The 55,026-nt window shown below is 67.8% G+C and carries 57 protein-coding genes and 1 tRNA gene (1 of these 58 cut by a window edge); 30 read left to right on the plus strand and 28 right to left on the minus strand.

The genetic code is table 11. From position 1 onward, the window contains the following. Positions 1-99, plus strand: partial view of a CsbD family protein gene (locus FHG66_RS12465; protein WP_139077240.1) — the 3' portion only. It extends 78 nt beyond the left edge of the window; only the last 99 of its 177 coding nucleotides appear in the window; its start codon lies off the left edge, out of view; its stop codon occupies positions 97-99. Here the strand turns inward: FHG66_RS12465 and FHG66_RS12470 are convergent. Then, on the minus strand, positions 89-628 hold the full coding sequence (locus FHG66_RS12470) for an isochorismatase family protein (protein WP_139077242.1): 540 nt from the start codon (positions 626-628) through the stop codon (positions 89-91). The genes FHG66_RS12465 and FHG66_RS12470 overlap by 11 nt on opposite strands. Before the next feature lie 123 nt (positions 629-751). Next, on the minus strand, positions 752-1,045 hold the full coding sequence (locus FHG66_RS12475) for a TFIIB-type zinc ribbon-containing protein (protein WP_139077244.1): 294 nt from the start codon (positions 1,043-1,045) through the stop codon (positions 752-754). A 101-nt stretch (positions 1,046-1,146) separates the two neighbouring features. Here FHG66_RS12475 and FHG66_RS12480 point away from each other — a divergent pair, with 101 nt between their 5' ends. The 8 genes from FHG66_RS12480 (at position 1,147) to FHG66_RS12515 (ending at position 9,091) form a co-directional block, all read left to right on the plus strand. Continuing rightward, the gene (locus FHG66_RS12480) at positions 1,147-1,626 is read left to right on the plus strand and encodes a YdcF family protein (protein ID WP_139077246.1); all 480 of its coding nucleotides are present in this window, start codon (positions 1,147-1,149) and stop codon (positions 1,624-1,626) included. Positions 1,627-1,669: 43 nt separating this feature from the next. After that, complete coding sequence (locus FHG66_RS12485; protein WP_139077248.1) at positions 1,670-2,161, plus strand: HugZ family pyridoxamine 5'-phosphate oxidase; 492 nt, start codon at positions 1,670-1,672, stop codon at positions 2,159-2,161. Positions 2,162-2,195: 34 nt separating this feature from the next. Beyond that, positions 2,196-2,271: transfer RNA gene (locus FHG66_RS12490), tRNA-Ala, on the plus strand. A gap of 454 nt (positions 2,272-2,725) precedes the next feature. Then, positions 2,726-4,822 carry a dynamin family protein gene (locus FHG66_RS12495; RefSeq protein WP_176556239.1) on the plus strand — a complete coding sequence of 699 codons (2,097 nt, stop codon included), beginning with the start codon at positions 2,726-2,728 and terminating at the stop codon, positions 4,820-4,822. Between the two features lie 19 nt (positions 4,823-4,841). Then, positions 4,842-6,284 carry a dynamin family protein gene (locus FHG66_RS12500; protein ID WP_139077252.1) on the plus strand — a complete coding sequence of 481 codons (1,443 nt, stop codon included), beginning with the start codon at positions 4,842-4,844 and terminating at the stop codon, positions 6,282-6,284. A gap of 34 nt (positions 6,285-6,318) precedes the next feature. Beyond that, the gene (locus tag FHG66_RS21905) at positions 6,319-6,948 is read left to right on the plus strand and encodes a roadblock/LC7 domain-containing protein (protein WP_218013842.1); all 630 of its coding nucleotides are present in this window, start codon (positions 6,319-6,321) and stop codon (positions 6,946-6,948) included. A gap of 202 nt (positions 6,949-7,150) precedes the next feature. Then, positions 7,151-7,504, plus strand: coding sequence for a roadblock/LC7 domain-containing protein (locus FHG66_RS12510; RefSeq protein ID WP_246082580.1), 354 nt, complete (start codon positions 7,151-7,153; stop codon positions 7,502-7,504). 102 nt (positions 7,505-7,606) lie between these two features. Next, positions 7,607-9,091: a hypothetical protein gene (locus tag FHG66_RS12515; protein WP_139077254.1), complete on the plus strand. Its 1,485-nt coding sequence runs from the start codon at positions 7,607-7,609 to the stop codon at positions 9,089-9,091. A 7-nt stretch (positions 9,092-9,098) separates the two neighbouring features. Here FHG66_RS12515 and ureG read toward each other — a convergent pair whose 3' ends face one another. From ureG to FHG66_RS12585, 14 genes are all read right to left on the minus strand, one after another. Continuing rightward, positions 9,099-9,716, minus strand: coding sequence for an urease accessory protein UreG (ureG, locus tag FHG66_RS12520; RefSeq protein WP_139077256.1), 618 nt, complete (start codon positions 9,714-9,716; stop codon positions 9,099-9,101). 42 nt (positions 9,717-9,758) lie between these two features. Continuing rightward, the gene (locus tag FHG66_RS12525; protein ID WP_139077258.1) at positions 9,759-10,442 is read right to left on the minus strand and encodes an urease accessory protein UreF; all 684 of its coding nucleotides are present in this window, start codon (positions 10,440-10,442) and stop codon (positions 9,759-9,761) included. After that, complete coding sequence (locus FHG66_RS12530; RefSeq protein WP_139077260.1) at positions 10,420-10,947, minus strand: urease accessory protein UreE; 528 nt, start codon at positions 10,945-10,947, stop codon at positions 10,420-10,422. The genes FHG66_RS12525 and FHG66_RS12530 overlap by 23 nt, the downstream gene beginning before the upstream one ends. 1 nt (position 10,948) lies before the next feature. After that, positions 10,949-12,658, minus strand: a complete 1,710-nt coding sequence (gene ureC, locus FHG66_RS12535; protein ID WP_139077262.1) for an urease subunit alpha — start codon at positions 12,656-12,658, stop codon at positions 10,949-10,951. A 144-nt stretch (positions 12,659-12,802) separates the two neighbouring features. Next, positions 12,803-13,198 carry a carboxymuconolactone decarboxylase family protein gene (locus tag FHG66_RS12540; RefSeq protein ID WP_139077264.1) on the minus strand — a complete coding sequence of 132 codons (396 nt, stop codon included), beginning with the start codon at positions 13,196-13,198 and terminating at the stop codon, positions 12,803-12,805. A 1-nt stretch (position 13,199) separates the two neighbouring features. Then, positions 13,200-14,015, minus strand: a complete 816-nt coding sequence (locus FHG66_RS12545; RefSeq protein WP_139077266.1) for a cyclase family protein — start codon at positions 14,013-14,015, stop codon at positions 13,200-13,202. 81 nt (positions 14,016-14,096) lie between these two features. Then, positions 14,097-15,200 (minus strand): NAD(P)/FAD-dependent oxidoreductase, encoded by a 1,104-nt coding sequence (locus FHG66_RS12550; RefSeq protein ID WP_139077268.1) that lies wholly within the window; start codon positions 15,198-15,200, stop codon positions 14,097-14,099. A gap of 18 nt (positions 15,201-15,218) precedes the next feature. Further along, a complete protein-coding gene (locus tag FHG66_RS12555) occupies positions 15,219-15,524 on the minus strand; it encodes an antifreeze protein (protein ID WP_139077270.1) in 306 nt (101 codons plus the stop codon). Positions 15,525-15,579: 55 nt separating this feature from the next. Beyond that, on the minus strand, positions 15,580-16,164 hold the full coding sequence (locus FHG66_RS12560; RefSeq protein WP_139077272.1) for a hypothetical protein: 585 nt from the start codon (positions 16,162-16,164) through the stop codon (positions 15,580-15,582). Between the two features lie 4 nt (positions 16,165-16,168). After that, the gene (locus FHG66_RS12565) at positions 16,169-16,555 is read right to left on the minus strand and encodes a lysozyme inhibitor LprI family protein (protein WP_139077274.1); all 387 of its coding nucleotides are present in this window, start codon (positions 16,553-16,555) and stop codon (positions 16,169-16,171) included. Then, on the minus strand, positions 16,552-16,857 hold the full coding sequence (locus FHG66_RS12570) for an urease subunit beta (RefSeq protein WP_139077276.1): 306 nt from the start codon (positions 16,855-16,857) through the stop codon (positions 16,552-16,554). The genes FHG66_RS12565 and FHG66_RS12570 overlap by 4 nt, the downstream gene beginning before the upstream one ends. 12 nt (positions 16,858-16,869) lie before the next feature. Beyond that, entirely contained in the window at positions 16,870-17,172 is a 303-nt protein-coding gene (locus FHG66_RS12575; RefSeq protein WP_139077277.1) for an urease subunit gamma, read from the minus strand. Next, positions 17,172-18,011: an urease accessory protein UreD gene (locus FHG66_RS12580; protein WP_139077279.1), complete on the minus strand. Its 840-nt coding sequence runs from the start codon at positions 18,009-18,011 to the stop codon at positions 17,172-17,174. The genes FHG66_RS12575 and FHG66_RS12580 overlap by 1 nt, the downstream gene beginning before the upstream one ends. A gap of 91 nt (positions 18,012-18,102) precedes the next feature. Next, positions 18,103-18,510, minus strand: a complete 408-nt coding sequence (locus FHG66_RS12585) for a DUF4864 domain-containing protein (RefSeq protein WP_139077281.1) — start codon at positions 18,508-18,510, stop codon at positions 18,103-18,105. A gap of 86 nt (positions 18,511-18,596) precedes the next feature. Here FHG66_RS12585 and FHG66_RS12590 point away from each other — a divergent pair, with 86 nt between their 5' ends. Next, a complete protein-coding gene (locus tag FHG66_RS12590) occupies positions 18,597-19,469 on the plus strand; it encodes a CHAD domain-containing protein (protein WP_139077283.1) in 873 nt (290 codons plus the stop codon). Here FHG66_RS12590 and FHG66_RS12595 read toward each other — a convergent pair. Continuing rightward, entirely contained in the window at positions 19,466-21,031 is a 1,566-nt protein-coding gene (locus FHG66_RS12595; RefSeq protein ID WP_139077285.1) for a lysine--tRNA ligase, read from the minus strand. The two genes, FHG66_RS12590 and FHG66_RS12595, sit on opposite strands and share 4 nt — an antisense overlap. A 91-nt stretch (positions 21,032-21,122) precedes the next feature. Between FHG66_RS12595 and FHG66_RS12600 the strand changes: the two genes are divergently transcribed. Further along, positions 21,123-21,542 carry a tellurite resistance TerB family protein gene (locus tag FHG66_RS12600; protein ID WP_139077287.1) on the plus strand — a complete coding sequence of 140 codons (420 nt, stop codon included), beginning with the start codon at positions 21,123-21,125 and terminating at the stop codon, positions 21,540-21,542. A 288-nt stretch (positions 21,543-21,830) separates the two neighbouring features. Here the strand turns inward: FHG66_RS12600 and dacB are convergent, their stop codons facing one another. From dacB to FHG66_RS12630, 6 genes are all read right to left on the minus strand, one after another. After that, positions 21,831-23,351: a D-alanyl-D-alanine carboxypeptidase/D-alanyl-D-alanine endopeptidase gene (gene dacB, locus FHG66_RS12605; RefSeq protein WP_139077289.1), complete on the minus strand. Its 1,521-nt coding sequence runs from the start codon at positions 23,349-23,351 to the stop codon at positions 21,831-21,833. Between the two features lie 76 nt (positions 23,352-23,427). Continuing rightward, positions 23,428-24,054, minus strand: coding sequence for a nicotinate-nucleotide adenylyltransferase (locus FHG66_RS12610; RefSeq protein ID WP_139077291.1), 627 nt, complete (start codon positions 24,052-24,054; stop codon positions 23,428-23,430). Continuing rightward, entirely contained in the window at positions 24,054-24,878 is an 825-nt protein-coding gene (locus FHG66_RS12615; protein ID WP_139077293.1) for a TolB family protein, read from the minus strand. The genes FHG66_RS12610 and FHG66_RS12615 overlap by 1 nt, the downstream gene beginning before the upstream one ends. Before the next feature lies 1 nt (position 24,879). Further along, entirely contained in the window at positions 24,880-26,469 is a 1,590-nt protein-coding gene (locus FHG66_RS12620; protein WP_139077295.1) for a glycoside hydrolase family 43 protein, read from the minus strand. A gap of 5 nt (positions 26,470-26,474) precedes the next feature. After that, the gene (gene mgrA, locus FHG66_RS12625; protein ID WP_139077298.1) at positions 26,475-27,509 is read right to left on the minus strand and encodes an L-glyceraldehyde 3-phosphate reductase; all 1,035 of its coding nucleotides are present in this window, start codon (positions 27,507-27,509) and stop codon (positions 26,475-26,477) included. Positions 27,510-27,581: 72 nt separating this feature from the next. After that, a complete protein-coding gene (locus FHG66_RS12630; protein WP_246082581.1) occupies positions 27,582-28,895 on the minus strand; it encodes an AI-2E family transporter in 1,314 nt (437 codons plus the stop codon). Between the two features lie 153 nt (positions 28,896-29,048). Here FHG66_RS12630 and ettA point away from each other — a divergent pair, with 153 nt between their 5' ends. The 4 genes from ettA (at position 29,049) to FHG66_RS12650 (ending at position 32,537) form a co-directional block, all read left to right on the plus strand. Then, positions 29,049-30,704 carry an energy-dependent translational throttle protein EttA gene (gene ettA / locus FHG66_RS12635; RefSeq protein ID WP_139077300.1) on the plus strand — a complete coding sequence of 552 codons (1,656 nt, stop codon included), beginning with the start codon at positions 29,049-29,051 and terminating at the stop codon, positions 30,702-30,704. Positions 30,705-30,768: 64 nt separating this feature from the next. After that, positions 30,769-31,371, plus strand: a complete 603-nt coding sequence (locus tag FHG66_RS12640) for a uracil-DNA glycosylase (protein WP_139077302.1) — start codon at positions 30,769-30,771, stop codon at positions 31,369-31,371. Positions 31,372-31,643: 272 nt separating this feature from the next. Beyond that, positions 31,644-31,850 (plus strand): cold-shock protein, encoded by a 207-nt coding sequence (locus tag FHG66_RS12645; protein WP_139077304.1) that lies wholly within the window; start codon positions 31,644-31,646, stop codon positions 31,848-31,850. Positions 31,851-31,871: 21 nt separating this feature from the next. Further along, a complete protein-coding gene (locus FHG66_RS12650) occupies positions 31,872-32,537 on the plus strand; it encodes a DUF4329 domain-containing protein (RefSeq protein ID WP_139077306.1) in 666 nt (221 codons plus the stop codon). Positions 32,538-32,540: 3 nt separating this feature from the next. On the opposite strand, the gene FHG66_RS12655 is transcribed toward FHG66_RS12650, so the two are convergent. After that, on the minus strand, positions 32,541-33,233 hold the full coding sequence (locus tag FHG66_RS12655; protein ID WP_139077308.1) for an arylesterase: 693 nt from the start codon (positions 33,231-33,233) through the stop codon (positions 32,541-32,543). Between FHG66_RS12655 and FHG66_RS12660 the strand changes: the two genes are divergently transcribed. Both FHG66_RS12660 and FHG66_RS12665 read left to right on the plus strand, forming a co-directional pair. Then, the gene (locus FHG66_RS12660) at positions 33,232-33,927 is read left to right on the plus strand and encodes an ABC transporter ATP-binding protein (RefSeq protein ID WP_139077310.1); all 696 of its coding nucleotides are present in this window, start codon (positions 33,232-33,234) and stop codon (positions 33,925-33,927) included. The two genes, FHG66_RS12655 and FHG66_RS12660, sit on opposite strands and share 2 nt — an antisense overlap. Further along, a complete protein-coding gene (locus tag FHG66_RS12665; RefSeq protein WP_139077312.1) occupies positions 33,924-36,455 on the plus strand; it encodes an ABC transporter permease in 2,532 nt (843 codons plus the stop codon). The genes FHG66_RS12660 and FHG66_RS12665 overlap by 4 nt, the downstream gene beginning before the upstream one ends. Positions 36,456-36,492: 37 nt before the next feature. Here the strand turns inward: FHG66_RS12665 and gltX are convergent, their stop codons facing one another. Next, positions 36,493-37,818: a glutamate--tRNA ligase gene (gltX, locus tag FHG66_RS12670; RefSeq protein WP_139077314.1), complete on the minus strand. Its 1,326-nt coding sequence runs from the start codon at positions 37,816-37,818 to the stop codon at positions 36,493-36,495. Between the two features lie 66 nt (positions 37,819-37,884). Here gltX and FHG66_RS12675 point away from each other — a divergent pair, with 66 nt between their 5' ends. The 4 genes from FHG66_RS12675 (at position 37,885) to FHG66_RS12690 (ending at position 42,122) form a co-directional block, all read left to right on the plus strand. After that, entirely contained in the window at positions 37,885-38,277 is a 393-nt protein-coding gene (locus FHG66_RS12675; protein ID WP_139077316.1) for a metallopeptidase family protein, read from the plus strand. A 104-nt stretch (positions 38,278-38,381) separates the two neighbouring features. Then, positions 38,382-39,320 carry an MBL fold metallo-hydrolase gene (locus FHG66_RS12680; protein WP_139077318.1) on the plus strand — a complete coding sequence of 313 codons (939 nt, stop codon included), beginning with the start codon at positions 38,382-38,384 and terminating at the stop codon, positions 39,318-39,320. 123 nt (positions 39,321-39,443) lie between these two features. Beyond that, positions 39,444-40,394, plus strand: a complete 951-nt coding sequence (locus FHG66_RS12685; RefSeq protein ID WP_139077320.1) for a 1-phosphofructokinase family hexose kinase — start codon at positions 39,444-39,446, stop codon at positions 40,392-40,394. Between the two features lie 159 nt (positions 40,395-40,553). Then, the gene (locus FHG66_RS12690; RefSeq protein WP_139077378.1) at positions 40,554-42,122 is read left to right on the plus strand and encodes an MORN repeat-containing protein; all 1,569 of its coding nucleotides are present in this window, start codon (positions 40,554-40,556) and stop codon (positions 42,120-42,122) included. Between the two features lie 24 nt (positions 42,123-42,146). On the opposite strand, the gene FHG66_RS12695 is transcribed toward FHG66_RS12690, so the two are convergent. Continuing rightward, positions 42,147-42,797 carry an SDR family NAD(P)-dependent oxidoreductase gene (locus FHG66_RS12695; protein ID WP_342777488.1) on the minus strand — a complete coding sequence of 217 codons (651 nt, stop codon included), beginning with the start codon at positions 42,795-42,797 and terminating at the stop codon, positions 42,147-42,149. Positions 42,798-43,062: 265 nt separating this feature from the next. Between FHG66_RS12695 and FHG66_RS12700 the strand changes: the two genes are divergently transcribed. From FHG66_RS12700 to FHG66_RS12730, 7 genes are all read left to right on the plus strand, one after another. Beyond that, on the plus strand, positions 43,063-44,625 hold the full coding sequence (locus FHG66_RS12700; protein WP_139077324.1) for a 2-isopropylmalate synthase: 1,563 nt from the start codon (positions 43,063-43,065) through the stop codon (positions 44,623-44,625). Positions 44,626-44,822: 197 nt separating this feature from the next. Beyond that, entirely contained in the window at positions 44,823-45,860 is a 1,038-nt protein-coding gene (locus FHG66_RS12705) for a rod shape-determining protein (protein ID WP_139077326.1), read from the plus strand. An 11-nt stretch (positions 45,861-45,871) separates the two neighbouring features. Continuing rightward, positions 45,872-46,849: a rod shape-determining protein MreC gene (gene mreC / locus FHG66_RS12710; protein ID WP_139077328.1), complete on the plus strand. Its 978-nt coding sequence runs from the start codon at positions 45,872-45,874 to the stop codon at positions 46,847-46,849. After that, complete coding sequence (locus FHG66_RS12715) at positions 46,842-47,375, plus strand: rod shape-determining protein MreD (protein ID WP_139077330.1); 534 nt, start codon at positions 46,842-46,844, stop codon at positions 47,373-47,375. The genes mreC and FHG66_RS12715 overlap by 8 nt, the downstream gene beginning before the upstream one ends. Continuing rightward, positions 47,372-49,315, plus strand: coding sequence for a penicillin-binding protein 2 (gene mrdA / locus FHG66_RS12720; protein WP_139077332.1), 1,944 nt, complete (start codon positions 47,372-47,374; stop codon positions 49,313-49,315). The genes FHG66_RS12715 and mrdA overlap by 4 nt, the downstream gene beginning before the upstream one ends. Positions 49,316-49,327: 12 nt before the next feature. Beyond that, the gene (gene rodA, locus FHG66_RS12725; protein WP_139077334.1) at positions 49,328-50,467 is read left to right on the plus strand and encodes a rod shape-determining protein RodA; all 1,140 of its coding nucleotides are present in this window, start codon (positions 49,328-49,330) and stop codon (positions 50,465-50,467) included. Continuing rightward, the gene (locus tag FHG66_RS12730; protein ID WP_139077336.1) at positions 50,448-51,392 is read left to right on the plus strand and encodes a 2-hydroxyacid dehydrogenase; all 945 of its coding nucleotides are present in this window, start codon (positions 50,448-50,450) and stop codon (positions 51,390-51,392) included. The genes rodA and FHG66_RS12730 overlap by 20 nt, the downstream gene beginning before the upstream one ends. A gap of 6 nt (positions 51,393-51,398) precedes the next feature. Here the strand turns inward: FHG66_RS12730 and FHG66_RS12735 are convergent, their stop codons facing one another. Beyond that, positions 51,399-52,148 (minus strand): SseB family protein, encoded by a 750-nt coding sequence (locus FHG66_RS12735; protein ID WP_139077338.1) that lies wholly within the window; start codon positions 52,146-52,148, stop codon positions 51,399-51,401. Further along, positions 52,141-52,731 (minus strand): uracil-DNA glycosylase family protein, encoded by a 591-nt coding sequence (locus FHG66_RS12740; RefSeq protein WP_246082587.1) that lies wholly within the window; start codon positions 52,729-52,731, stop codon positions 52,141-52,143. Before FHG66_RS12740 ends, FHG66_RS12735 begins: the two co-directional genes overlap by 8 nt. 94 nt (positions 52,732-52,825) lie before the next feature. Between FHG66_RS12740 and FHG66_RS12745 the strand changes: the two genes are divergently transcribed. Both FHG66_RS12745 and kdsA read left to right on the plus strand, forming a co-directional pair. Further along, positions 52,826-54,106, plus strand: a complete 1,281-nt coding sequence (locus FHG66_RS12745; protein ID WP_139077340.1) for a Na+/H+ antiporter NhaA — start codon at positions 52,826-52,828, stop codon at positions 54,104-54,106. Positions 54,107-54,155: 49 nt separating this feature from the next. Beyond that, positions 54,156-55,004, plus strand: a complete 849-nt coding sequence (gene kdsA / locus FHG66_RS12750; protein WP_139077342.1) for a 3-deoxy-8-phosphooctulonate synthase — start codon at positions 54,156-54,158, stop codon at positions 55,002-55,004. The last annotated feature ends 22 nt before the right edge of the window (positions 55,005-55,026 follow it).

Consider the following 55,026-nt stretch of genomic DNA (forward strand, 5'->3'; position numbering starts at 1 on the left):
ACCGGCGACAAGGATCTGGAAGCCGAAGGGCATCTCGATCAGGCCAAGGGCAAGGGCCAGCAGGCGCTTGGCGACATCAAGGATGCCTTCAAGAAGTAAGGGCGTGGCGGGTGCCCAGATCCGCTTGGCCTCCGCTGTCGGAGAAGTCGATGTCCCAGGCCGGCAGGACCTCGGCCACAGAGGCCAAGGCCCTGTTGTGCTCCGCGATGACCTGCTCTGCTGTCGCACCTTCCCGGTCGAAGGTGGAATGCGCGTCCCCGGCCAGCACCACCCGGTAGCCCAGGTCGGCGGCGGACCGCACGGTTGCCCTGATGCAGCAGTCGGTCTGGAGACCGCAGACCACCAGACGGTCGATGCCGTGGCCATCCAGCGCGCCCCGCAGCCCGGTCCCGTCAAAGGCCGCCGGCCGGCTTTTCGTGAAGCGAAGGTCATGGGCCTTCGGACGCATGGCCTCGTGCAGGTCGCCATACGGCCCAACCTGACTGTCCGTGATCCAAACCACGGCCGCACCCGCGGCCCGTGCAGCCTGTTCCAGGGATGTTACACGATCGAGCAACTGTTCCGCGCCCCAGGTCTCCTCCTCGATCAGGCTCCGCTGCACGTCCACGATGAGCAAGGCGGTCGGCATGTCGTCCTCCGGTCCGGGCCGACGAACGGTAGTCCCGGCCTGCGCCGTCGCGCAAGCCGCAGAGCACCATAGCGTCGCCGTTCGGCCGCCAGGCGGCGGGCGCCCCGCCCGTAAGCTCACCCGTCAGAAGTCGAAGATGTCGCCCAGAAGGCTCTTCTTCTTTTTCTTGCGGTAGTAGTCGTCATCGTCGCCGCGCCGATAGTCGCCCCGATACTCCTCGCGCCGGGGCTCGCGGGGCTCCTCGCGGCGGACCTCGCGCACCGGCTCCTGCAGCTGGACGGGCGGCACGGCCCGGTCGACGATCTTGTCGAGTTCGCCCCGGTCCAGCCAGACCCCCCGGCATTGCGGGCAGTAGTCGATCTCCACCCCGGACCGATCGGTCATCACCAGGGTGGCGCCATCCACGGGACATTTCATGGGCTGTTCTCCTTGCCGGTTCCGATGGAGGTAGGAAGCCCGACGCCTTGCCGCAAGCGTCCCTGGCCGCGATGGCACCGCGTGCTATGCCAGCAGGATCCATGCCGAACGCCGCTCTCATCCTCGGTGCCGCCGTCTGGGAGGGCCGACGCCCCTCGCCGACGCTCCGGCGTCGGACGCTCCACGCGGCCGCGCTCTGGCAGCGGGGAGAGGTGTCGTGGCTGATCCCCTGTGGCGGGCTTGGACGGCATCCCCCGACCGAGGCGGAGTCCATGCGCGCGTTGCTGCTGGAGGCGGGCGTGCCGGCAGCTGCGATTCGGCTGGAGGACCGTTCGACCAGCACGCACGAAAACATCGCCCTGGCCCTGCCGATCCTGCGGAACCTCGGCGTCGCGACGGCGGTGATCGTCACGGATGCCACACATGCGCCGCGGGCGCGGCTGATCGCGCGAGGGCTGGGGCTGAGGGCGACGACGTCTTCGCCCCCGCTCTGGGGCGGGCACCTCCCCAGTGTCATCCGGCAAGCCCTGCGCGAGGTGCCCGCGACGGCGGTGGCGATCTGGCGGCTCTGGCGGCGCTAGGAGAGGCCTTGCGAAGGTCCGTCCGTGGCGGCACGGTCCGTTCATGGCCAGCGAGCGCATCGACCCGATCCGTCCCACCACCGACGAGGCGCGGGCCCTTGCGCGCAGCCTGCTTTACGACGCGCGGCACGGCGCCCTGGGCGTGATCAAGCCCGACACTGGATCCCCCATGGTGAGCCGCGTGGCCGTGGGCTGGGATGGTGAGGCGGCCTTGGTGCTCGTGTCCACCCTGGCCCACCACACACGCGGCCTTTTGGCAGATCCGGCGTCCTCGCTCCTGGTAGGGGAACCCGGCCCCAAGGGGGACCCGCTCACTCATCCGCGCGTGACGCTGATGACCAGCGCCGAGCGCGCCGACAAGGTCGCCCACCGCGACTCCTGGCTGGCCTCGCATCCCAAGGCAGCGCTCTACTACGACTTTGCGGATTTCCTGATGATCCGGCTTGTGGTGCGGGTGGCCCATCTGAACGGCGGGTTCGGCAAGGCCTTCCGGCTGACGCCTGACGATCTACGCGGCCCGCCCAGCGCCGCTTGACACGGCCGGTGGCAGAGTCCACATACGCCGCCGTGGGGTCGTAGCTCAGTTGGGAGAGCGCGTCGTTCGCAATGACGAGGTCAGGGGTTCGATCCCCCTCGACTCCACCAGCCCTCCCAAAGAATCGTCCAGCGAACCAAGACGGGGTTGCCGCCGCGCTTCCTGGTCTGAGGGTGCAAATGGACCGCCTCAGGCGGCTTCATCGTTCCATTATCCGGCACAATGATCGAATCCGGCGATGGATTGACCAAGACGCCTCAAAAAAACACGATTCAGGACAAATGACTTCCAAGGTTCACGCGCATTTTGGTCGCACAGGACCTGCGGCGGCATCGTGCTGACCGCGCGGTCCGTTCGCCTCGCCTCGCAAAATGGGGCGCAGGCGCAATCGAGGGGATGAATCGTGCTGGACGCAGGGCCGACGATCGGCAACGCGGGCGGGTCAGAACAGTGCCACGCTGGCCCGATTGCGGGCGGGCGTCCAAGGCACCGATCCCATCCGGACGCGCCTCCGTTCCATCCGATCCGCTCTGCAGAACGCGCTTCACCAAGGGGCTCGACGCCATGAACGACTTCGCTTCCACGACCGGCTTCCAAGACGGCGAGCCGGCCGACGCCGCTTGGGCCGACGGCACCGCACAGGCCCTCCTTTCTCTGGGAACAGAGAAGCTGAGCAGCCTCCGGCAGGAGAAGGCGTCTCTGGCCAGCGTGATCGAAGGGCTTTTGTCCGCGGCGGACGACCGATCCCGCGACAAGCTCCGCGCCCTCGAGGGGGAGCTCAAAGCCCACTCGGCCACGATCACGGTGGTGGGACAGGTCAAGGCGGGCAAGACCTCGGTCATCAACGTGCTGACGGGTCTGCCGGGCTTTCTGCCTTCGGACGTGAACCCCTGGACTTCGGTGGTGACCACCGTCCACGTCAACAAGCCCGCGCCCCGTGGCAACATCAAGGCCAGCTTCCAGTTCTTCGAACGCGACGAATGGGAGCGACTGATGCGAGGCGGCGGCCGCCTGGGCGAGATGGCAAAGCGCGCCGGTGCCTCGGACGAGATGCTACGCATCGAGCAGCAGCTCATGGACGTGCGCCGCAAGTCCCAGGACCGGCTGGGCCGCAACTTCGAGCTCCTGCTCGGACAGACCCACAACTACGACCGCGCCGACACCGCGCTCATCGAACGCTATGTCTGCATGGGCGACCCCGACGCCATCGATGCTGAGTTCTCGCGCCAGGGCCGCTTCGCCGACCTGACCCGCGCAGCGGACATCTATGTCGCCCTGCCGCAGTATCCGTTCCCTTTTTCGCTCCAGGACACGCCAGGGGTGAACGACCCCTTCCTGATGCGCGAGCAGATCACGCTCCGTTGCGTTCGCAACTCGGAGCTCTGCATCATGGTGCTGAGCGCGGCGCAGGCTCTGAACACCGTGGACCTCGCGCTGATCCGGCTCCTGTCTACGCTGGACCGCCGCCAGTTGATCATCTTCGTCAACCGCATTGACGAGCTCGAGAACCCAGCCCAGCAGGTCGAGGAGATCCGCACCTCGCTCGACGCGACTCTCAGGAAGCATGGTATCGGCAGCGTCACCGACATCGTCTTCGGCTCGGCCAAATGGGCCGAAGCGGCGCTGACGGGGCGTCCCGGCGACCTGCCCGAAGCCGGTCAGCAGGCCCTTCTCGACTGGGCCAAGGTGGCCGACGTGCCGCGGGACAATCCCGACCCGTCCATGTCGATCTGGCACCTGTCGGGCATCCCGGCGCTGATCCGGGCCATCGGGGACCGCGTGGCCGAAGGATCGCCGCATCGCCTGATGCAGAAGGTGCGCCGCGATCTCAAGAACGTGGTGGCGCAGTCCTACGCCGGCCTGCTGGGCGAAGGCGGCCCTACGACCGGGGTCGAGGGCGTCCATCTGACCGAGGCGCAGATGCAGGCCCGTATCAGGGCCCTCGTGCAGGATCTCCAGGCCGAGCTTCGCCGCGACACCACCGAGATCCTGCAGGAACTCCGCACGCGTTTGGGTGCGGCCAGCGAGCAGTTCGTCGAGACCACCGTGGCGGCCATGATCCGGCACATCGAGGTCTATGGGATCGAAGGCCAGTGGGAGTGTGACCCCATGCGCCTGCGGGTGCAACTGCGCGCGGCCTACATGGGCTTTGCGCGGTCGATCCGAGCCTCCTCCCAGCGGATCCTGGCGCGCGCCGCCCGCGAGATGGGCGATCTTTATCACGAACTCCTGGGCGAGCCCGGAAGGACGCTCAAGCTCGAGGCTCCGATGGTACCGCAGATCCCCGCCCCCGTGGCGATCGGCAAGACCATCATCGTGGACCTTCAAGGCGGCTGGTGGAAGCGCTGGATCAAGATGCGGCGCGGCGCCAAGGCCTTTGCGGGCGAATACCGCACCCTTATCGCCAACGAGGCCCATTCGATCGTGTCCGAGATCGAGGAGCAGCAGGTCAGCGCCGTGGATGCCGCCCTTCGCCGTACCTTGCAGGAGTTCCTGGACGAGCACTCGGAAACACTGACGGGCATCGCCAAGGCCGGCCGCGTGACGCAGGCGGGCCTTCGCAGCGCGATCGGGGCGGACCGGCATTCGGCCCTTCGCAAGCAGCTCGACGTGGCAACAGCCGCGCTGGACGCCGGAATAGATCAGCCCCTCACCGCCTGACCCGGAAAAGAGGACCAGAATGTCCAAGACCGAACAGACACGCTCCGTTTCGGCGGAAAAGCTGGACCGCCTCTCCGCCTGGGCCCGCCGAAAGCCGCGGATCGGCCTGATGGGAGAGTTCAGCTCGGGCAAGTCGACGCTGCTGAACCTCCTGATCGGGGAAGACCTGCTCCCCACCAAGGTCACGGCGACTGAACTGCCTCCGGTCTGGTTCAGCCACGGACGGCCCCGCGCCTTCTGGGTCGATCGCCATGGAAGGCGCCATCCGCTCGGCTTCGGGGAGTTCGGAGGCGTGCCGATGTCGGCCCGCTGCGTTCGGGTGTTCACCCCTTCCCCGATCCTTGAGCGCTGCGACATCATCGATACGCCCGGCATCTCTGACCCCAATCTCGAGGAAGACTCCTGGCGGTTCGCCGTGGGGCAGTCGAACTTCATTCTCTGGTGCACCCCAGCTACGCAGGCCTGGCGCGAGACCGAACGCTCCACCTGGATCTCCTTGCCCGAGAGGCTTCGCACCAACAGCGTGCTGGTCGTCACCCGGGCCGACAAGCTCGTCAATGACACCGACCGCGAGAAGGTGACCCGTCGGCTGTCCCGCGAGACCTTTGGCCTGTTCGGCGGGCTGGTGCTGCTGTCGAGCCTGGATGCCGTCCGGGGCAAGGCCGAGCTGGCCCGAACGGGCGGGGCCGATACTTGGGCTCGAAGCGGCGGCGCGGAACTCGACACTCGCATCGAAGCGGGGCTGCGCTCGGTCTCCGCCGAGCGGCTGGACCTGCTTGAGCGTTACGTCTCGACCGGCCCGGCTCGGCCCCGACCGACACCGGTCGCAGCGCCGCCGGAGGAGCCCCCGATGATCGCTGCGCCAGCGTCGCGCGTCCTCGGCACGGCCGAGACGATCCAGCCCCGCCGGGTCGAGCGGAACCGGACTCAGGCCCCCGACCGCCGGTTCCTGTTCCAGCAGGAGCCGCCAAGCGCAACAAGCCTGGCCGAAGCCGACCGGACCCGACTGGACGACGGCAGGCCGCTGCTGCTCGATCCGCGCTGGACCGAGTCGGTCCATGATGCTTCGGCCCTGAGCGAAGCCAGCCAGCCCATCGTCATCGCTTTGGGCGAGGAATATGCCGCCGTTGCTGGGTTGGGCCTCGATGTTGCCGCCGGCAGGGCCGTGAACCCGGTGCAGCCCGACCTTGTTGCCGAGGACGACTCGATCCGCGCCGTCCTGGCCGCCATGGCGGCTCCTCGGGAGGAATCAGAGCCGGATCAGCCAGCGCGGGAAGCGCCGCTGCCGCGCGCTGTCCGCATCTGGCGGAACATCATCCGGCAGAACCCGGAAATGCCCTCGAATGACCCGGTTCTCGCCATGATCGACCAGCTTCTTCACGAGTTGTCGCACGATGATCAACTGCTGGGTGAGAACGGGCTTGGACTGAAAGACACGGTCGAGAAGAACCGAGCCGCCTGACATCAGGCATCCAGACGAGGAGGGAGGGTCCAGAGTGAAGCTGTTTCAGAAGATGGGCGCGGCGTTGCCAAGCGCCAAGAAGCTGGTTTCCGGCCTGCTGGACGAGAGCCAGCCACCCGTTGAGGAGGATCAGGGGGGCTTCGGCCCACCAGGAGGCGTGCTCTGGACGACGCCCCTGGACGTGCTGTCGGACCGCCCCAAAGCGGGCCTCCCAACCCAGTCCGCCATCAACGCCCCCCTGCCAGAGCCTGCTCCGGCCCTGCCTCCAGACTCCCCTGATCGTTCCGAGGCCCTGGAACGCACGGGCCTGCTGTGCACGGATATCGAGGCCACCTCCGAGATCGGCGGCTTCATCGGCGCCTGCCTCGTGGACAGCGGGTCGGGCCTTGTGCTGGCCGAAACAGGCGATGGTCGGATCGACATGGAAGCTGCCGCGGCTCTCAACACGCAGATCGTCAGGGCCGAGCACGAGGTGATCGAGGTGCTCGACCTCGACGATCATATCGAGGACATTTTGATCACCATGGGCAAGCAGCTGCACTTCATCCGCCCGCTCGAGAAATCCCCTGGCGTGTTCCTGTATGTGGCCTTGGACAAGAAGCAGGCCAACCTCGGCATGGCCCGCATGCAGGTCGGCAGGATCGAGAGCACTCTGAAGATGTGACTCGGCCCGGGATCGTGCCGCTACCTCCCTCCCGCGACCGGTCCTGTCATCGGGAGAAGCCCGGGCAGGACCAGCCAAGGGCCACTTGGCTCCATGCGCCGCGGATTCGAAATCCCCTTCGACCGCCGGCCCAAAGTCTGGCGGTTCATCGCGAAACCGAGCTGACCACCATTCCCCTCCCCCGCACTGGAAAGGACGCATCGTGTCGACAGATATCGCAGCCACCACCGAGATCGCCGGCTTCATCGGGGCCTGTCTTGTGGACAGCGAGTCCGGCCTGATGCTCGCCTCCGAAGGGGGTGGCAAGATCGACATGGAGGCCGCTGCAGCCCTCAACACCCAGGTCGTCAAAGCCAACCTCCAGGCCATCGAGACCTTGGGCCTCAACGACGGGATCGAGGACGTCCTGATCACCATGGGCAAGCAGCTGCACATGATCCGCCCGCTCGAGAAGGCTCCGGGCGTGTTCCTTTACGTTGCCCTGGACAAGAAGCAGGCCAATCTCGGCATGGCCCGCATGCAGGTCAAGAAGATCGAGGGCGGCCTGAGCCTCTGACCTGCCGAGTGGGCGCAATGGTATCCGTGGTCGAGGTGGGGATGTCTGGCGACCCTGGAACAGGGAGGCAAAGCGGGCGTTAGGTGCAAAAGGGGGTTCCCGATGCAGCCCGTTCCTGTCCTGACCCTGTCTGCCCTGTCGCTTGCGTTCTGGTCCGGCGGAGCGCTGGCGCAACAGGCAAGTCCCTCGTTCAACTGCCGCTACGCCAGCACCGAGACCGAGATCGCCATCTGCAACAGCCCCGCGCTGGCTGAACTCGAGATGCAGATGTACGGGGGCTATCTGGCGTTGGTGGAGCGCATCGGCGAACGGCAGGCGCGCCGCATCGCCGACGATCTGCTCGAACGCCGACAGGCTTGCGGGCCCGATCGCTCCTGCATTGCCCAAAGGCTCCTGGTCACGATGGAGGTCTTCCGACAGCGCGCCGAGCCCGAGCAGCAGCTTGCCGCCGTTGAGCCCCCCGAGCCCGAGCCCGAACCAGTTCCCGAAGTGGCCCCGATCCCGGAGAGCCCAGAGCCGCCGCTCGCCGCTCTTGAGCCCTGGCCGCCCGAGTTGGAATCGCCGACCCCAGAGGTCGCAGCAAGCGAGCCCACGACCGAGGACGATGTCTTGGCCGCCCTTGAGCCTGCGCCCGAGGACCTGGAGCCGAACCTGCCCGCGCTGGAGTTTCCGTCCGAAAACCCTACAGCCGAAGAGGCAGAGGTTCTGGCAGGCGTCGACCCCTTGGCCGAGGACCCGGCGCCAAGCTTGTCTGAACCGGAGTTCCTTTCTCCCGAAAACAGCTTGGTCGAGGACGAGGACGTTTTTGCCTCCATCGACCCCTTGCCCGAGGACTTGGAGCCAAGCTCGCCCGAGCCGGAATTCCTCGCAACCGAGGAGAACTTGGTGGAGAACGAAGACGTCCTGGCTGCTATCGCTCCATCGACCGAGGAGGTGGAGCCCAGCCAACCCGAGCCGGAGTCCGTTCCCCTTGAAGAGAACCTGGTCGAGGATGAAGACGTTCTGGCCGCGCTTGCCCCCTTGCCTGAGGAGGCCGAACCCAGCCAACCCGCCACCGAGCCGCTGGAGCAGGACGTCGAGGTGGCGTCACGAGACGTCGCCTTGCCAGAGGCCGTCATCAAACTCGATGAAACGGACCTAGAGCCGGCCGAGCCCAGCGCGACCCAACCTCCCGAGCCCGAAACCGAAACGGCGGCCATCGCTCCCCCGCTGGTGGAAGCCCAGCCGGAACCGCCTGCCGACGAGCCGTCGCTTGGCGCAGCGATCGAGGGTGCCGAACTGACCTCGGCCGCGCCACCCACGGCCGCCTTCGACACGCCGTTGTCATGGGCTTTCATGGACCTGTCGCGCGGCGATCGGGCAGCCCTTCAGGAGCGGCTTCGGGAGGCCGGCTACTACGAAGGCCAAGGCACCGGCATCTGGGAGCAGGCGACCGTGGACGCGCTGAACGCATTCTTGGCCTCGCCCGAAGGCTTGGGCTTCGACTCCGCCTCGGCCTCCGGAGCCGCGTTGATTCTCGACTATTTGGGGTCGGATGCCTTCGGCCGAAGCGTCTCGGCCGATCCTCTCGACGCAGCCGAGTGGTGATCGCAGCCTACAGCCCGCCCATGGCCCGAATCTGAGCGACGATCTCAGCCACGCCTTTGTCGTGGCGCAGGCTCGTGAACAGGAACGGCCGCTCGCCCCGCATCCGCCTCGCATCCCGGTCCATGACCTCGAGCGAAGCGCCCACATAGGGTGCGAGATCTGTCTTGTTGATGACCAGAAGGTCCGATCGCGTGATGGCCGGGCCACCCTTCCTCGGGATCTCCTCTCCGGCTGCCACGTCGATGACATAGATCGTCAGGTCCGCGAGTTCCGGCGAGAATGTGGCCGACAGGTTGTCTCCGCCAGACTCGATCAGCACAAGGTCGAGGTCCGGGTGCCGCGCCCGAAGTTCGGCTACGGCAGCCAGGTTGATCGAGGCATCCTCGCGGATCGCGGTATGCGGACAACCCCCTGTCTCCACTCCCAACACCCGGTCCTGGGGCAGGATCTGCATGCGCATCAGCGCCTCGGCGTCCTCCTGCGTGTAGATGTCGTTGGTGATCACGGCGAGCGACAGCTCGTCTTTCAGCGCACGGGCGAGAGCGGCGGTCAGCGTGGTCTTGCCCGCGCCGACCGGGCCGCCGATGCCGATCTTGAGGGGTCCATGGGGCGAGGCGTCATGCATGGGTCGGGTCCGTCGTGAGCAAAATAAAGATCAGGATCGTCATCAGGATCGAAAGATCCGGGGCTCCAGCCCCTCGTGACGCATGGAACACAGATCGACGGCCACCGCGCAGGAGCCGATGTCGTCCAAACCCAGCCCGACCGCCTCGGCCCCCACCTCTCCGCATGTGGCCGAAAGCCGGAGGATCACGCCCTGCGCCGCGGTCTGCCCCAGGGGCATGAGCCGCTGGGCGGCCTGCGCCAGCGTCGTCACAAAGCCCTGCAATGCCACCTCGGCCACGGGCCCGGGGGGCAGTCCTGCCAGCCGCGCAGCGCGCCCGAGGACGACCGGAAAGGGCGCATCCGGCAGGCCCCAGCCATGCAGCGCCCGGAGCGTCGCAGAAAAGGCGATGCCCTGCCCCAAGGTCTCGGCCCGCCTTTCGCGCGAGGGGGCGAGCGCCGTCGCCAGTTCGGCCAGAGCTCCAAGTTCCTCGGGTCTGTCCGAACGGTGGGCCACACTGATCAGGATGGCATCGGTCCGTCCCGCGCCATGGCGCAATACGGCGTCGAGCCAGTCCTCCAAGGTTGCGGCATCCCGAACGGTCCCGTCCCGCACCGCCTGTTCCAGCCCATGGCTCCACGCGAAGGCCCCGGTTGGGAAGGCGGGAGACAGCCATCGAACCAAGGTCAGAAGTTGGATGGAGGTCAGGACGGCACGGCCGCCCTCAAGTCTCCCGGTGGGGTCCATGGGAATGCCCGTCGTGTCCCAGATCGCCGATCCCGTGATGGTGGTCAGCCGACGTCCCGTGATCATGTCCCATAACGCGCCCCTCGCCATAAGCGCCGCCTTCGGGGCGGAACGGAGCCGTCACCTCGGTGACCTCCGCGCCCAAGCCGCGCAGCATCCGAGCCATGACCGGATCGGCCAGCACGCGCAGCCGGTCGCCCTGGATCTCGCACGGGGCATGCCGGTTGCCGATATGCCAGGCCAGCCTCGGCAGCTCGCCTTTCGCTTCCAGCAGCGCCTCGGGCTCGGCCTCGATCATGACCAGGCGACCGTCGGCCAGACGGAACGCATCGCCCTCTTCCACCGACAGGGTTGTGGGCAGGTCCACGAGGAAGCCCGGCCCTTCCACCGTCGCGAGCCGCCGGCGACGCAAGGCGCGGGCGTGATGAGACAGGCGGACATGGCCCGCGATCTCGCCGTGGGCGGCGCGGACCACCTCTCGTGCGGTGGGAAGCTCCTCGGCCATGTCAGAACAGGAAGTAGCGTTGCGCCATCGGCAGGCGGTCCAGCGGCTCGCAGGTCAGAAGCTCCCCGTCGGCGCGCACCTCGTAGGTCTCGGGGTTCACCTCGACGTCGGGCAGCGCGTCGTTGAGCTTCAAGTCACGCTTGCCCAGCCCTCGGGTGTTCCTGACCGCCACCGTATCCTTGGCGAGCCCCAGCGTCCGCCCGATGCCAGCGTCATGCGCCACGGCCGACACAAAGGTGACCGCGCTCCGCTCCACGCTGCGGCCATAAGCGCCCCACATGGGCCGGGAATAGACGGGCTGCGGCGTCGGGATCGAGGCGTTGGGATCGCCCATCTGCGCGCTGACGATGGTGCCGCCGATCAGCACCATCTCGGGCTTCACGCCGAAGAAGGCTGGGCTCCAGAGCACGAGGTCGGCGCGCTTGCCCTCCTCGATACTGCCCGTCTCGTGGGCGATTCCGTGCGCGATGGCGGGGTTGATCGTGTACTTCGCCACATAGCGGCGCGCGCGGAAGTTGTCGTTCGCGCCCACCTCCTCGGCCAGCCGCCCGCGCTGCACCTTCATCTTGTGCGCCGTCTGCCAGGTGCGCGTGATAACCTCGCCCACCCGCCCCATCGCCTGAGAGTCCGAGGCGATGATCGAGAACGCCCCCATGTCGTGCAGGATGTCCTCGGCGGCGATGGTCTCGCGCCGGATGCGGCTCTCGGCAAAGGCCACGTCCTCGGGGATCGACTTGTCGAGGTGGTGGCAGACCATGAGCATGTCGAGATGCTCGTCCACCGTGTTCACCGTGAAGGGCCGCGTGGGGTTGGTGGAGGCGGGCAGCACGAACGACTCCCCGCAGATCTTGATGATGTCGGGCGCGTGGCCCCCGCCTGCGCCTTCGGTGTGGAAGGCATGGATCGTGCGGCCACCCAGCGCTCGCACGGTGTCCTCCACGAAGCCGGATTCGTTCAGCGTGTCGGTGTGGATCATCACCTGCACGTCCAGCGCGTCGGCCACGGTCAGGCAGGTGTCGATGGCCTTGGGGGTCGTGCCCCAGTCCTCGTGCAGCTTGAGACAGGCCGCCCCTGCCATCACCTGCTCCTCCAGCGCCGCCGGAAGGCTCGCGTTGCCCTTGCCCGCGAACATCAGGTTCATCGGAAAGGCGTCGGCGGCCATCATCATGCGGCCCAGGTGCCAAGGCCCCGGCGTGCAGGTCGTGGCGAGCGTCCCGTGCGCAGGGCCCGTGCCACCCCCGATCATGGTGGTCAGGCCGGAGTGCAGCGCATCGTCGATCTGCTGGGGACAGATGAAATGGATGTGGCTGTCGATCCCTCCGGCGGTCAGGATGCGCCCTTCGCCGGCGATGGCCTCGGTCCCCGGTCCGACGATGATGTCCACGCCGGGCTGGGTATCCGGGTTGCCCGCTTTGCCGATCTTGTGGATGCGCCCGTCCTTGAGGCCGATGTCCGCCTTATAGATGCCGGTCCAGTCCAGGATCAGCGCGTTGGTGATGACGGTGTCCACCGCCCCCTCGCTCCGCGCCCGCTGCGACTGGCCCATGCCGTCGCGGATGACCTTGCCGCCCCCGAACTTCACCTCCTCGCCGTAGGTGGTCAGGTCCCGCTCCACCTCGATCCAAAGCTCGGTGTCCGCGAGCCGCACCTTGTCGCCCGTCGTGGGCCCGAACATGGCGGCATAGTCGCGGCGGGAGATGATGGCGGGCATGGGAAGGCTCCGGGTAGGGTCGCGCGGCCCACAGAGACCCGCACCGCGAACCTTGTCAAAGGCCCGGACGCGCCAGGGCGGCCGAAACCGCCCTGCCGTTGGCCTGCATGTCACGGACCGCCTGATTTTCAGGCAATCCATGTCTCAGGCCTTGAAGTGTTCGTCCGCCTCGACGCCCAGTGCCGTCACCAGCGCGTTGGTCTGCATCGCCATGGCGATCACCGCCAGAAGCTCCCCGTGCATCTCGGGCGTGAGGCCCTTTGCCCTAGCGGCCGCCGTATGGGAATGGACGCAGTAGCTGCAGCCATTGACCGTCGAGACGGCCACATAGATTAGTTCCTTGGTGAGAGGGTCGAGAGCGCCGGGCGCCATCACCTGCTGCACCCGCTCCCAGACCGAGGCCAGTTGCGCCGGATCATGCGCCAGCGCGCGCCAAAAGTTGTTGACGGTGTCCGTCTGGCGTTTCGCACGGATGTCGTCGAAGACCGCCCGCGCCTCCGGGGCGGCTTCCTCGTCGGACAGGAGCGGGACGGTCCCCATCTCACACCACCGCCATGACCCGGGCCGGTCCGCCGGTGCCGCCGGTGTGCTTGGGCGCGCCGATGAAGACCGTGGCCCCTGCTGCCGGAAGCTGGTCGAGCCCCGCCACGCATTCGATCCCAAAGCGCCCGCCGGGCAGCCATGAGAAATGGACAGCGAAATCCTGTGAGTTGCCGGGATCGAGCGACAGCGTGTCTACCGCGATCGAGGCCACGTTCAGCCCCGCCAGCATGTCCGTCGCCGCCTTGGAGAAGCCCGGGAAGGCCAGCGCGCCATCCGGCGTGCCCCGGAACTCGGGGGTGCCGAGCTTGGCCGCCCAGCCAGAATGCATCGCGACGCAGGCCCCTGCCGGGATGTCGCCGTTGGCGCTGACCCAGGCCTCGATGTCCTCGGGCTCGACGGTAGCGTTGGGATCCTGGGCGGCCTTGGCAGTGATGTCGAGGACGCATAGGGGCGCCATCAGTTGCTGCGGCTCCAGCTCGTCCACGCTGGCCCCGTCGGCGCTGAAGTGGAGCGGCGCATCGATATGTGTCCCGGTGTGTTCGAAGATGGTGAGCTTCCAGAGTTGATAGCCCGACTCCTCGAACTTCACCGCCCATTCCTTGGTGATGCCGGGCACGCCGTCGAAGGTCGGGAAGGTTTCGTCGTAGGCATGGGTGAGATCGACCACGCGGCCCGAGGACTGCGCCAGCGCGGGCCGGGCCGAGATCAGCCCCGACGCGACCGAAGCCGCCCCGAGCGCCGCCGCTCCGGTGAACAGATGCCGCCGCGAGAGCATCCCCTGCTTCACGCGGTCCATCACGCAGGCATGGCACATGATCCGATCTCCTTGGCTTTGATGCACCCCGGCGGGCACCCGCCGCAAAGGAACGGCGTCGGGCGGGCCTGCGTCAATACCCTACGCGGCTCGCGCCTCCAGCCAGGCGAGCAACCCCTCGTGCCCGCCAGTTTCGACGGCCTCGGCCACCCGCCGGCCCACCGCAGCGCCGAACTTGTAGCCGTGACCCGAGCAGGAGGACACGATCAGGCAGCGCCCACGCTCGACGGCGGTGAACCGTTCGTCGGCCGTGAAGGTGTACGCGCAGGTCACCACGCTTTGGACATGGTACTCGTCGAGACGCGCCAGGGGCGGCGCGAAGTGCCGCAGGATGGCCCGTCCTTCGTCGGGCCAAGGCGACCGATTAGCATCGGCATCGGCGCTGGCGACCTTGTGCAGGCCCGTCCCGACCTTCAGGCCGCCACCCCCGGTCGGAGGGATGATGTAGCCATCCGTTCCACCACCGACATCGAGGATCACCGGCGCCGCGCCCCAGGCTGGCCCGAGATCGGCAGGCGGGTCGAGATAGGCCAGCGCCGTCCGGTAGGTCGTCAGGCGTCCCGCAAGGTCGGGAAAAAGCTTCGTGACCCAGGCCCCGGCCGCAACGACGATCCGGTCCGCCCGCAGCCGCTCACCATCGGCCAAGATGACTTCGCCCCGTTCCGCATCGAGAGCGGCCACTCGGACGCCTTCGCGCACGATGGCGCCGCGGCGTTGCAACCAGACCGCAAGGCCAGCCGCGATGCGACGGCAGTGCAGCGCCCCACCTTCGGGGGACACGAAAGCATAGCGGAACGTCCCCGGCTCCAGGAACGGCCACCGCGCGGCGGCCTCCTCCGGTCCGAGCAGGTCGAATGGCCAGCCACCCTCCTCCAAGCCCTCGCGGTAGTCCTCGGCCTCATCGCCGGGTTCGCGGGACAGGCACATGAACCCGCGATGATCGTGATGGACGGCTTCCAGATCGGCCCATACCTCGTCCCAGGCGTCGTAGGCTTCGGTGATCAGCCGACCATATCCGTTCCCGCGGCCATAAGCTCGACGGATGATGCGATGGTGGTCACCCGAGGCCCCGAGCGGATTGGGCACGGTTCCCTGCTCCAGAAGGGTGACGCGGTGGCCACGCTTTACCAGCGCCCAAGCCGAGGACAGCCCGGCGATGCCTCCGCCAACAACGATCACATCCATGACGGGCCCTCTCCGACTTCAGGAGTGCCGCGGCATCCGAGGCTTTGTGAGGCGCGTTACGTTGGCCCGGGTGCGACGGCCGATCGGGCGGATCGCCGCCTGGGCGATCTCGTCCGGCGACTTCCCGGCCAGGACCGCCGCGCCGGCTGCGATGGCGGCCTCCGCGAAAGCCGGACCCTTCTCGGCTAACATGGTGTGGTTCTCGCGCGCATGGGCCGGCAGGACGCCTGCCATGCCCAGCATGCGGATGGCGATCACGGTCTGGGCCTGGGCCATCATCGTCCAGAAAGCGAGGGTGGACTTCCAAGGCTGGTACGGGTTCATTCCGGGTTCCCTTTCTGTTGGACGGTCATGCTGCGCGGCCGGGTGCCGTCGCGGTTCAGCTTCCCTGCCGCGGCCGGCCCTTCTGGGAGGCCGCGGCAGACCGGCGAGCGGCACGGGGTGGCTTGGGCACCACCTCGGCGATGGCAGCGTCCAGTGGCGATGGCACAGGGGTTGCGGTCTCGGCGGCGATCAGCGGCCGCAGCGCAGCCTCCACGAGATCGTCGCCATGAGACTCGGCCTGGGGCTCGGCCAGGATGGCAAGGGGCATCGGACTGACGGCATCCTCTAGGGCCGGTGTGTTCTTCTCCGGGACGGCGACGAGCACGGTCTCGGGTTCCGGGACCGCGGCGGGGGCCCCGTCGGCAGGCTCCACTAGGGTTGCATAGGGCACGGCCTCTGCCGCCTCGTCCACCTCGGGGGCAAAAGCAGGCACCGGCTCGGCGTCGTGTGTCACCACCGACTGAGGAACAACGGTCAGCTGCCTTGGCGGAACCGTGGGCCGGGCGACGGGCACCAAGGCCCGCGAGGCTGCGGGCCGGGCGCGGGGAGGCGCCATGAGGCGCATGGCCAGCACGGCGGGGGCACGGGCCATCGTGGACCAGAAGACAAAGGCGGATTGCCAGGTTCGGTAAGCGTTCATCGCGTCACTCCGGATATCGAGCAAAAAGCCAAAGCATCTCGGTCCGCTGCTCCGTCAGCCGCTGCAGACAGCCGAACTGCTCCATCGGATAGGCCGCCCCCCCTGTCAGGGGAAACGCCTGCGCCTTGCAGGCGGGATCACGGTAGGCGACCCAGGCGCGCTGCGCCTCGCGCAGGGTGTCCTCGGCAGCAGGTGTGGACGAGGTCGCGTCGTAGTCGCGCGCCTTGGCCACGGCCGCGGCATAGGCGTCGTTCAGATCGCGGTCCGCCGCCTGCCACCCCTCATAGGCGCATTCGTTGAGGTCGGCTTGGGTCACAGCCTCGCTGCAATCTGCCGCCTGCGCGAGCGCCGGCCCGGCGGCAGCCGCCATCAAGAGGAGGACTAGCCTCACAAGGGGCCCCCGACCTGACCGTTGAACCCGTGCACGACCCGCTCCCCCCCAAAAGGAATGAGAGACACCTCGCGCCGCTGTCCCGGTTCGAAGCGGACGGCCGTGCCGGCGGCGATGTCGAGCCTGTGCCCGCGCGCAGCCTGGCGGTCGAATTCCAGCGCCGCGTTCGTTTCGGCAAAGTGGTAGTGCGACCCCACCTGCACGGGGCGGTCCCCGGTGTTGGCCACCATCAGGGTAATCGCCTCGCGTCCTGCATTCAGGGTCAGGTCGCCTTCGACGGTGACGATTTCGCCCGGGATCATGGGGGCCACTCCTCAGCGGATCGGGTTGTGGACGGTCACGAGCTTCGTGCCGTCGGGAAAGGTCGCCTCGACCTGGACCTCGTGGATCATCTCGGCCACGCCATCCATGACCTGGCCGCGCGTGACGACCTGCGCCCCGGCCTCCATCATGTCGGCCACGGAACGTCCGTCCCGCGCGCCCTCGACCACCGCATCGGTGATGAGCGCGATGGCCTCGGGGTGGTTGAGCTTGACGCCGCGGGCCAGGCGCTTGCGCGCCACCTCGGCGGCCATGGAGATCAGGAGCTTGTCCTTCTCGCGGGGGGTGAGTTGCATCAGAGTGTCCAGACTTTGGGAAGGGCCGCGCCCGTGAGCCGAGTGATGAGCGGAACCAGCATCCGCCGCAAGACGAAGCCGTCCGGGGCCAAGAGCCGCAGGAACAGGACACCATCCTCGATCAGGCTCGCGCCGCCGCTGCCCGGCAAAAGGGCACGCACCGAAGCGAGGTGACTCGCGGCGCCGGGTCCGACGAGCAGGACCGAGGCCATGGCCCGCGCACCACCTCCGACCGCCGCTCGGTCGAGCGCCCGGCCCATGTCCCCCTGAAGATGCAGCGCGTCGGCGAACACGAGCCGGCCAGCCCGCCGCACCTCCCAGCGGTCGCGGAACGAGCCTTCGCGGACCTGTTCGCCCCTGGCAAGGCGGCCGAAGATCAAGGGCTCCACCAGCAGAGCGGTCGCTGACGGTGCGAGGTCTACCAAGAGCCGCCGGTTCAGCCGTGCGCCGTCGTAAAGGATCGTCTCCTGCGGGAGCCAGTCGATCCGGGCCCCCTCATCGGCGACAAGCCGGCTCTCGACCAAGGCTGGCGGGTCGCCCGCCGCGCGGTAGGCCCGCTCCGCGGCTTGCGTGGTGAGCCGCAGGCGCGCGCCTGTCCCGGCCCGCGCCTCCAGCCGCATCCGGTCGCCGCTGGTCAGGCCGCCGGCCGTGATCAGGGTTACGACGTCCAGCACCGGGCCGGACGGACGCGGGAACAGCGCCTTGAGCGAGCCCTGCTGCCGGAGATGGGCCAGACGCGTCGGGCCGTCTACAGCTTGCACCGACAGCAGCACCTCCCCCTGCGCGCGGGGCGGCGGGGCGGTCGGGCGCGGCAGGGTCAGGCTATCGGAGACATTCATGGCCCGATCATGCCGCAACTGCATCCCTCATGCGAGTGCTGCATTGCAGCACGGACCGTTTCGGCGGCGGCCCGCCCGCAACCCAGCCACACTAGGCGGCGAGATCCGGTGCCGGCAGAACCTGCACGCCGTTGATCTTCCAGCCCTCGGGAAGCTCGATCATCTCGTAGTCTAGAATCCAGGCTCGCCCCTGCGGATCCTCGATCATGACCTTCTGGCGCAGCGCCCCCGCCTCCTCGCGCAGCTCAAAGAAGCGCGCGTCCGAGTTGTCCCAGACCATGGGATACCCGTTCTCTACCATGGTCCCGAATGTCTCGGGCGTGCCGAACATCCCTTGGATCGTCGGGCTGGCGTGCTCCCAAGCGCCCGGCACGTCGCGGGCGTTGAAGTCGGCAAGCTGGTCCGAGATTACTGCCTCGATCGCGGTCGAGTCACCTGCATCCTGCGCCACGGCCGCAAGAGGCATGGCCACGAGGGCAAGGGTCAGCAACTGGCGCATGGGTGGGTCCTCCCAGTGGGTGTCATGGACATGACACGCGGGACAGGGCCCCTAAGTTTCAACGGAAGCAAAGGAAGGAGCGTTTCATGGGTTATGCGATCACCGCAGACGACGACGGCGTCGAGGCCGCGCTTCGTCGCATCGCGCGGGAGGAAGCGGACGGAGCCCTGAAGCAGGTGCGGGCCGAAGGGGATCTGGGCCCACGGGTCCACGAAATGCGCAAGACCGTGAAGAAGTTGCGCGGTCTGCTCCGCCTCGTTCGACCGGTGTTCGCCGATGCGGCAGCCGAGAATGCCGTCCTGCGCGATGCTGGACGTGGCCTCTCGGCCCTGCGCGATGCCGCGGTGCAGCTCTCGACCGCCGAGCGGCTGAGCGCAAGCCTGCCCGACGACCGTCGGGAGGCGCTCCTTGCGCCGTTCCGCGCGGCGGCCACGCATCACGACGCCCGGGCCGAGGCCGAGATGCTTCCGCCGTTCGCGGATGCCATGATGTCCCTGCTGGGCCGGGCCGAGCGCTGGCGCCTGCGCCGCGAGGACTGGCGCGCGCTGGAGCCCGGCCTTGCCGCGACCTGGACCGGCGCCCGCCGCGCGATGAAGCATGCGCGCCGAAACACCGACCCCGAGGCGCTTCACGAATGGCGCAAGCGCGTCAAGGACCACTGGTATCAGGCGCGCCTGCTGCGGCCAATCTGGCCCGAGATGATGGACCCCCACATCAAGGCGGCCGACCAACTGGGCGAGCTTCTGGGGCAGGTCAACGACCTTGCCGTCTTTCGCGAGCGGCTGGAGTCGGCCGGGCTCGGGCACGCCCTGTTGTCCGAGGCGCAGGACCTTGCAACGGTCCGCCATGCCGAACTGATGGCTGAGATCGTCCCCCTTGGACGCCGCCTCCTGGCCGGGCGGGCCGAGGCGCTCACCGACCGCTGGGGGATGTGGTGGCGCCTGCGGCGGGCGGACTAGGCCGCCAGCCGCTCCTCGATCAGCCGGATCGTCTCATCCACGCCGTAGAGCGCGATGAAGCCGCCGAACCGGGGCCCTTCGGTTGCGCCCAGCAGCACCTCGTAGAGGCCCTTGAACCAGTCCCGCAGCGGCTGGAACCCGTGCTCGTTCCCGACCGCATAGACGATGGTCTGGAGCTCCTCGGGATCGTGCGATCCCTCATGCGAGCGTAGACGCCGGGCCAGATCCTCCATCGCCGCCCGCTCAGCCTCCGATGGCGCACGGAACTGGCGGGTGGGCTTCACGTGATTCTGGAAGTACCGCACGGCGTGACCCGCCGCGGCGTCGAGCCCCGGATGGGTTTCGGGCGAGGCCTCGGGGGCGTAGCGGCGCAAATACTTCCAGAGCGTTTCCTTCTCCTCTGCTCCGGCGACGGAGGCGAGGTTGAGAAGCATGGCGAAGGGAACCACCATGTCCGACGCGGGCGGCTGTCCCCCGTGGATGTGCCAGACCGCGTTGTTCAGCTGCTGCTCCGGCGTCTGCGTGGGGAAGCCGCGGACCGACTGGTGGTATTCGTCCACGTTCCGGGGGATGACGTCCCAGTGCATCCGCTTTGCCGTCTTGGGCTTCTGGTACATGAAGTACGACAGGCTCTCGGTTGCCGCATAGGCCAGCCACTCGTCGATGGTCAGCCCATTCCCCTTGGACTTGGAGATCTTGCCCCCCTCCTCGTCGAGGAACAGCTCGTAGACCATGTGGTTTGGCGCGCGGCCACCCAGCACCTCGCAGATCCCGTCGTAGATCGGCGTGTTGGTGGAATGGTCCTTGCCGTACATCTCGAAGTCCACGCCCAGCGCCGCCCAGCGCGCGCCGAAGTCGGGCTTCCACTGCAGCTTCACATGCCCGCCCGTGACCGGCAGCGTCCAGTCGCGCCCCGTGCCGTCGTCGAAGGTGACCGTGCCGTCGGTGGCGTTGACCTCCTTGAGCGGTACGTAGAGCACCCGGCCCGTCTCCGGGTGGATCGGCAGGAAGCAGGAATAGGTCTGCTGCCGCTCCTCCCGTAGGGACTTCAGCATGATCGCCATGATGGCGTCATAGCGCTCGGCCGCCATCCGCAGCGTGTCGTCGAACTGCCCCGACCGGTAGAACTCCGTGGCCGACACGAACTCGTACTCGAAGCCGAACGTGTCCAGAAACCGCCGCAGCATGGCGTTGTTGTGGTGCCCGAAGCTTTCGTACTCCCCGAACGGGTCCGGCACAGTGGTCAGCGGCTGCTGGAGGTGCTCCCGCAGCATTTCGGGGTTGGGCACGTTCTCGGGCACCTTGCGCATCCCGTCGAGATCGTCCGAGAACACCACAAGCCGCGTGGGGATGTCCGAGATGACCTCGAAGGCACGGCGGATCATGGTGGTCCGCAGCACCTCCCCGAAGGTGCCGATATGGGGCAGACCCGAGGGGCCGTAACCCGTCTCGAACAGGACGTGATCCTTGGCAGGCCCGGCCTCCACCCGTTTCAGGAGCGCGCGGGCCTCTTCGAAGGGCCAAGCCTTCGACACCATCGCCGCCTCGCGAAGGGATGCCATGTTCGCGCCTCCTGATATGGACCGGGGGCCTCCCTATTGCGGGGTCCCGCCCCCGTCAATAAAGCTGGCGGCGATCCATGAAAGGCCGACCATGCCCGAGAACACCATCCTTTCCCCCCAGGACGCGCTCGTGGCGATCATGCTCGCGGTTTCGGTGGCGGACGAGTCGATCCGCACGGCCGAGCTCGTGCAGATCAGCAACCTCGTGGAGAACCTTCCCGTCTTCGCAAACTACGATCAGGCCAAGCTGTCCGCGATGGGGCCGATGATGCTGCGGTTGCTGGACCAGGACGATGGCCTCGACCGCCTGTTCGAACTGACACGCCGCTACTTGCCCGAGCGTCTGTGGGAGACGGCCTACGCGCTGGCCTGCGACGTCGCCGCCGCCGACGGCCGCATCACCGACACCGAGAGCCGGATGTTGGAGGAGATCCGCGAGGAACTGGCCATAGACCGGCTCCATGCCGCAGCCATCGAGCGGGGCGCACGGGCGCGGTTCCAGCGGATGTGAGGCGGACCTCGGTCTGAGCAGCTGCCCCGAGGGACCCGGGCCAGCCAGGACGTCGAGAGTCCACCCGAAAAGCACCTAGCCAAAACCCCGACCGGGCCATTGGCTCCTATGAGCTCGCATCCGTCAATCATCGGCGGAGGTCATGACGACAACGATCTGGGCTGAATGCGCCCACGAGTCATCAGGGCACCGCATCGGACTGACTGCGCCTTTGCGACGGTCCGGCCCTACCCCAGGCCGGATTCTGACCAACGGGCGCCCCGACGCTTCCATGGCCCTACGGTCCCCTTAGACCGTCATCAGGCCCCAACGCTGGAGCAGGCCTTGCTGCAGTCGGCGCGACCGGGCCAGGAAGCTGCGGCTGCCTTCCGGGATCTCGTCTTCGTCGTCCGCGGCCTCGGCCCTGGATTCGAGGTCGGCCGAGAAGATGGCGAAGGCGAGGTCCGACCCCGCCATCGTCCGTTCGTAACCTGCCAAAGCCGACACGAAGTTCAGGGTGCCCGTCTTGGCCCGGACCAAGCCCGGGGGCATGGCCAGCGCGGATCCGCCCGCATCGCTCAGCTCGATGGTCTTGAGCAGCGGACGCAGCCGGGCCATCACCCCGCGCGACGCCAGCGCGACCGCCATCTCCTGCGCCGTCACGCGACTGGCGCCTCCCAGGCCGGAATGATCGACAAGGTCCAGGCGCGCTCCGGTCGCTTCGCGCAGCCACCGGGTCATGGCATCGGCGGACTCGGCCAAGGTCGCGGGGGACAGGCCTCGCGACCGGCTCGCCGTCAGGCCCAGGACCTCGGCGGTCAGGTTGGTGGAATGAAGCAGCATGTCCCGCAGGATGTCCTCCAGCGGGGCGCTTTCGATCCGGGCGATCTCGGTCGCGCCCTCGGGCAGCGCCACGATCTCGGATGGTGGCGGCAGGACAAGGCCCTGCTCGTTCGCGAGCCCGATGAACGCCTGCCCTGCATAGAGCGCCGGGCTGCGCACCGGCAGCCAGCGCGAACCCGCATCGCCAAGCTGCCCCCGCGCCACCGTCCAGAGATCGACCGGTCCGGCCTGAGAGTAGGTGTAAACGGGACGGCTCCGGGTCTCCACCCGCATCTGGGCGATGGTCACGTCGGGACGATGCTTGTCGCCCAAGGCCTCCATTCGGATTCGGTAATCCTGGCCAGCCCGCTCCCATTCGAAATACACGCGGTTGAAATTAAGGTTCAGCCCCGAGACGGCGGGATTGTATCCAAGATGAGGCAGTTGGTCCGCCGAGATCTCGCGCAACTGCGGCAGCGCCCCGCCCCAAACCCTGAAGCCGCCCACCTCCCGAACTCCGGCAGCGGCCAGCTGAAACGCCAGCCCGGCCAGTTGGTCGGTGGAAAGCACCGGGTCCCCGCCCCCGGCTAGGATGAGATCCCCTTCGATCCGCCCGTCCGTCACCGGCCCTGTGGCCAGGAGTCGCGTGCCGAACTGGTGCTCCGGTCCCAGCGCATCGAGGGCGTAGAGCGCGGTCAGCGACTTGGCGACGGAGGCTGGAGGAAGCGGTCGATGCGAGTCGTGACTCGTGATCAGGGTGCCTGTCGCGACATCGACCAAAGCCACAGAGACCTGTCCATCAAGTCCGGCGTCGCGGATGAGGTCCGCCATCTCGGTCCGGGCGATGGGGCGGATGTCGGACGGGTCGTCGAGCGGGGCAGGAGCGCCGGTTGACCTTAGCAGGGGACGTGGCGCGGTGGTGGGCGCCTCGGCCCAGGCGAGGCCCGCGAAGGCCGAGACGCCCCCGGCCAGCAGCCCGCGCCGCGTGATCCTGCCTTGTCCTTCCATGCCCCGCCTCCGTGTCGCGCCGGGCGGACGTTAGCCTAGGACCGGGGCGACGCAAGGTCTCCGGTGTGCATGGCGTTCAAGGCTTCGGGATGGCCGCGGCATCTCGGGTCCAGCCGCCCTTGGCCCGAATATCCGAGGAGGAGAGCGGGATCAGTGGCAGGTTCAGCATGACCCAGGCCGGCGACGCGCGCCGGGGGAGCAGGCGCGCGTCGCGCTCGTTGAGCTGCGCCCGCCGAAAGGCGCGGGCCGCCGGTGCGAAGCGTGCAGGCAGCCGCGCGCCGGGGCGGGCCAGCACGGCCACAGGCACCCGGGCCATGATCCGGCGCCAGTCCCGCCACCGGTGGAATTGGGCGAGGTTGTCCGACCCCATGAGCCAGATGAACCGGACCCCCGGATACAGCGCCTGCAACCCGTCCAGCGTCTCGGCCGTGAAGCGGGTGCCCAGGCGGGACTCGAGGTCGGTGACCTTGATGCGGGGGTCGCGCAGCAACGCCCGCGCCGCCGTGATCCGACGGGACAGGGGCGCGGGTCCTTCACGCTTGAGTGGGTTCCCTGGGCTCACCAGCCACCATACCCAGTCGAGGCCGAGCCTCCTGATCGCTTCTTCGGTGATCCGGACATGGCCTTTATGCGGAGGATCGAACGACCCGCCGAGCAGACCCACGACCTGCCCTCGCCCGGCGACGGGCGCGCCTGGCCCCATCAGGGCACGAAGCGCATGAAGGCGAAGCGCCGGCTGTCGGGGGCCCAGCAGGGCACGTTGATCGTTCCCTGCCCGCCGAACAGCGTCACGACCTCCCGGCTGTCCCCGCCCGTCGCGGGCAGAATCCGCAGCGCGACGTCGAGGTTCGCGGGATGCCCCCGCGTGCCGGGCGGATAGGCGAGGAACAGGACCTGCGTCCCATCCGGCGACGGGTGGGGGAACCAGTCCACCGTGTCTCCGTCCGTCATCCGCTCGCGCGCCGACCCATCGGGCCGGATGCGCCACAGGTCCACCCGTCCATCCGCCTCGCCGTTGAACCAGATCCAGCGTCCGTCCGGCGTATAGTCTGGCCCGTCGATGTGGTCGAAGTCCTCGGCCACGCAGACCTCGTCCGACCCGTCCACCCTGCAGGTGTAAAGCGACACCGGCCCGGCGGCCCGGCGCACGGCGGCATAGGCGAGACGCTCGCCGTCGGGGGACCAGCCATGCCACCAAGACGGCACCTGCTCGGTCACGCGCACTGGTTCTCCGCCCTCGACGGGCAGCACATAGATGCAGGACTTGCCCGTCTCGGACTTGCCCGAGATCGCCAGAGTCCGACCGTCCGGCGACAGGCCGTGGTCGTTGTTCAACCCCATCACCCGGCCCGTCGGCACCTCCTCCAGGGCAGGCGTCTCGAGCGGCACGCGAAAAAGCCGACCGTCGCCGTTCACGAGGAGATAGCCGTCGGGGTGCCAGTTCGGCGCCTCGATGATGCCGTCGTGGACCAGCAGGACCGTGGTCTCGCCGGTCCCCAGGTCGTGGATGCACAACTCGCTCTGCATATCAGGCCTGCGGCCAGTAGCCGAAGCGGGCAAAGCGCGCCTCACGACCCTGCCCCGTCAGGTCCATGGCGACCATGCCGACGAAGGCTCCGGTGAAGGAGGCGTGCTCCCCTTGTCCGCCTTCGTCCGAGATCACCGCAGCATTGAGTTCGGGGCCGAGCGGCTGCCATTCCCCGCCCTGCCGCCAAAGGAACTGCTGAATATGCGCGTTCACCTCGACTCGCAACTCCACCGCGCCCGGACCGACGGGGACAGGCGCGGCCGGATAGGACAGGCGCCCGCCCGGCCAGTCGCCGGGGCAGGACAGGATCGTCAGGGCCGGGCCCCCGTTCTCCTGCGTCAGCACCGCCGCGTGGAACTTGTGCCGGTTGTAGTAGGTCACGAGCCCCGCGGCCTGCTGATAGTGTTGCGGATCGAAGGTCAGGGCCGTCTCGGCGGCATAGACATGATGCTCCTGCCGCCGGGCCACGAGGGCCTGCTCGAACCAGCTTCCGATCGACTCCCGCCCGATCAGGACCAGCGCATCGGGCTCGCAGCGGAAGATTCGTTCGGCGTGCGGCGTGCGGAGCCACTGGAAATCCGACGGCAGCGTCGCCCAGGAGTCATGGATCGACGGCGCGGGCGGCATGGGCTGAGCCTCCACCGGCGAGGGCACCTCGATACGCGGGACGGTCCCACCTTCGGCAAGCCAAAGCCATCCGTCGCGCCAGACGACCTCCTCCAGCCCCGTCTCGCGGCCCAGGGGGCAGTAGGTCTTCCCATCAGGCCCAAGAATCGGACGACCCATCAGGAAGGAGTGGTAATGCCGGCCCCAATGCGTCTCCACGTACTGGCCGTGCCCGGACCGCTGGATCGGGCCGTCGCTGCCCTTGGCGGTGATGACGTGCTTCTGCGGGTGCGTCTCATAGGGGCCGCGGATGTCGCGCGAGCGGGCCAGTGTGACGGCGTGATCGTAACCCGTGCCCCCCTCGGCGGTGGTCAGGTAGTACCAGCCCTCCCGCCGGAACAGGTGCGGCGCCTCGGTCAGGCCCCGGTCCGTTCCGGCATAGATGTTGGTGACCTCGCCGGTCAGTCCCGCCTCGGGCGACCATTCCTGCAGAAGGATGCCGTCGAAGCGGTCATTGGCCGGGTTGCAACCCGAGCCCGGCCCCCGGTGGTTCCACTGCATGTTGACGAACCACTTGCGACCGTCGGCGTCATGGAACAGCGACGGGTCGAAGCCGGAGGAGTTGACGTACCAGGGGTCCGACCATTCCCCGTCCACCGTCTCGCAGGTGGTGATGTAGTTATGCGCGTCCTTGAAGGACCCGTCGAGCCGCTTGACGTCGGTGTAGACGAGCCAGAACCGACCGCCGTCATGGCTGAGGCTGGGGGCCCAGATGCCGCAGGAATCCGGGTTCCCCCTCATGTCGAGAAGGCTGGCCCGGTTCAACGGCCGGGCCACCAGCCGCCAGTTCACGAGGTCCCGCGAATGGTGGATCTGGACGCCCGGATACCATTCAAAGGTGGAGGTCGCGAGGTAGTAGTCCTCGCCCACGCGGCAGAAGGACGGGTCCGGGTTGAAGCCCGGCAGGACGGGATTGCGGATCATGGCAGTTACATCACCGTCTCGGAGGACCGGGCCCAGAGGTTGATGTCCTCCTCGCGGGCGAAGCGGTCGATCTCGGCGAGATCCTCGGCCGAGAACTCTAGGTTCTCGACCGCCTTGGCGCAATCCTCGACCTGGCCAGGCCGCGAGGCGCCGATCAGCGCCGAGGTGATCCCGCCATCCCGCAGCACCCAAGCCAGTGCCATCTGGGCCAGCGTCTGCCCACGCCGTTGCGCGATGGCGTCGAGGTTGCGCAGGTTCTCGATGGCGCCGGGCGACAGCATCTTGGGATCGAGGCTCTTGGATTGGGCGGCGCGGCTGTCCTGCGGCACGCCGTTCAGGTACTTGGCCGTCAGCATTCCCTGCGCGAGCGGCGTGAAGGCGATGGAGCCCACGCCCAGGTCCTTGAGCGTGTCCTTGAGGCCGTCCTTCTCCACCCAGCGGTTCAGCATGTTGTAGGAGGGCTGGTGTATGACCAGCGGGGTGCCCAGGTCCTTAAGAATGGCGTAAGCTTGTCGCGTCCGTTCGGAGTTGTAGCTGCTGACACCGACATACAGCGCCTTGCCCGAGCGTACGATCTGGTCGAGCGCGCCCATAGTCTCCTCGAGCGGCGTGTCCGGATCGAGCCTGTGGGAATAGAAGATGTCCACGTAGTCGAGCCCCATCCGCTTGAGCGACTGGTCGCAGGACGCGATGAGGTACTTCCGGCTGCCCCACTCTCCGTAGGGGCCGTTCCACATGTGGTAGCCAGCCTTGGACGAGATGATCAGCTCGTCCCGGAGGCCATGGAAGTCGGACTTCAGGATCTCTCCGAAGGCTTCCTCGGCGCTGCCGGCGGGCGGGCCGTAATTGTTGGCCAGGTCGAAATGGGTGATCCCGTAATCGAAGGCCGTTTGCAGGATCTCGCGCTTGGTCTGATGAGGCGTGTCATGGCCGAAGTTGTGCCAAAGCCCCAGCGAGATGGCGGGCAGCTTTAGCCCCGTCCGGCCGCAGCGGTTGTAGACCATGCGGGAATAGCGATCCTCGCGCGGGTGATAGGTCATGGAAAGGTTCTCCTCACGTCGGCGCGATGTGGCCATAACCCCCGGTCGCCGTCCAGCCCTGGATGGAACGGCCTATTCGGCCACGAGCGGGGTGACCCGCACCTCGCCAGCGGAGAGGGTCGGGGGAGAGTCCTCCCGCGCCTCGGCCTGGGTCCGGAACGGCGCGCTTTCCAGCGCCGGGCCGGTCGTGGCCTTCTGCGGCGCCTCGTCCTGCTTGGTCGAGGGGTCGCCGGACAGGAAGCTGCCCAGGATCTGCAGGCTTTCCACGTTGTCGCAGACCGCCTTGACCACGACGAGGAACGGCACCGCTAGGATCGCGCCCGGCACGCCCCAGAGCCAGGTCCAGAACGCCACCATGATCAGTTGGGACACTTGGTTCAGTTCAAGCCGGCGGCCCACCACCACAGGCGTCACGACCTGGCTTTCCAGCGCCGACAGGGCAATCACCGCCAAGGGCGGAAGGGCAGCGGTCCAGAGACTGTCATAGGTGATGAGGGCGACGGCCGCGACCAGCGCCACGGTCACGATGTTGCCCACGAAGGGAATGTAGTTGAGCAGGAACCCCAGGATGCCCCAAAGCGGCGCCATCGGCATTCCCAAGAGCCACATCGATACACCGATGGTGAGCCCCAGCAGCAGGTTGATGAGCGTGATGCTGCCCAGATACCGCGAGATCTGTCGCTCCACGTCGCGGATGATCGTCAGCGCCTTCTTCTTGTCCTTGAGGCGGGGGGCCGCCTCCACGATCCGGCGGTGATAGAAATCGCCAGAGGCCAGCAGGAAGGCCGTCAGGATCAGCGCGGCCCCGACAGCGCCACCAGCCGAAGCAAGGCTTGAAGCCACATAGGATACCACTCCCCCGTTGCCGCTGTCCTCCTCGACCACGGCCACGACCTGCGTGTTGGCCACGCCGTCGCCATCGGCATCGATCATCTGACCGGCCTCCGGCCCGCCGCCGGTCACCGCACCGGCCTGCTCGGTGATGTCCCGCCAGCGGTCCAGCACGCCCGACAGACGGTCCTGGATCTGATCGGCCATGCGCGGGGCGTCGGCGACCATCGTCTGGACCGGCCCGGACAGGAAATAGCCGCCAAGGAACAGCCCGGCGGCCAGGATCACCATCAGCGATATGGAAGTGATGCCAGGCGGGATCTTCAGCCGCTCGCCCCAGCGGACGACCGGCAGCAGGGTCAGCGTTAGCACGACGGCCAGCACGATGGGCAACAGCACGTCCCGCGCGAAGTACACGGCTGTGAACAGACCCATGAGGAACGTGAGCATGAGGTATCGCCGGATGCGGCGCAGCTCGACGTTGCTGTCCTCCGCGACCTCGAGCTGCTGCTCGTCGATATCCTCCTCGACCACCTGGGTCTGGGTTTCAGCCATGATTGCGCGCGCTCCCTGAATTCCCGTGTGAACCCGTGGACCGGGCGACAGGTTCCGGTGGATGCGCTGCGGCGCCGCGCCGGTTGTCGCGGGCCGGGGCCTTGGATATGGAGGGGACAAATCCCGAACGCTCCAGCCCGCAGGAACCGCAGAATGGCTAGCTATCAGTATGTCTACCACATGGACCAGGTGTCCAAGACCTATCCGGGTGGCAAGAAGGTCTTCGAGAACATCCGCCTCAACTTCCTGCCGGGCGTCAAGATCGGCGTCGTGGGCGTCAACGGGTCGGGGAAATCCACGTTGCTCCGGCTCATGGCCGGCCTCGACAAGGACTTCCAAGGCGAAGCCTGGGCCGCCGAGGGTGCCCGCATCGGCTACCTGCCGCAGGAGCCCTGGCTCAACGACCAGCTGAACGTTCGCGGCAACGTGATGGAAGGGGTCCGGGCCAAGCAGGCCATCCTCGACCGCTACAACGAACTTGCCATGGAGTACTCCGACGAGACCGCGGACGAGATGGCCGCCCTTCAGGACCAGATCGACGCGCAGAACCTTTGGGATCTCGACGCGCAGGTGGACATCGCCATGGAGGCGCTGCGCTGCCCGCCGGACGATGCCAACGTGGTCGACCTTTCCGGGGGTGAGCGCCGCCGCGTGGCGCTGTGCAAGCTCCTGCTTGAAGCGCCCGACATGCTCCTCCTCGACGAGCCCACGAACCACCTCGACGCCGAGACGATCGCCTGGCTCCAGAACCACCTGATCGAGTACAAGGGCACGATCCTCTGCGTGACCCACGACCGCTACTTCCTCGACGACATCACGTCTTGGATCCTCGAGCTCGACCGTGGTCGCGGCGTCCCCTACGAGGGCAACTATTCGGCCTGGCTTGAACAGAAGGCCAAGCGCCTCCTCCAGGAGGCCCGCGAGGACAAGGCTAAGCAGAAAACCCTCGAGCGTGAACTCGAATGGATCCGCCAGGGTGCCAAGGCCCGTCAGGCCAAGCAGAAGGCACGGATCAACAAATACAACGAAATGGCCAACATCTCGGAGCGAGAGCGCATCGGCACGGCCCAGATCATCATCCCGAACGGCCCACGCTTGGGCGGCAAGGTGATCGAGGTCGAAGGCCTCAAGAAGCACATGGGCGACAAGCTCCTGATCGAGGATCTGTCCTTCTCGATCCCGCCGGGCGCCATCGTCGGCGTGATCGGCCCCAACGGCGCGGGCAAGACGACGCTGTTCCGCATGCTGACCGGGCAGGAGCAGCCGGATCAGGGGGAGGTCAGCTTCGGCGATACCGTCAAGCTCGCCTATGTCGACCAGTCCCGCGACTCGCTCAATCCCGAGCACAACGTCTGGGAGGAAATCTCGGGCGGGGCCGAGATCATCGCGCTGGGCGACGCCACGGTGAACAGCCGCGTCTACTGCGGGGCCTTCAACTTCAAGGGCACTGACCAGCAGAAGAAAGTGGGCCTGCTGTCCGGGGGCGAGCGCAACCGCGTCCACATGGCGAAGCTCCTGAAATCCGGCGGCAACGTCCTCCTCCTCGACGAACCGACCAACGACCTCGACGTGGAAACCCTGCGTGCCCTGGAGGATGCGCTGACGGACTTCGCGGGCTGCGCCGTGGTGATCTCGCACGACCGCTTCTTCCTCGACCGGATCTGCACGCATATCCTGGCCTTCGAGGGCGACGCCCATGTGGAGTGGTTCCAAGGCGACTTCACCGCCTACGAGGAGGACAAGAAGCGTCGCCTCGGGCCGGACGCTGTGGAGCCGAAGCGGGTGAAGTTCAAGAAGTTCGTCCGCTAGGTTCATCGACTGGAGCGGGGCTCGGTCGCGCCGGCTCCCGCTCCGCCCGGCCGGGGTGCCTGCCATGACCGACGCGCCCCTTCTTGCCTGTCCGGCCGAGATCGCCCGCCGCCGGGCCATGCTGCAGGAGCCCGCTTTCGCGCCGTTGGCGGCTTATGCTGCCGGCTTGCGGGCCATCCTGCCCGGCCTTGTGCCGGACATGGACCCCTTTGACGGCGGTCCGGCAGCATGGGTGCTGTTGCTACTCGAAAAGCCGGGGCCGCAGGCCGCCCGAACCGGGTTCGTGTCGCGGGACAACCCAAGCCCCACCTCGGCGGCCATCCGAATGTTTCTGAAGGAGGCGGGCCTACTACGAGGGGACACCCTGCTCTGGAACACCGTGCCCGCCTGGAACGGCACGATCCGCGTGACGGGCGCGGAGGTGGCCGACGGCATGAGGCATCTTGCCACGCTCTGGCCGCTGCTGCCTCGGCTCGACACGGTTGTGCTCGTGGGGGCTCGCGCCCGGAGAGCGGCGGGCCTTGTCCCTTCGGGCTTGCGCGTGCTGCGGTCGGATCATCCCTCGCCCCAAGTCCGGGCGGCCTTTCCGGCCCGATGGTCCGCGATTTCCGCAGCTTGGAGCGAGGCCGCTCATGCCCCGACGCCGTCCCGGCCTCGCCATGATTAGGACATAGTTAACGGCCAAATCGCTAATGCAAATCGACCGGCAGAAAGCCGGCGGCAAGGGGCAGGCAAGAACGGCGGACCGCAGTGCCAGCACGCGGTCCGCCCAGTTTCCCGGGAACGTGACGCTTGATTTTCTGTTTCCAGAGCAGCATAAACGTGACCGCGACGTTACCTAAATCGACCACTGTCTCCGTCACGGCCCAGGGCATCGATCAGCACTGACGAGCCGGTCCGCTGCATCCTGCGAGCGGAAACTTTCGAATGGAGACCACGATGGCCACTGGCACCGTGAAATGGTTCAATACCACCAAGGGTTATGGCTTCATCGCACCCGATGGCGGCAAGAAGGACGTTTTCGTCCACATCTCCGCTGTCGAGCGTTCGGGCCTGACCGGGCTCAAGGACAATCAGAAGGTTACCTTCGACATCGAGAACGGCCGTGACGGCCGCGAGTCGGCCATCAACCTGCAACTGGCCTGAGTCCGCGATGGGCGGGCGCTCATGACGCGACCCGCCGCAGCCGCCGCGATCCTGGCGCTGGCAGTTCTGACTGCCTGCGCCGCTCCGCCCCCCCTGCCCGATTTGCCTATGGGCCCTGAGGAAACTGGCGGCAAACCCGTTGGACGAGTGCTCGCCACCGGACCCTTTCCGGGGTCGCGCGGCATTCCGGTTGCAGAGTCCACGCCGTCCGGCACCGAACGGGCCTTTGTCACGGCAATCCTGACCGACCTTCAGCACCGATCCTTTGCCCAGAACCGGGAGTTCTGCGGCTATATCGGACTGTCCCGCTCCGGCGATTGGATGACAACTCCCGTGACCGCTGGCAACGAGGCGTCCTGCCCGTTGCCCCGCGTGCCCCCTGGCATGCGCCTTGTCGCATCGTTCCACACCCACAGCACCTACAGCCCTTATTATGCGTCCGAATGGCCGACCACGCAGGACGTGGCCACCGATGCGCTGGACAATATCGACGGCTACATCGCGACGCCGGGCGGACGATTGTGGTACGTGGACACCGACACCCTGACCGTGCGGCAGTTGTGCGGACGGGGCTGCCTGCCGCAGGACCCCAACTATGTCGCGGACGACGATGGGCCCCTGCGCCGCATCATGACCGTCGAGGACCTGATGGCTTGGGAGGGATCGGTCGAAGGGCCGATGTTCTAAGCCTCAGGGATCGGCCCGCTCGACCAGCTCCAGAACCCGGGGGCCGAGCCGCTCCACGATGCGATCCACGCCCAGTTCGTTGGGATGGATGCCGTCGGGCTGCATGAACGTGGCCATGGCCGTCGCAAGGTTGCCCCCACCCTGCCGCAGGGCCGCGAACCAGTCGGGCTCGACGAGGGCGTCGAACTCCTGTGCCAGTTCGGGATAGAGCGCGTCAAAGCCCTGCTCGTAGTCGGGGCCGTAGTTGGATGACGCGTCGATGCCGACCAGCAGGACAGGAAGATCGCGAGCGCTCGTTTTCTCCAGAATGCTGTGGAGGTTCTCCCGCACCACGACCGGGTCGATGCCGCGAAGGAAGTCGTTCCCCCCCAAGGCCACGATCACCGCGTCGGCATCGTCGCCCAGGGCCCAGTCCACCCGCGAAAGGCCCCCTGCCGTGGTGTCGCCGGACACGCCCGCGTTCTGGACTTCCACGTCCGCGCCATGATCGTCCAGCCAAGCCTGCAGGCGCGGAACGAAGCCCTGATCGGCCGGAAGCCCATAGCCCGCCGTCAAGCTGTCGCCCAGCGCCACCACCGTGGTCCGCGCCGAGGCCATGCCGGGCAAGGCGAGCAGCAAGGCCAGCACAAGGTTGCGGACAGCTCGCAAACCCCCATATCGAGGGGCGTGCCGCGCCCGCCGGACAGGAGCCCCCATGACAGACCCCGCCCTTTCGCTCTCGGATGTCCGGCTCACGTTGCGCGGGAACGCCGGACCGGTGGACATCCTGCGGGGCATCACCCTGTCGGTCGCCAAGGGCGAGAGCGTGGGGCTGGTCGGGCCAAGCGGATCGGGCAAGTCGTCGCTCCTCATGCTGATGGGGGGCCTGGAACGGGCCACCGGGGGCGAGGTCCGGGCCCTGGGCCAGGACCTCACGCGGATGGACGAGGATGCGCTCGCCCGGTTCCGTCGCGACAATATGGGTGTTGTGTTCCAAAGCTTCCACCTCATCCCGACGATGACGGCACTTGAGAACGTCGCGACCCCGCTGGAACTCGCCGGGGTCCGGAATGCCTTCTCGCGGGCCAAGGCCGAATTGGAAGGCGTCGGGCTGGGCCACCGCGCCGACCACTACCCCGCCCAGATGTCGGGCGGGGAGCAGCAGCGCGTGGCGCTGGCCCGCGCGCTGGTGGGCCGCCCGCGCCTTCTTCTGGCCGACGAGCCCACGGGCAACCTCGATGAGACGAACGGCCAGGCTATCGTGGACCTCCTTTTCGGCTTGGGCGAGCGGGCGGGCGCGACCCTGGTCCTTGTCACCCATGACGAGACACTGGCCCGGCGGTGCGACCGCGTGGTCCGCCTCCGCGACGGCCGCATCGATGAGGGCCGCCTGGCCGAGGCCGCCGAATGATCACCGCCGCACGTCTGGCCGCGCGCGAGCTGCGTGGCGGCCTCAAGGGCGGGCTGCGCGGCTTCCGCATCTTCCTTCTCTGCCTCATGCTTGGCGTCGCTGCCATTGCGGCTGTGGGCACCGTGCGCACCGCAATCGAGGCAGGCCTTGAGCGCGAGGGCGCCCGTCTCCTGGGCGGTGACGCCGAGGCCGAGCTGACCTATCGCTTTGCCACCCCTGAGGAACGGGCCTGGCTGGGCAGTCTTGGCCCCCGCGTCTCCGAGGTCGTGGACTTCCGCAGCCTCGCCGTGGCCGACCCCGATGGCCGGGGGGACCGGGCGCTGACGCAGGTCAAGGCGGTGGACGACCTGTATCCGCTGATCGGAGAGGTGGAGTTGGACCCACCCCTGCCGCTCGCTCGGGCGCTCGATGGGGGTGCCCTCCCCAGCCTCGTGATGGAGCGGGTCCTGGCCGACCGCCTTGCGCTGGAGGTCGGGGATCGGGTTCGGCTCGGGACGCAGGACTTCACGTTGTCGGCCATCCTCACCCGCTATCCCGACAACTCCACGGCGGGCTTCGGACTTGGGCCACGGACGATTGTCCGGACCGAGGATCTCGCCAATTCAGGGCTCCTGGCCGAAGGCACGCTGTTCAACACGCTTTATCGGATCGACCTTCCCGCAACGGCCGACCTCGATGCATTGGCCGGGGAAGCCGGCCGCTTGTGGCAGGATCGGGGGCTACGCTGGCGGGACGCCCGCGACGGCGCGGGCGGCACCCAGGAGGTCGTGGAGCGCCTAGGCCGTTTCCTCGTCCTCGTGGGGCTGTCCGGCCTGGCCGTCGGAGGCGTGGGCGTCTCGGCCGCCGTGGGCGCTTATCTGGCGGCCAAGGCCGAGGTCATCGCCACGCTGCGAACCCTTGGGGCCTCGCGCGCGATGATCTTTGCGAGCTACTTCCTCCAGATCGGGGCGCTGGGGCTCGTCGGGGTGGTGCTGGGCCTCGTTCTGGGTGCGGGTTTGCCGCAGCTTCTTGCGCCTTGGATCAAGACCCAGCTCCCCGTACCCGCCGAGTTCGCGTTGTACTGGGGCCCGCTGGGCGAGGCGCTCCTTTACGGCGTTCTCGCGATGCTGCTCTTCACCCTGTGGCCTCTCGCCCGGGCAGGCGACATCCGCGCCGCGACGCTGTTTCGCGATGCCCTGGCCGGGGGCCCTCGCCTGCCGCGCCCACCCTATCTTATCGCCACCGCCGTCATCCTGGCGGTTCTGCTGGCCGCGGCGTCTTACTTTCAAGGGGCGGTGGCCCTCACCCTCTGGACCGCTGCCGGGATCGCCGGGGCGCTCCTGCTCCTTGCGCTCGTGGCGACGCTGGCGCGCGGCCTGGCCCGCCGGCTGTCGGGACGGACGCGGGGGTGGCCCACCCTGCGCCTGGCCTTGGGCTCCATCGGTGCACAAGGGGGAGAGGCTGTCCCGGTGGTGCTGTCCCTAGGTCTTGGGCTGACGGTCCTGGCCACCGTGGGGCAGATCGACGGCAACCTCCGCCGGGCGATCTCGGGCGACCTGCCCGCCATCGCACCCTCCTACTTCGTCGTGGATATCCAGCCCGACCAGATCGACGGCTTCCGCGAGCGGCTGTCTGCCAATCCGGCCGTCGAGCGGCTGGAAGCCGCGCCCATGCTCCGGGGCCTCATCGCCCGGATCAACGGCGTCCCCGCCGAGGACTATGCCGGAGGCCACTGGGTGCTGCAGGGCGACCGAGGGATCACCTACTCGGCCACGCCGCCCCCCGGCACCACCATCACGGCAGGGGAATGGTGGCCCGAGGATTATGCGGGCCCGCCCCTCGTCTCCGTGGCTGCCGAGGAGGGCGGTGAGATGGGCCTCAAGCTGGGCGACACCATCACCGTGAACGTGCTGGGCCGCGACATCGAAGCGTCCATCGCCAGCTTCCGCGAGGTCGACTTCCAGAGCGCCGGAATCGGCTTCATCCTGGCCCTGAACCCTTCGGCGCTCCAGGGCGCGCCGCACAGCTGGATCGCGACCGTCTATTCGACCGAGGAAGCCGAGGGGCCGATCCTGCGCGATCTCGCCGAGGCCTATCCCAACATCACCGCCATCCGCATCCGCGATGCGGTAGACGAGGCGCAGCGCATCATTGAGGGCGCGACTTCCGCCATCCGCGTGGCAGCCCTCGCGACCCTGGCCACGGGTTTTCTGGTCCTGATCGGGGCGGCGGCGGCCGGAGAGCGCGCCCGCGCCTGGGAAGCCGCGATCCTCAAGACCCTTGGCGCAGGGCGGCCACTGATCCTGCGGAGCTTTGCCCTGCGTGCCGCTCTCTTGGGCCTCGCAGCCGGAGTGGTCGCGCTGGGCGCGGGGCTCCTTGGGGCCTGGGCAGTGATGACCTTCGTGATGGACGGCGACTTCCACGTCGTCTGGGGCAACGCGCTGGCCATCATCGGGGGAGGCACACTCGCGACGCTGCTGACCGGGCTCCTTTTCGCGCTCAGGCCGCTTTCCGTGCGGCCTGCCCGAATGCTGAGAGCGCGGGAGTGAGCCGCCGGCTGTCCGGCGGCCTTCCATTGGCTGCGGGTCAGTCGGCCAGTGACGGCTTGACTTGGAGAAGCGGCATGAGGGCCGCCATCTCGGGCCCGGCGTCGCGCCCGGTCACGACGCGGCGGAGCGGCAGGAACAGGCCCTTGCCCTTTCGCCCCGTGGACGACTTGAGGGCGTTCGTCCACTCGTTCCAGGTGGACTCAGTATAAGGCGGCGCGCCTAGCGCCTCCAGCGCCTGGGTCGCGAACTCCCGGTCCTCGTCTGCGGCCACTCCGGCCTTGCCCTCGGACAGCACGCGCCACCAGTCGGCAATGTCGCCCGACTTGGCGACGTTCTCGTGCAGCACGGCCCAGAAGGCTGCGTGCAGGGACTCGGGAACCCCGGCCTGCGCCAGCACGGAGGCGACCGCCTCAACGGACTTGGCGCTCAGCACGCGCTGGGTCAGCGGCCACAGGTCCTCGGCGTCGAACTTGGTGGGCGCCGCACCGAAGCTGTCAAGCCGGAAGCCGTCCACGACCTCCTGCACGGAGGAGCGCAACTCCACGGGATCGGATGACCCCAGCCGCGCCATGAGCGACAGCACCGCCATCGGCTCCAGCCCCTGCCCGCGCAGGTCGCGCAAGCTGAGCGTGCCCAGCCGCTTTGACAGCCCCTCGCCTTGGGGCCCGGTCAGCAGCGAATGGTGCGCGAAGCGCGGCGGCTCGGCCCCGAGCGCCCGGATGATCTGGATCTGCGTGGCCGTGTTGGTGACGTGGTCCGCCCCCCGCACGATGTCCGTGACGGCCATCTCGCTGTCATCGACCGAGGACGCGAAGGTATAAAGCCACTGCCCGTCCTCCTTCTGGATCACAGGGTCGGACACGCTTGCGGCATCGATGGAAATTGGGCCCAGGATTCCGTCCTCCCACTCGATCCGGCCGGGGTCGAGGAGGAAGCGCCAATGCGACGGACGCTCCGCCCGCAGCTTCGCCTTCTCGTCCTCGGACAGCTTCAGCGCGGCGCGGTCATAGACCGGCGGCTTGCCCATGGAGAGCTGCTTTTTGCGCTTGAGGTCCAGTTCGGTCGAGCTTTCGAAACATTCGTAGACCCGCCCGGCCGCGATCAGCCGCTGCTTGGCGTCCTCGTAACGATCGGTCCGCAACGATTGCCGCTCTTCCCGGTCCCAGGTCAGCCCGAGCCAGGTCAGGTCCTCCTTGAGACCCTGCACGTACTCCTCCTTGGACCGCACCGGGTCGGTGTCGTCCAGGCGCAGGATGAAGGTTCCGCCGTTCTGTCGCGCGATGGCATAGTTGAACAGCGCGGCGCGCAGATTGCCGATGTGGATCCAGCCGGTGGGGGACGGAGCGAAGCGGGTGACGGTCATGGGCACGGTCCTTCGAAGGTGGGCGAGCCCTTCCACAGACGCCCCGCTTTGTCCATATGAAGCACCATGGACCAGATCGCCCCCAGCCTTGACGAGATCGAGGAGCTCGCCCGCGAGACTGTCGCGAACCTTCCCCCCGCCTTCCGTGAGGCCGCGCAGGCCGTCGCCCTCCGCGTCGCGGACTTCGCCTCGGACGAGATCTTGGAAGAGATGGAGATGGAGCCCTTCGACCTCACGGGCCTTTATGACGGCGTGCCGCTGACCGAGAAGTCGAACTGGGACGTGCCGCACGGACCGGACACCGTCTGGCTGTTCCGACGCCCGATCCTGGACGAATGGGCCGAGCGGGGCAACGTCACCATTGCCGACCTCGTGGCGCATGTCACGATTCACGAGTTCGCCCACCATTTCGGCTGGTCCGACGACGACATCGCCGCCATCGACCAGTGGTGGCACTGAAGGGCCGTGCGCCCATGAACACCTCTTTGCGCGAAAGGGTGAATGGCGGATCGGTCATCACGCCCTAGGCTCCCGCCCATTCAAGGCATCCGAGGGAGACCACCATGACGCTGTCACGACGCCGGTTGATGATTGCAGGCGCCGCGGTTCCACTGGCCGCGCCCTATCTGCTCCGGGCCCGGCCCGCCGTCGCGCAGGATGACCATGGTCACGGCGCCTCGGCCGCCGCGCCGTTCCCGCTGCATCGCGTGTTCAACCTGGGGGACATGCAGCTAACCGTCCTCCTGGCCGGAGGGGGCCAGCAGGAGAACCCCCACGAGATCTTCGGCCTCAATGTCGATGACGCCACCTTCGAACAGGTCAGCCAAGAGAACTTCATCCCGTCCGACCGCACCGTGGGCTTCATGCAGCCGACGCTGGTGACCGCCGGGGAGAACCGCATCCTGTTCGACACGGGCATGGTGGCGGGCGGGCTGGTCGCGGCGATGCAGGACGGGGGCCTGACGCCGGCCGACGTCACCCATGTCGTGCTCACCCACATGCACCCCGACCATATCGGCGGCTTGACCGATGACGCGGGCGCCCCGACCTTCCCCAACGCCGCCTATGTCGCGGGCCGCGTGGAGTTCGACGCCTGGGCGGCGCAGAACAACGAGATGTTCGAAGCCAAGGTCCGCCCGTTCGAGGGCGCCATGACCTTTGTGGCCGAAGGGGACGAGGTCGCGCCTGGCATCACCGCCATGGAGACCTTTGGCCACACGCCCGGCCACATGGCCTTCATGCTCGCGAGCGGTGACCGCAGCCTTCTGATGACGGGCGACGTCGTGAACCACTATGTCTGGTCGATGCAACACCCGGACTGGGAGGTGCAGTACGACATGGACAAACCCGCCGCCGCGGAGACGCGCAAGCGCGTGCTGGGAATGCTCGCGACCGACCGCGTCCCCATGATGGGCTATCACATGCCTGCGCCCGGCGTAGGCTTCGTGGAAGCCATGGGCGACGGCTTCCGCTGGGTGCCCGCGACCTACCAGTTCATGTGACCGGGCGCCGGGGGGTTTACGAGCCCTCCTCCTCCCATGGGCCGGCGCCGGACCCGCGGCGCCGGCTGCTTGCATCGCCGCGACGCCCCCGGCATGGTCGCCTCGACCTTTAAGGGCCCTGCCATGCGCGACATCCTCACAGTCACCCTGAATCCCGCGCTCGATTTCGCGACCTCGGTCGACAGCGTCGCGCCGGGGGTCAAGCTCCGCTGCGCGCCGACGCGTACCGACCCCGGCGGCGGCGGCATCAACGTCAGCCGCGCCATCGCTTTGCTGGGGGGAACCTCGCGCTGCGTCGTGGCGCTGGCAGGCCGCAACGGCGAGGCCTTGGCCGACCTCCTGCGCGAAGCCGGGATCGAGCTCATCGTCCACAAGGCCCCCGGCGAGACACGCTCCTCCCTGTCGGTGCGCGACGAAAAGCGGGGCGAGCAATACCGCTTCATGCTGCCCGGTCCGCCTTGGGGTCCGATGGACGTGATCGCGGCGGAGAAGACCATCGTGGAATCGGCGCAGCCCGGTGGGCTCGTGGTGATCTCGGGCACCATGCCGCCCGGCGTCCTGCCTCAGCTTGTCCCCGACCTGTGCGGCAAGCTGCAGGCCAAGGGCTGCGAGGTGGTCGTCGACACGTCCGGACCTTCCCTCCACCTGCTTGCTCGGGCCAACGGCACGTCCGCGCCGGACGTCCTGCGCATGAACCAGGAAGAGGCGGACGACCTTGCAGGGCGCAAGCTCCTCGACATCAACGACAGCGCCGATTTTGCGCAGTCGCTTGTCCGGCGGGGTGTGGCCCGGATGGTCATCGTGGCCCGCGGTCCCGAGGGTTCGGTGCTGGCCACCGAAGGGCAGCGCTTCCATTCCCGCGCAGCCGACGTGCCGGTTCGCAGCAAGGTCGGTGCGGGCGATACCTTCGTTGGCTCGTTCACGCTGGCCCTCGCCCGGGGCGAGCCGCTGGAGGAGGCACTTCGGCGCGGGGTGGCCGGGGCTTCGGCGGCGGTGATGACCGAAGGAACCGCGCTCTGCCGCCGCGAGGACGTGGAACGGCTGTTGGAGATCTGTCCGACCGCCCCGATCTGAAGCCGGTTCCCGGTTCCCCCGCGCTCGTGATGCCCAGACGCCGGAAGGGCCGACCGGGTCGTGTTGTCACCCCTCCCCGCTCGGGATAGTCTGCCGCTCTGGGGCAGGCAGATCGGGGCAGCGACAGTGCGGCGCATCGGATTCTCATTGGCACTGGCGATGCTGGGCAGCGCGGCCTCGGCCCAGACTGTCGAGACCAAGCAATACGAGGATGGCGGCATCTACGAGGGCGAGTTCGTCGGTGGCCTCCAGCACGGGACCGGCACCTACCGCCTGCCCGATGGTTACGAGTACACCGGCCAGTGGGTCGAGGGCGAGATCCGGGGCCAGGGCCGGGCGACCTTTGCCGACGGCTCGGTCTACGAGGGGCAGTTCGCGCAAGGCAAGCCCGAGGGTCAGGGGCGCATCGCCTTTGCCGACGGCGGCACCTATGAGGGCACCTGGACGAACGGGGCGATCACCGGGCGGGGCGTCGCCGTCTATGCGAACGGCCTGCGCTACGAAGGCGAGTTCCGGGACGGCAAGCATCACGGCCAGGGCACGATGACCGCCCCGGATGGCACTGTCCATGAGGGCCAGTGGGTGGACGGGGTCAAGGAAGGCCAGGGCCGGATCACCTATCCCGACGGCTCGGTCTATGACGGGGGCCTTGTCAACGGTGTCCGCCAGGGGACAGGCACTCTCACGACGGCAGAGGGCCTGACCTATGGGGGCGGCTGGGTGGAAGGCCGGATCGAGGGTGAGGGCAAGCTCACCCAGCCCAACGGCGACATCTACGAAGGTAGCTTCAAGGGCGGTCGTCGCGAAGGACGCGGAGTGGCAACCTATGCCAACGGCGATGTCTATGTGGGCGACTTCCATGCCGATCTCCGCCACGGGCGGGGACTCTTCACCGGCACCGATGGCTATAAGGTCGAAGGCGAGTGGGTTGAGGGCCGGATCGAGGGAACGGGCACCGCGACCTATCCCGACGGTTCGGTCTATACGGGACCGTTCCGCAGCGATCTGGCCGATACCACGACAGCCTGCGAGCCGGGACCCCCGGCGTCGGGGCCCGAGGCGGCTGCGGCCCAGCCCGTCGCGACGACGCCCCAGCCCTGTGCCGTCGCAAATGGGCGGATCAGCTACCCGGACGGCTCCACCTATGAGGGGGAATGGAAGAAAGGGCGGATCGAGGGTCGCGGGACGGCCACCTATGCCAACGGCATGGTCTATGAGGGCGCCTTCCTGAACGCCCGAAGCCACGGGCAAGGCAGGATGACCTACCCCGACGGCTACGTCTACGACGGTGAATGGGCCGAAGGGGAACGCAACGGCCAAGGCACCGCGACCTATGAGGACGGCACGGTCTATGTCGGCGGCTTCCTGAAGGGACAGCGGCATGGACAGGGCCGGATCACCATGCCCGACGGCTTCACCTACGAGGGCGAGTGGTCGGAGGGCGGGATCAACGGCCAAGGCAAGGCGACCTATGCCAACGGCGACGTCTACGAGGGCCAGTTCGCCAATGGCCGCCGCGAGGGTGAGGGCACGATGCGCTATGCCTCGGGCCAGGTCGAACAGGGACTCTGGCGGGATGGGGTCCTCGTCGGGGCCGATACGCCCGCAGCCGCTAGTTCCGGTTCCGTGCCGGGCTCCACGCCTCCGCCCGAAGCCGCGGTACCCGACGAGGCTGAGGCCCTCCCGGAGGACTCCGTCCAGCCAAGCACGCCCGAAGTCGCGCAGTAGCAGCTCCGCAGAAGGGGCGGGCTGTCACCACGGCACCTCGCGCCCCTCGTGATCCCAGAATCGTCCGGTCTCGTCGGGGGTCAATCGGGCCAGGACGGCAAGGAGCCTCCGAGCCGCCTCGTCCGGGGCCAGTTTGTCATGGGACGGCGTGTAGGCGGCGGTGAACGGCGTCGCGACCGTGCCCGGATGCAGCGCGGCCACGACCGCGTCCCGGTGCGATCGGCCCAGTTCGATCGCGGTGCCCCGGATGATCTGGTTCAGCGCCGCCTTGGAGGCGCGATAACTGTGCCAGCCGCCCAGGCGATTGTCGCCGATCGACCCGACCCGAGCCGACAGAACGCCCAGCACCGACCGCCCGGTGCGCGGCAGCAGGCGCGGCGCATGGCGCAGCACCAGCGTGGGGCCGATGGCGTTCACCTGCATGACCTCGGCCATGGTCGGGCCATCCAGCGCGGCCAACGACTTCTCGGGCGTCCGCCCAGGAACCGCGAGAATTCCGGTAGCCAGGATGATCACCTCGAACGGGCCCGTCACAGATTGCATCGCTCGTTCGATGGTCTTGCTGTCGCGCAGGTCCAAACCGTTGCCTGATCGCGACAAGGTCGTGACCTCTGCCCCTTTCGCGGCCAGCGCTGCCGCCAACGCAGTTCCGATGCCGCCCGAAGATCCGATCACCAAGGCCCGTTCCATGACATCAGGCTAGCGGTCAAAGCAAAGCGGGCCAAGCTGGACCAGCATGTCATCCCCCCGGATTCCGTCCGAAACGTCCGGGAACGCCCATCGCCCCTTTTCCCCGGCGGAAGATGGCGCTATCGTTCCCGCCCATGACGCAGCGCGCCCTCCTTCTCCTTAGCCGCCTCTGAGCGGGCCGTCCCGGCGCCGCCGCTCGGAGGAGTTCATGGCGCCGGATGCAGGAGAAACCCCAAGGGACCAGCACGTCATGCCACAGACCAACCGCGTCAAGATCTTCGACACCACGCTCCGCGACGGCGAGCAGTCGCCCGGCGCCACCATGACCCACGAGGAAAAGCTGGAGATCGCCCAGCTCCTTGATGAGATGGGCGTGGACATCATCGAGGCGGGCTTTCCCATCGCCTCCGAAGGCGATTTCAAGGCCGTGAGCGAGATCGCCAAGGTCACCCGGAACGCCAGCATCTGCGGCCTCGCCCGCGCGAACTTCAAGGATATCGACCGCTGCTGGGACGCGGTGCGCCACGCGAAGCGACCCCGCATCCACACCTTTATCGGCACATCGCCGCTGCACCGCGCCATCCCGAACCTCGACATGGATCAGATGGCCGAGCGCATCCACGAGACGGTGACCCATGCGCGCAATCTCTGCGAGGACGTGCAGTGGTCGCCCATGGACGCGACCCGCACGGAGCATGACTACCTCTGCCGCGTGGTCGAGATCGCCATCAAGGCCGGCGCCACCACGATCAACATTCCCGACACCGTAGGCTACACCGCGCCCCGCGAAAGCGCCGCGCTGATCGCGATGCTGCTGGAACGCGTTCCGGGTGCGGACGAGATCACCTTCGCCACCCACTGCCACAACGACCTCGGCATGGCGACGGCCAACTCCCTTGCCGCCGTCGAGGCCGGGGCGCGGCAGATCGAATGCACGATCAACGGGTTGGGCGAGCGGGCGGGCAACACCGCTCTGGAAGAAGTCGTGATGGCCATCAAGGTCCGCCACGACATCATGCCGTACAAGACCGGCATCGACACCACCAAGATCATGAACATCTCGCGCCGGGTCGCGACGGTGTCGGGCTTCCCGGTCCAGTTCAACAAGGCCATCGTCGGCAAGAACGCCTTCGCGCACGAATCGGGCATCCACCAGGACGGGATGCTGAAGAACTCCGAGACGTTCGAGATCATGCGCCCGCAGGACGTGGGTCTCAACGACACCAACCTCGTCATGGGCAAGCACTCGGGCCGCGCGGCGCTGCGCGCCAAGCTCAAGGACTTGGGCTTCGAGCTGGCTGACAACCAGCTCAACGACGTGTTCGTGCGCTTCAAGGATCTTGCCGACCGCAAGAAGGAGGTCTGGGACGACGACCTGATCGCGCTGGTCACCCAGAACGACGCGAGCCAGGATCGCCTGCGGCTCAAGCACCTGCGAGTGATCTGCGGCACCGACGGCCCGCAAAAGGCGGACATCGTGCTCGAGATCGATGGGCAGGAGCGCAGCGTGACCGCCACGGGCGACGGCCCCGTGGACGCCACCTTCAACGCCGTCAAGGCGCTCTTCCCGCATGGGGCCACCCTGCAGGTTTATCAGGTCGCCGCTGTGACCGAAGGGACCGACGCGCAGGCCACCGTATCCGTCCGTCTGGAAGAACAGGGGCATATCGCCACGGGCCAGTCGGCCGACACCGATACGGTCGTGGCAAGCGCCAAAGCCTATATCAACGCGATCAACCGCCTGATCGTCCGGCGCGAGAAGTCCGCCCCCGGCGCCGACACCAAGACCATCAGCTATCGCGACGCGGGCTGAAGGGACAATGCCGCCCCTGGCCACGGGCTTGGGGCGGCAACGCTTCGGGATCACACGCAGGGGTTGCGGCATTGCGGTGACAATGCGCCCAACGAAGCCGTGATGCGGTCTTTCGCCCCTCACCCCTTAAGCCTATAAGCGCGGCGGCCCGGCGCCCAGGCGTACGAGTCCAAGGGGAAATCTGGAACGGAGCAGCCATGTTCGGCTTGGGTAGCCTTTTCTCGTCCGACATGGCGATCGACCTGGGGACGGCCAACACGCTCGTCTACATCAAGGGTCGCGGCATCGTCCTGTCCGAGCCCTCGGTGGTGGCCTACCACGTCAAGGACGGCGTCAAGAGGGTGCTGGCCGTGGGCGAGGATGCCAAGCTCATGCTCGGCCGCACGCCCGGTTCCATCGAGGCGATCCGGCCCATGCGCGAAGGCGTCATCGCCGACTTCGACGTGGCCGAGGAGATGATCAAGCACTTCATCCGCAAGGTGCATCGCCGCACCGGCTTTTCAAAGCCCAAGATCATCGTTTGCGTTCCCCATGGGGCAACCCCCGTGGAGAAGCGGGCGATCCGCCAGTCGGTGCTGAGCGCCGGGGCGCGTCGAGCGGGCCTGATCGCGGAGCCCATCGCCGCAGCGATTGGGGCCGGGATGCCGATCACCGATCCCACCGGCAACATGGTCGTGGACATCGGCGGCGGCACCACCGAGGTCGCGGTCCTGTCGCTGGGCGACATCGTCTATGCCCGTAGCGTCCGCATCGGCGGCGACCGCATGGACGAGGCCATTATCAACTACCTGCGCCGGCAGCATAACCTCCTTGTGGGCGAGGCCACGGCCGAGCGGATCAAGACCTCCATCGGCACGGCGCGGATGCCCGACGACGGGCGCGGCCAGACCATGATGATCCGGGGCCGCGACCTGCTCAACGGCGTGCCCAAGGAAACCGAGATCTCGCAGGCCCAGATCGCCGAGGCGCTGGCCGAGCCGGTGCAGCAGATCTGCGAGTCGGTGATGACCGCGCTGGAAGCGACGCCGCCCGACCTAGCCGCGGACATCGTGGACCGGGGCGTGATGCTGACGGGCGGCGGCGCGCTTCTGGGCGAGTTGGACCTCGCTCTCCGCGAGCAGACGGGCCTTGCGATCTCGGTCGCCGAGGAGTCCCTCAACTGCGTGGCGCTGGGCACCGGCAAGGCTCTTGAATACGAAAAGCAGCTCCGCCACGTGATCGATTACGACAGCTGACAGGGGGCTCCATGGCCAGGGAGCGTGATCACGGCGAGGAGTTCACCAAGCCCCTCCGCCGTCTCCTGGTGGGGCTCATGGTGCTGGCCTGCCTTGTCCTGTTCCTTGTGTGGCGGATCGATTCGCCACGCGTGGAGCGGATGCGTGCCGAGGTCATCGACGCGGTCCTGCCCCGTCTTGACTGGATGATGGCGCCGGTCACTGGGCTCGTGAAGCTCGCCGAGGATTTCCGCAGCTACGACCGCATCCACGAGCAGAACCTGGAGCTTCGCCGCGAGCTTCAGCAGATGATGGTCTGGCGCGAAGCCGCGCTGCGGTTGGAGCAGGAGAACGCCAAACTTCGCGATCTCAACAACGTCAGCCTCGACCCGGCGCTGACCTACATCACTGGGACGGTGATGGCGGATTCGGGATCTCCGTTCCGGCAGTCGGTGCTTCTCAACGTGGGTGCGCGGGACGGGATTACCGATGGCTGGCCGACCATGGACGGCATGGGCCTCGTGGGGCGCGTCTCCGGCGTGGGCCAGACGACGAGCCGGGTCATGCTCCTCACGGACACGTCGAGCCGCATTCCCGTGCGTGTCGAACCCTCGGGCCAGAAGGCCATCCTGACCGGGGACAACTCGTTCTATCCGCTGCTCGACTTCATCGAAGACCGGGATGCGGTGCGGCCCGGCGACCGGGTGGTCACGGCGGGCGACGGCGCGCTATTTCCGGCGGATCTTCTGGTGGGGCGGGTGGCCGAGGGCACGGACGGACGGCTGCGGCTGCGGCTCTCCGCCGACTACGAGCGGCTGGAGTTCGTGCGCGTGCTCCGCAGCCCCCTGGTGGAGTCGATCAAGGATCCCGGCGGTCTGATCGTGCCCACCGCAGGGATCGAGCCACCCCCGCCGCCGCCCGAGGTGTTCGGGCCGCCGATCCCGCCCGGCATGGTCATCGGCAGCGCCTCCCTGCCGCCCGCCGTTCCGGAAGGACCGCCCGGTGACTGAAGGACGGGGCGTCTGGTGGGCGCGCATCAGCTATCTCATGCTGGCCTTCGTGCTGATGGCGGTACCTCTCCTGCCGCTCGACACAGTTCCGCGCTCCTATGCAGCGCCCGACATCCTTCTGGCGGTCACGGCCACCTGGGCCGTGCGTCGGCCGGACACCCTGCCGGCCCCGGTGGTGCTGGGGGTGTTCCTTTTGGCTGATTTTCTGTTCCAGCGCCCGCCGGGCCTCCTGGCCGGGCTCGTGATCCTTCTGACGGAGTGGCTGCGTCGCCGGTCGGTGCGGCTGCGCAAGGGATCGTTCATGGGAGAATGGGTAACCGTGGGCGCCGGGATCGCAGCCGTGAGCCTGGCACATCGTCTGGTTCTCGCTCTCGTGATGACGCCGCAGGCGCCCTTGGGGCTGACGCTGATCCAGGTGATACTGACCATAGCGCTCTTCCCCGTCATCGCTGGGGTCGCGCATCTGGCGCTGGGCCTGCGCCGGCCCGCGCAGGGCGAGGTTGACGCACTGGGGCACCGGCTATGAAACGACAGCGCACCGACACCTCCGAGGTCTGGCCCCGCATGACCCGGCGCGCCGCCCTGCTGGGCACGGTTCAGCTTGGCCTGATGGGCGTGCTGGGCTGGCGGATGAAGCAGCTCCAGATCGATCAGGCCGACCAGTTCAGGCTTCTCGCCGAGGAGAACCGGGTCAACATGCGGCTGATGCCGCCGTCGCGGGGGCTGATCTTCGACCGGAACGGCGTGCCCTTGGCCACAAACGAACCCGTCTACCGCATCGTCATGGTCCGCGAAGCGGCAGGCGATCCGCATGAGGCGCTGGCCCGCCTGGCTGCGGTAATGCCGCTCGAACCCGAGGCGATCCAGGCCACCCTGGACGAGATGGAGCGCGTAGCCTCGTTCGTTCCGGTGACGGTCAAGGACCGCGTGTCCTGGGACGACGTGGCGCGGGTGACCGCGAACACGCCGGCCCTGCCTGGCATCACGGCCGAGGTGGGCCTGTCGCGCCACTATCCCAAGGGGGCGGACACCGCCCATGTCGTGGGCTATGTGGGCCCGATCAGCGACTACGACCTGTCGCAGATCGAGGACCCCGATCCCCTGTTCCAGATTCCCAAGTTCCAGTACGGGAAGACCGGCGTGGAGGCCAAGCTCGAGGAACAGCTGCGCGGCCAGGCGGGCGCCATGCGGATCGAGGTGAACTCGGTCGGACGCGTCATGCGCGAACTGTCCCGCGACGAAGGTGCCGCGGGCGCGGACATCCAGCTGACCGTGGATGCGAACCTCCAGGCCTATGTCGAGGCGCGCATGGCGGGCGAAAGCGCGGCCTGCGTGGTGATCGACTGCGCCTCGGGCGACCTTCTGGCGGTGGGCAACGCCCCATCCTTCGATCCCAACCTGTTCGTGCGCGGCATCTCGGTCGCCGACTGGACCGCGCTCAACGAGAACATCTACCGTCCGCTCGCGGCCAAGGCCGTGCAGGGCGCGTATCCTCCGGGCTCAACCTTCAAGATCGCGACGGGGTTGGCCGCCCTGGAGGCCGGGGTCATAGACCCGAACGAGACGGTCTACTGCCCCGGTTACACCGAGGTATCAGGCACCCGCTTCCACTGCTGGAAGAAGGGCGGGCACGGCAACGTCGATTACAATGACAGCCTCAAGTACAGTTGCGACTGCTATTATTACGAAGTGGCGCAGCGGCTGGGGATCGAGGCCATGTCACAGATGGCCCGCAAGCTGGGCGTCGGAGTCCGGCATGATGTCCCGATGTCGGCCGTGGCCGAAGGCAAGGCCCCCGACCCTGCGTGGAAGCAGGCCCAGTTCAACGATGTCTGGCGGGTGGGCGACACGGTGAACGCCTCGATCGGCCAGGGTTACGTCCTGGCCACGCCGCTTCAGCTGGCCGTGATGACGGCGCGGGTGGCGACGGGCCGCGAGGTCACGCCACGCCTCGTCAAGACGGTGGACGGTGCCGAGCAGCCCTCGGGCGCCGGCGGTCCGCTGGGCATCAATGAGAATTCGCTGCGGCGGGCGCGGGCGTCGATGTTCGACGTCGTCAACAGCGATCGCGGCACCGCTTTCCGTTCGCGGATCGAGGCCGAGGGCATGCAGATGGCCGGCAAGACCGGCACGAGCCAGGTCCGCCGCATCACCGCCGAGGAGCGGGCGCGGGGCGTCAGCAAGAACGAGGATCTCCCCTGGGAGCGGCGCGACCACGCGCTGTGGGTCAACTTCGCCCCCTACGACAATCCGCGCATCGCGGTGGCCGTGGTGGTGGAACACGGCGGCGGCGGCTCGGCGGTGGCCGCCCCCATCGGGCGCGACGTGACGCTGCAGGCGCTCTACAATGGCTTCCCGCCACTTGAAGCCTACCCGGCCGAACGGCGCGAGGAGATGGCGCAGATGCAGGTCCGCATCCGCGCCCTGATGGACGGCCAGCCTGTTCCCGTCTTCGAACGGGCCTGAGGAGGTTTCCGCGTGAGCTACCTCGAGTATCAGGTCAAGTACGTCCCATCGGGACTGAAGAAGCTGCTGTACGTAAGCTGGCCCCTGGTCCTGCTGGTCGCGGCGGTGTCCTCCATGGGGTTCATCATGCTTGCCTCGATCGCGGGGGGGCAGATCGATACCTGGGCCCAGCCGCAGATCGAGCGTTTCGGGCTGGGCTTCGTGTTGATGATGCTGGTCGCCATGACCCCCATCTGGTTCTGGCGCAGCATGTCGGGGGTGGCCTACCTCGTATCCATCGGCCTTCTCGTGCTGGTGGAGCTGATCGGCGAGGTCGGCATGGGCGCGCAGCGCTGGATCGACATCGGGCCCCTGCGGCTGCAGCCATCCGAGGTCGCCAAGATCACGCTCGTGCTGGCGCTGGCCGCCTACTACGACTGGCTGCCCGCGCGGCGGGTGTCGAATCCGATCTGGCTCATCCCGCCGCTCTTGCTCATCTTCGCACCGGTCGTGCTGGTGCTGGCGCAGCCGAACCTCGGGACGGCGGTGCTGATCCTGGGTACCGGTGGCGCGGTGATGTGGTGCGCGGGCGTCCATTGGGCCTACTTCGCCACCGTCTTCGGCGCGGTCGGTGGTGCGGTCTTTGCGGTGTTCGAAAGCAGGGGCACGCCGTGGCAGCTCCTCCACGACTACCAGTATCGCCGGATCGACACCTTCATCGACCCCAGCCAGGATCCGCTGGGCGCGGGCTACAACATCACGCAGGCCAAGATCGCGCTGGGTTCCGGCGGCTTCACCGGCAAGGGCTTCATGCAGGGCACCCAGACCCGGCTGAACTTTCTGCCCGAGAAGCACACCGACTTTATCCTCAACACCCTGGCCGAGGAGTTCGGGTTTCTCGGCTCCTTCACGCTGCTGGTGCTGTATGGCCTGATTCTGCTGTTCCTGTTCCATGCCGCCATGCAGTGCCGGGACCGCTTTTCCTCGCTGCTCATCACCGGGATCGGGGTCAGCTTCTTCCTGCTGTTCGCGGTGAATATGCTGATGGTAATGGGGCTGGCCCCTGTCGTGGGCGTGCCGCTTCCGCTGGTGAGCTATGGGGGGTCGCAACTCCTCGTGCTGTTGATTGCCTTCGGCCTCGTGCAGAGCGCGCATGTCCACCGGCCGCGTTAACATCCTCTTCGCGGCGCCCGCGCATCTGTGGGATCAGTACCGCGATCCACTGGCCCAGGCGCTCGCCGAGGCGGGGGTCCTGGCCGACCTATCGCGGGATCACGCGCCCGAAGCGGTGGACTGGATCGTCTATGCCCCGGGCGGGCCGCTATCCGACTTCTCCCCGTTCCCCCGCGCCAAGGGGGTGCTGAGCCTCTGGGCCGGGGTGGAGCGGATCGTTCCAAATGCCACGCTGCGCCTGCCTTTGGCCCGCATGGTAGACGAGGGGCTTCGGCAGGGAATGATCGAATGGGTCGTGGGTCATGCGCTTCGGCATCATCTGGGGATGGACGCGCACATCCTCAGGCAAGACGGCGTTTGGAGGCACGAGGCACCAAAGCTGGCGTCCGAACGTCCGGTGACGGTGCTGGGCCTGGGCGAGTTGGGCTTGGCCTGTGCGCTGGCGCTCGCCGCGTTGGGCTTTCCCGTGACTGGCTGGAGCCGCCGTCCCAAGGCCGAGCCGGGCCTCGCGCGCTGCCTGTCAGGGAGGGAACTCTTGCAGGACGCCCTCCGGGGTGCGGAAATCGTGGTCCTGCTTACGCCGCTGACCTCGGATACCGAGAATCTGATGGATGCAGAACGGCTCGCTTTGCCTGCACGCGGGTTCGTTCTCCTGAATCCCGGACGCGGCGCGCTGATCGATGATGGTGCGCTGCTAGCCGCGCTGGGTTCGGGCCAGGTCGGCCACGCGACGCTGGACGTGTTCCGCCAGGAGCCGCTGCCGCCCGACCACCCGTTCTGGGCTCATCCGCGCGTGACGGTGACGCCGCACATCGCCGCCGAGACCCGGCCGGCAACGGCATCGCGCGTCATTGCCGAGAACGTCCGCCGGGGCCAGGCGGGGGAGCCGCTGCTCTACCTTGTGGACCGTAAGGCCGGGTACTGAGGCGTCCTATCGGAGGCGAGGCGGACCCTTGGCGATCTCGGTCGGGTCCTCCAGATCGAAGCGCAGGCCCACACGGGCCAGCCGCTCCAAAGCCGGGTCGCCCTGATTGAGGAACGTCACATCGAGCCGCACGTCCTCCACGCCCGACAAGGCTACGGCAGCGTTGATCCCAGCGGCCAATGGCTCCTCGGCCCCCGACCGCACATCCACGAAGGCCAAGAGATGCCCGCGTGACCCGTCCGACCAGTCCACGGCGGCCAGCCATGCCGCCGTAGCCAATCCCTCGCCCTGCGCGAGGCGACGGTCGAGGGTGGTCAGAAGGCTTGTGGGAAGGCCCTTGGGCGGGTGCAGCGCCACCGGGCGCGCCTCGACGCGGCTCGGACCGGCGGCGAGGTTCCGGGCGAGCCAATCGAGCGAATTGGGCGCAATCACCAGAGGATCTACCATGCCCTCCAAGTGCAGGACCACGCCGGCCCCCTGCCCTTCAAGCATCTGCGCGAGCGCGAGGCCGGAGAGCGTCGCGGTGGGCCGGGGTGTTCCACCCGCAAAGGCCGACACGCTGTCATGCGCCACGACATGCGGCACGCCTCCGACCTCCATCGTCTCGGGCGTGACATCCTCGCCCTCGACCTCGTCGGCCAGGGGCAGGACGAGTTCGGCCCCGGACAGGACCTCATAAAGCCGGAGCCGGGCCACGTCGTCCTCGGGACGCATCAGGAACAGCTTCGCGGCACGGGCAAGGGGGGTTTCAGCCATGGAGCACCTCCTGCACCCGCGCACGGAGCGCAGGCAAGACCTCTTCCGCGAACCAGGGGTTCTTCTTGAGCCAGGCCGTGTTCCGCCAGGACGGATGCGGCAGGGCGAACAGGGTCGGCGCATGGTCCCGCCAGTTGCGAACCCGCTCGGTCACGGGGCCCTTGCCCAGGTGCCAGGCCTGCGCCGTCCCGCCGACGACCAGGGTCAGCCGGATGTCGGGCAGCACGCTCATGGCCTGATCGCGCCAGGTCTGGGAGCAGATCGCCGGAGGCGGAATGTCCGCCCCGGAGCGGTCATAGCCCGGAAAGCAGAAACCCATGGGCACGATGGCCACGCGCGACCTGTCGTAGAAATCCTCGCGCGAGATGGCCATCCACTCCCGCAGGCGGTCGCCCGAGGGATCGCTGAAGGGGACGCCGGATTCGTGGGCCCGTGCGCCTGGCGCCTGCGACGCGATCAGCAGCCGCGCGCCGGGCCGGAACCACACGACGGGCCGTGGCGCGTGGCGCGTGGCGGTCGCCGCGAACCGTGGGGCGCAAAGCCGGCAGGCCTCGATCCGCTCCCAGACTGGCGCGTCGCCCACGGCTTGCGCCGTGCTACAGGCGGGGAACGGTTTCGGTTGCTCCACCTTTGGACCCTCCGTAGTTGGATCGAACGCCGTCGGCCGAGGAGAAGACATGTATCGCGTATGGGGCTTCGTCACGAACTACTCGCTCCTGATGATCGGGGGCGCGATCATCGCGCTGATCTGGGCCAACCTCGACCCGCACGGCTACCACGCGGTCGTGGATTGGGTTCTGCTCGATGGCGGACCCATCGGAGAGCCGATCTATGCAGCGGACGGGTCGGTCGCCAGTCGGACCCTGACGCTGCACTATCTCGTGAACGACGTGCTGATGGCCCTCTTCTTCGCCATCGCCGCGAAGGAGGTCTGGGAAGCCATGGTGTTGGAAGAGGGCTCCCTGCGCGGGCGTTCGGCCTTTGTGCCCGTGCTCTCGGCCGTAGGGGGAATGGCAGGGCCGGTGGTGGTCTACCTGCTTCTCGCCGCTCTTCTGGGATCGGAGACCTATGACGCGGTGGCGCATGGCTGGGCGGTGCCGACGGCGACCGACATCGCCTTTTCCTACATCGTGGCGCGCATCATCTTCGGAGCCGGCCACCCGGCGGTCCGATTCCTGCTGCTCCTGGCCATCGTGGACGACGCGCTGGGCCTTCTCATCATTGCGGTCTTCTACCCCAAGGGGGACATCGCGCCCGAATGGCTGCTGCTTAGCATTGGCGCAGCAATAGGGGCCTATCTTCTCTTCAACTGGCTCCCCCGGTTTCTCGACAAGGCCGACGAGCGGCAGCCCCGCGCCACCTGGCTCAGGACGCGCCTGTCCTTCTGGCCCTATCTAGCCGCCGGCGCGGTCAGCTGGTTCGGGTTCCAGCAGGCCGGCCTCCATCCCGCCCTGGGCCTTCTTCCATTGATCCCGGCCATGCCCCATGCGGACCGTGGGTTCGGGGTCTATGCCGAGGCCGAGCAGCATCTCCGCGACGTTCTGAACCAGTTCGAGCACGCCCTGAAGCTGCCTGTGGAGGGCATCCTGTTCCTGTTCGGGCTGCTGAACGCCGGGGTGGAGTTCACCTCGTTCGGGCCACCGACCTGGCTCGTGCTGGTCGGTCTGCTGATCGGAAAGCCGGCAGGCATCCTGCTGTCGGGCTGGCTGAGCGCCCGCGTTCTCCGGCTGGGCCTGCCCCGTGGCATGGAGATGCGGGACGTCCTGGTCGTTGGCTTCGTCGCGGCAGTCGGGTTCACGGTCGCCCTGTTCGTGGCAAGCGTCGCCTTCTCGCCCGACGCGACTCTGGCAGGGCACCCGATCCAGGACGCCGCCAAGCTCGGCGCGCTGCTCAGCGTGGTGGCCGGGCCCATCGCCTGGGTGGTGAGCCGCGCGATGGACGTGAAGCGGCAGACGTGACGCGGACACCCCGGCGCGTTAGAGGGGCCAAGCCAAGGAGAACCTCACCATGACCCAAGCCCCCCAGCGCGACGTCCGGGTGCGCGACCTCGTCATCGGCAACGACCGCCCGCTGACGGTCATTGCCGGACCATGTCAGCTCGAAGGGCGCGACCACGCGCTCCGCATCGCGGAGACGATGGCCAGGGCCTGCGCCGATGCAGGCGCGGGCTACGTGTTCAAAGCAAGCTACGACAAGGCCAACCGCACCTCCCTGTCGGGGCGTCGCGGGCTGGGGATGGAGGACGGGCTGCGCGTCCTAGCCGATGTGCGCGACAACATCGGCTGCCCTGTCCTGACCGACATCCACGGCCCCGACCAGTGCGCCCCAGTGGCCGAGGCTTGCGACATCCTCCAGATTCCGGCCTTTCTGTGCCGCCAAACCGACCTGCTGCTTGCCGCGGGGCGCACGGGTGCCGTCATCAACATCAAGAAAGGCCAGTTCCTCGCACCCTGGGACATGGCCAATGTCGTCCAGAAGGTGGAAAGCACGGGCAATGAGCGCATCCTGCTGACCGAGCGCGGCGTCTCCTTTGGCTACAACACCCTGGTCACCGACATGCGCGGGCTGCCCATCATGGCGCGCACCGGCTATCCGGTCGTGATGGACGCCACGCACGCGGTCCAGCAGCCCGGAGGCCAGGGCTCCTCCTCGGGCGGTCAGCGGGAGTTCGCGCCGGTGCTGGCGCGCGCCGCTGTTTCCTTGGGAATCGCAGCGGTCTTCATCGAGACTCACGAGACCCCGGACCAGGCCCCGTCGGACGGCCCGAACATGATCCCGCTCGACCGGATGGCTTCGCTGATAGCCTCTTTGATGGCATTCGACAGGCTGGCCAAGGCCGACCCGCTGCGCGTCTGAAAAATGCGATGAGGGGGTTGAA

Source organism: Rubellimicrobium rubrum, assembly GCF_006152115.1.
GTDB lineage: Bacteria > Pseudomonadota > Alphaproteobacteria > Rhodobacterales > Rhodobacteraceae > Rubellimicrobium > Rubellimicrobium rubrum.

Coding starts and splice junctions, on each gene's coding strand:
- FHG66_RS12470 (WP_139077242.1), bottom strand. CDS start 628: ATGCCGACCGCCTTGCTCATCGTGGACGTGCAGCGGAGCCTGATCGAG.
- FHG66_RS12475 (WP_139077244.1), bottom strand. CDS start 1,045: ATGAAATGTCCCGTGGATGGCGCCACCCTGGTGATGACCGATCGGTCC.
- FHG66_RS12480 (WP_139077246.1), top strand. CDS start 1,147: ATGCCGAACGCCGCTCTCATCCTCGGTGCCGCCGTCTGGGAGGGCCGA.
- FHG66_RS12485 (WP_139077248.1), top strand. CDS start 1,670: ATGGCCAGCGAGCGCATCGACCCGATCCGTCCCACCACCGACGAGGCG.
- FHG66_RS12495 (WP_176556239.1), top strand. CDS start 2,726: ATGAACGACTTCGCTTCCACGACCGGCTTCCAAGACGGCGAGCCGGCC.
- FHG66_RS12500 (WP_139077252.1), top strand. CDS start 4,842: ATGTCCAAGACCGAACAGACACGCTCCGTTTCGGCGGAAAAGCTGGAC.
- FHG66_RS12515 (WP_139077254.1), top strand. CDS start 7,607: ATGCAGCCCGTTCCTGTCCTGACCCTGTCTGCCCTGTCGCTTGCGTTC.
- ureG (WP_139077256.1), bottom strand. CDS start 9,716: ATGCATGACGCCTCGCCCCATGGACCCCTCAAGATCGGCATCGGCGGC.
- FHG66_RS12525 (WP_139077258.1), bottom strand. CDS start 10,442: ATGGACCCCACCGGGAGACTTGAGGGCGGCCGTGCCGTCCTGACCTCC.
- FHG66_RS12530 (WP_139077260.1), bottom strand. CDS start 10,947: ATGGCCGAGGAGCTTCCCACCGCACGAGAGGTGGTCCGCGCCGCCCAC.
- ureC (WP_139077262.1), bottom strand. CDS start 12,658: ATGCCCGCCATCATCTCCCGCCGCGACTATGCCGCCATGTTCGGGCCC.
- FHG66_RS12540 (WP_139077264.1), bottom strand. CDS start 13,198: ATGGGGACCGTCCCGCTCCTGTCCGACGAGGAAGCCGCCCCGGAGGCG.
- FHG66_RS12545 (WP_139077266.1), bottom strand. CDS start 14,015: ATGTGCCATGCCTGCGTGATGGACCGCGTGAAGCAGGGGATGCTCTCG.
- FHG66_RS12550 (WP_139077268.1), bottom strand. CDS start 15,200: ATGGATGTGATCGTTGTTGGCGGAGGCATCGCCGGGCTGTCCTCGGCT.
- FHG66_RS12555 (WP_139077270.1), bottom strand. CDS start 15,524: ATGAACCCGTACCAGCCTTGGAAGTCCACCCTCGCTTTCTGGACGATG.
- FHG66_RS12560 (WP_139077272.1), bottom strand. CDS start 16,164: ATGAACGCTTACCGAACCTGGCAATCCGCCTTTGTCTTCTGGTCCACG.
- FHG66_RS12570 (WP_139077276.1), bottom strand. CDS start 16,857: ATGATCCCGGGCGAAATCGTCACCGTCGAAGGCGACCTGACCCTGAAT.
- FHG66_RS12575 (WP_139077277.1), bottom strand. CDS start 17,172: ATGCAACTCACCCCCCGCGAGAAGGACAAGCTCCTGATCTCCATGGCC.
- FHG66_RS12580 (WP_139077279.1), bottom strand. CDS start 18,011: ATGAATGTCTCCGATAGCCTGACCCTGCCGCGCCCGACCGCCCCGCCG.
- FHG66_RS12585 (WP_139077281.1), bottom strand. CDS start 18,510: ATGCGCCAGTTGCTGACCCTTGCCCTCGTGGCCATGCCTCTTGCGGCC.
- FHG66_RS12590 (WP_139077283.1), top strand. CDS start 18,597: ATGGGTTATGCGATCACCGCAGACGACGACGGCGTCGAGGCCGCGCTT.
- FHG66_RS12595 (WP_139077285.1), bottom strand. CDS start 21,031: ATGGCATCCCTTCGCGAGGCGGCGATGGTGTCGAAGGCTTGGCCCTTC.
- FHG66_RS12600 (WP_139077287.1), top strand. CDS start 21,123: ATGCCCGAGAACACCATCCTTTCCCCCCAGGACGCGCTCGTGGCGATC.
- dacB (WP_139077289.1), bottom strand. CDS start 23,351: ATGGAAGGACAAGGCAGGATCACGCGGCGCGGGCTGCTGGCCGGGGGC.
- FHG66_RS12610 (WP_139077291.1), bottom strand. CDS start 24,054: ATGGGGCCAGGCGCGCCCGTCGCCGGGCGAGGGCAGGTCGTGGGTCTG.
- FHG66_RS12615 (WP_139077293.1), bottom strand. CDS start 24,878: ATGCAGAGCGAGTTGTGCATCCACGACCTGGGGACCGGCGAGACCACG.
- FHG66_RS12620 (WP_139077295.1), bottom strand. CDS start 26,469: ATGATCCGCAATCCCGTCCTGCCGGGCTTCAACCCGGACCCGTCCTTC.
- mgrA (WP_139077298.1), bottom strand. CDS start 27,509: ATGACCTATCACCCGCGCGAGGATCGCTATTCCCGCATGGTCTACAAC.
- FHG66_RS12630 (WP_246082581.1), bottom strand. CDS start 28,895: ATGGCTGAAACCCAGACCCAGGTGGTCGAGGAGGATATCGACGAGCAG.
- ettA (WP_139077300.1), top strand. CDS start 29,049: ATGGCTAGCTATCAGTATGTCTACCACATGGACCAGGTGTCCAAGACC.
- FHG66_RS12640 (WP_139077302.1), top strand. CDS start 30,769: ATGACCGACGCGCCCCTTCTTGCCTGTCCGGCCGAGATCGCCCGCCGC.
- FHG66_RS12645 (WP_139077304.1), top strand. CDS start 31,644: ATGGCCACTGGCACCGTGAAATGGTTCAATACCACCAAGGGTTATGGC.
- FHG66_RS12650 (WP_139077306.1), top strand. CDS start 31,872: ATGACGCGACCCGCCGCAGCCGCCGCGATCCTGGCGCTGGCAGTTCTG.
- FHG66_RS12660 (WP_139077310.1), top strand. CDS start 33,232: ATGACAGACCCCGCCCTTTCGCTCTCGGATGTCCGGCTCACGTTGCGC.
- FHG66_RS12655 (WP_139077308.1), bottom strand. CDS start 33,233: ATGGGGGCTCCTGTCCGGCGGGCGCGGCACGCCCCTCGATATGGGGGT.
- FHG66_RS12665 (WP_139077312.1), top strand. CDS start 33,924: ATGATCACCGCCGCACGTCTGGCCGCGCGCGAGCTGCGTGGCGGCCTC.
- gltX (WP_139077314.1), bottom strand. CDS start 37,818: ATGACCGTCACCCGCTTCGCTCCGTCCCCCACCGGCTGGATCCACATC.
- FHG66_RS12675 (WP_139077316.1), top strand. CDS start 37,885: ATGGACCAGATCGCCCCCAGCCTTGACGAGATCGAGGAGCTCGCCCGC.
- FHG66_RS12680 (WP_139077318.1), top strand. CDS start 38,382: ATGACGCTGTCACGACGCCGGTTGATGATTGCAGGCGCCGCGGTTCCA.
- FHG66_RS12685 (WP_139077320.1), top strand. CDS start 39,444: ATGCGCGACATCCTCACAGTCACCCTGAATCCCGCGCTCGATTTCGCG.
- FHG66_RS12690 (WP_139077378.1), top strand. CDS start 40,554: ATGCTGGGCAGCGCGGCCTCGGCCCAGACTGTCGAGACCAAGCAATAC.
- FHG66_RS12700 (WP_139077324.1), top strand. CDS start 43,063: ATGCCACAGACCAACCGCGTCAAGATCTTCGACACCACGCTCCGCGAC.
- FHG66_RS12705 (WP_139077326.1), top strand. CDS start 44,823: ATGTTCGGCTTGGGTAGCCTTTTCTCGTCCGACATGGCGATCGACCTG.
- mreC (WP_139077328.1), top strand. CDS start 45,872: ATGGCCAGGGAGCGTGATCACGGCGAGGAGTTCACCAAGCCCCTCCGC.
- mrdA (WP_139077332.1), top strand. CDS start 47,372: ATGAAACGACAGCGCACCGACACCTCCGAGGTCTGGCCCCGCATGACC.
- FHG66_RS12730 (WP_139077336.1), top strand. CDS start 50,448: ATGTCCACCGGCCGCGTTAACATCCTCTTCGCGGCGCCCGCGCATCTG.
- FHG66_RS12735 (WP_139077338.1), bottom strand. CDS start 52,148: ATGGCTGAAACCCCCCTTGCCCGTGCCGCGAAGCTGTTCCTGATGCGT.
- FHG66_RS12745 (WP_139077340.1), top strand. CDS start 52,826: ATGTATCGCGTATGGGGCTTCGTCACGAACTACTCGCTCCTGATGATC.
- kdsA (WP_139077342.1), top strand. CDS start 54,156: ATGACCCAAGCCCCCCAGCGCGACGTCCGGGTGCGCGACCTCGTCATC.